Origin of the sequence: Sediminispirochaeta bajacaliforniensis DSM 16054 (genome assembly GCF_000378205.1) — a bacterium.
In the GTDB taxonomy this organism is placed as follows: domain Bacteria; phylum Spirochaetota; class Spirochaetia; order DSM-16054; family Sediminispirochaetaceae; genus Sediminispirochaeta; species Sediminispirochaeta bajacaliforniensis.
On record NZ_KB899427.1, the window covers coordinates 1 to 57,369 of the forward strand.

At 49.3% G+C, this 57,369-nt stretch carries 56 protein-coding genes, 1 tRNA gene and 1 pseudogene (1 of these 58 only partly in view); 22 read left to right on the plus strand and 36 right to left on the minus strand.

Annotated elements, in window-relative coordinates; genetic code table 11:
• Positions 1-255 (minus strand): transposase (locus F459_RS0117910; protein ID WP_026295098.1); only part of this gene is annotated, 255 nt, incomplete at its 3' end.
• Between F459_RS0117910 and F459_RS0117915 the strand changes: the two genes are divergently transcribed.
• Positions 242-487, plus strand: coding sequence for an SH3 domain-containing protein (locus F459_RS0117915; RefSeq protein ID WP_020614089.1), 246 nt, complete (start codon positions 242-244; stop codon positions 485-487). The two genes, F459_RS0117910 and F459_RS0117915, sit on opposite strands and share 14 nt — an antisense overlap.
• Before the next feature lie 410 nt (positions 488-897).
• Here the strand turns inward: F459_RS0117915 and F459_RS0117920 are convergent.
• Positions 898-971: transfer RNA gene (locus F459_RS0117920), tRNA-Arg, on the minus strand.
• Between the two features lie 174 nt (positions 972-1,145).
• Here F459_RS0117920 and F459_RS0117925 point away from each other — a divergent pair.
• On the plus strand, positions 1,146-1,703 hold the full coding sequence (locus F459_RS0117925) for a rhomboid family intramembrane serine protease (RefSeq protein WP_020614090.1): 558 nt from the start codon (positions 1,146-1,148) through the stop codon (positions 1,701-1,703).
• Between the two features lie 55 nt (positions 1,704-1,758).
• On the opposite strand, the gene F459_RS0117930 is transcribed toward F459_RS0117925, so the two are convergent.
• Positions 1,759-2,034 (minus strand): hypothetical protein, encoded by a 276-nt coding sequence (locus F459_RS0117930; protein ID WP_020614091.1) that lies wholly within the window; start codon positions 2,032-2,034, stop codon positions 1,759-1,761.
• A 164-nt stretch (positions 2,035-2,198) separates the two neighbouring features.
• Between F459_RS0117930 and F459_RS24190 the strand changes: the two genes are divergently transcribed.
• Genes F459_RS24190 through F459_RS0117950 form a run of 4 tightly spaced genes read left to right on the plus strand, consistent with a single transcriptional unit; the run spans position 2,199 to position 6,379 of the window.
• Positions 2,199-2,366: a hypothetical protein gene (locus tag F459_RS24190; RefSeq protein ID WP_020614092.1), complete on the plus strand. Its 168-nt coding sequence runs from the start codon at positions 2,199-2,201 to the stop codon at positions 2,364-2,366.
• Positions 2,367-2,369: 3 nt separating this feature from the next.
• The gene (prfA, locus tag F459_RS0117940; protein ID WP_020614093.1) at positions 2,370-3,437 is read left to right on the plus strand and encodes a peptide chain release factor 1; all 1,068 of its coding nucleotides are present in this window, start codon (positions 2,370-2,372) and stop codon (positions 3,435-3,437) included.
• A complete protein-coding gene (prmC, locus tag F459_RS0117945; RefSeq protein ID WP_020614094.1) occupies positions 3,437-4,366 on the plus strand; it encodes a peptide chain release factor N(5)-glutamine methyltransferase in 930 nt (309 codons plus the stop codon). The genes prfA and prmC overlap by 1 nt, the downstream gene beginning before the upstream one ends.
• A gap of 6 nt (positions 4,367-4,372) precedes the next feature.
• Entirely contained in the window at positions 4,373-6,379 is a 2,007-nt protein-coding gene (locus F459_RS0117950) for a RelA/SpoT family protein (RefSeq protein WP_020614095.1), read from the plus strand.
• A gap of 32 nt (positions 6,380-6,411) precedes the next feature.
• Here F459_RS0117950 and F459_RS0117955 read toward each other — a convergent pair whose 3' ends face one another.
• The 3 genes from F459_RS0117955 to ychF are packed head-to-tail and all read right to left on the minus strand — an operon-like array spanning position 6,412 to position 9,384.
• Positions 6,412-7,005: a hypothetical protein gene (locus F459_RS0117955; protein WP_020614096.1), complete on the minus strand. Its 594-nt coding sequence runs from the start codon at positions 7,003-7,005 to the stop codon at positions 6,412-6,414.
• Positions 7,006-7,009: 4 nt separating this feature from the next.
• Complete coding sequence (locus tag F459_RS0117960; protein WP_020614097.1) at positions 7,010-8,266, minus strand: MFS transporter; 1,257 nt, start codon at positions 8,264-8,266, stop codon at positions 7,010-7,012.
• An 8-nt stretch (positions 8,267-8,274) separates the two neighbouring features.
• Positions 8,275-9,384 (minus strand): redox-regulated ATPase YchF, encoded by a 1,110-nt coding sequence (gene ychF, locus F459_RS0117965; RefSeq protein WP_020614098.1) that lies wholly within the window; start codon positions 9,382-9,384, stop codon positions 8,275-8,277.
• A 77-nt stretch (positions 9,385-9,461) separates the two neighbouring features.
• Here ychF and sbcB point away from each other — a divergent pair, with 77 nt between their 5' ends.
• The 3 genes from sbcB (at position 9,462) to F459_RS23315 (ending at position 14,072) form a co-directional block, all read left to right on the plus strand.
• On the plus strand, positions 9,462-10,916 hold the full coding sequence (sbcB, locus tag F459_RS0117970) for an exodeoxyribonuclease I (protein WP_020614099.1): 1,455 nt from the start codon (positions 9,462-9,464) through the stop codon (positions 10,914-10,916).
• A 67-nt stretch (positions 10,917-10,983) separates the two neighbouring features.
• On the plus strand, positions 10,984-12,696 hold the full coding sequence (locus F459_RS0117975; protein ID WP_154651732.1) for a sensor histidine kinase: 1,713 nt from the start codon (positions 10,984-10,986) through the stop codon (positions 12,694-12,696).
• Positions 12,693-14,072 (plus strand): response regulator transcription factor, encoded by a 1,380-nt coding sequence (locus F459_RS23315; protein WP_020614101.1) that lies wholly within the window; start codon positions 12,693-12,695, stop codon positions 14,070-14,072. The genes F459_RS0117975 and F459_RS23315 overlap by 4 nt, the downstream gene beginning before the upstream one ends.
• A 69-nt stretch (positions 14,073-14,141) precedes the next feature.
• On the opposite strand, the gene F459_RS0117985 is transcribed toward F459_RS23315, so the two are convergent.
• The 7 genes from F459_RS0117985 to F459_RS0118015 form a co-directional block, all read right to left on the minus strand.
• A complete protein-coding gene (locus F459_RS0117985) occupies positions 14,142-15,437 on the minus strand; it encodes an ABC transporter substrate-binding protein (protein WP_020614102.1) in 1,296 nt (431 codons plus the stop codon).
• A gap of 34 nt (positions 15,438-15,471) precedes the next feature.
• On the minus strand, positions 15,472-16,755 hold the full coding sequence (locus F459_RS0117990) for an alkaline phosphatase family protein (protein WP_020614103.1): 1,284 nt from the start codon (positions 16,753-16,755) through the stop codon (positions 15,472-15,474).
• Positions 16,756-16,770: 15 nt separating this feature from the next.
• A complete protein-coding gene (locus F459_RS23045) occupies positions 16,771-17,331 on the minus strand; it encodes a carbohydrate ABC transporter permease (RefSeq protein WP_281167903.1) in 561 nt (186 codons plus the stop codon).
• Between the two features lie 286 nt (positions 17,332-17,617).
• Complete coding sequence (locus F459_RS0118000) at positions 17,618-18,538, minus strand: carbohydrate ABC transporter permease (protein WP_020614105.1); 921 nt, start codon at positions 18,536-18,538, stop codon at positions 17,618-17,620.
• Entirely contained in the window at positions 18,535-19,593 is a 1,059-nt protein-coding gene (locus F459_RS0118005; RefSeq protein WP_020614106.1) for an ABC transporter ATP-binding protein, read from the minus strand. Before F459_RS0118005 ends, F459_RS0118000 begins: the two co-directional genes overlap by 4 nt.
• A gap of 253 nt (positions 19,594-19,846) precedes the next feature.
• On the minus strand, positions 19,847-21,034 hold the full coding sequence (locus F459_RS0118010) for a permease (RefSeq protein ID WP_020614107.1): 1,188 nt from the start codon (positions 21,032-21,034) through the stop codon (positions 19,847-19,849).
• 1 nt (position 21,035) lies between these two features.
• Positions 21,036-21,290 (minus strand): thioredoxin family protein, encoded by a 255-nt coding sequence (locus F459_RS0118015; protein ID WP_020614108.1) that lies wholly within the window; start codon positions 21,288-21,290, stop codon positions 21,036-21,038.
• A 123-nt stretch (positions 21,291-21,413) separates the two neighbouring features.
• On the opposite strand from F459_RS0118015, the gene F459_RS0118020 reads away from it, so the two are divergent.
• Positions 21,414-21,731, plus strand: a complete 318-nt coding sequence (locus tag F459_RS0118020; RefSeq protein WP_026295101.1) for an ArsR/SmtB family transcription factor — start codon at positions 21,414-21,416, stop codon at positions 21,729-21,731.
• Positions 21,732-21,735: 4 nt separating this feature from the next.
• Here the strand turns inward: F459_RS0118020 and F459_RS0118025 are convergent, their stop codons facing one another.
• The 3 genes from F459_RS0118025 to F459_RS0118035 form a co-directional block, all read right to left on the minus strand.
• Complete coding sequence (locus F459_RS0118025) at positions 21,736-21,930, minus strand: hypothetical protein (protein WP_020614110.1); 195 nt, start codon at positions 21,928-21,930, stop codon at positions 21,736-21,738.
• Positions 21,923-23,233: an MFS transporter gene (locus F459_RS0118030; RefSeq protein WP_020614111.1), complete on the minus strand. Its 1,311-nt coding sequence runs from the start codon at positions 23,231-23,233 to the stop codon at positions 21,923-21,925. The genes F459_RS0118025 and F459_RS0118030 overlap by 8 nt, the downstream gene beginning before the upstream one ends.
• Positions 23,234-23,383: 150 nt before the next feature.
• A complete protein-coding gene (locus tag F459_RS0118035) occupies positions 23,384-24,379 on the minus strand; it encodes a LacI family DNA-binding transcriptional regulator (RefSeq protein WP_020614112.1) in 996 nt (331 codons plus the stop codon).
• Positions 24,380-24,685: 306 nt separating this feature from the next.
• On the opposite strand from F459_RS0118035, the gene F459_RS0118040 reads away from it, so the two are divergent.
• The 8 genes from F459_RS0118040 (at position 24,686) to F459_RS0118075 (ending at position 33,695) form a co-directional block, all read left to right on the plus strand.
• On the plus strand, positions 24,686-26,599 hold the full coding sequence (locus F459_RS0118040) for a PfkB family carbohydrate kinase (RefSeq protein ID WP_245540220.1): 1,914 nt from the start codon (positions 24,686-24,688) through the stop codon (positions 26,597-26,599).
• A 6-nt stretch (positions 26,600-26,605) separates the two neighbouring features.
• Complete coding sequence (locus tag F459_RS0118045; protein ID WP_020614114.1) at positions 26,606-27,709, plus strand: hypothetical protein; 1,104 nt, start codon at positions 26,606-26,608, stop codon at positions 27,707-27,709.
• 2 nt (positions 27,710-27,711) lie between these two features.
• Positions 27,712-28,995 (plus strand): AGE family epimerase/isomerase, encoded by a 1,284-nt coding sequence (locus F459_RS0118050; protein WP_020614115.1) that lies wholly within the window; start codon positions 27,712-27,714, stop codon positions 28,993-28,995.
• A gap of 55 nt (positions 28,996-29,050) precedes the next feature.
• Positions 29,051-30,322 carry an ABC transporter substrate-binding protein gene (locus F459_RS0118055; RefSeq protein WP_020614116.1) on the plus strand — a complete coding sequence of 424 codons (1,272 nt, stop codon included), beginning with the start codon at positions 29,051-29,053 and terminating at the stop codon, positions 30,320-30,322.
• Between the two features lie 79 nt (positions 30,323-30,401).
• Positions 30,402-31,295 (plus strand): carbohydrate ABC transporter permease, encoded by an 894-nt coding sequence (locus F459_RS0118060; RefSeq protein ID WP_020614117.1) that lies wholly within the window; start codon positions 30,402-30,404, stop codon positions 31,293-31,295.
• Positions 31,292-32,113, plus strand: coding sequence for a carbohydrate ABC transporter permease (locus F459_RS0118065; protein WP_020614118.1), 822 nt, complete (start codon positions 31,292-31,294; stop codon positions 32,111-32,113). Before F459_RS0118060 ends, F459_RS0118065 begins: the two co-directional genes overlap by 4 nt.
• Positions 32,114-32,122: 9 nt before the next feature.
• Positions 32,123-33,070 (plus strand): ROK family protein, encoded by a 948-nt coding sequence (locus tag F459_RS0118070; protein WP_020614119.1) that lies wholly within the window; start codon positions 32,123-32,125, stop codon positions 33,068-33,070.
• Positions 33,060-33,695 carry a D-sedoheptulose-7-phosphate isomerase gene (locus F459_RS0118075; RefSeq protein WP_020614120.1) on the plus strand — a complete coding sequence of 212 codons (636 nt, stop codon included), beginning with the start codon at positions 33,060-33,062 and terminating at the stop codon, positions 33,693-33,695. The genes F459_RS0118070 and F459_RS0118075 overlap by 11 nt, the downstream gene beginning before the upstream one ends.
• 7 nt (positions 33,696-33,702) lie before the next feature.
• Here F459_RS0118075 and F459_RS23715 read toward each other — a convergent pair whose 3' ends face one another.
• The 16 genes and pseudogenes from F459_RS23715 to F459_RS0118150 form a co-directional block, all read right to left on the minus strand.
• Positions 33,703-33,885, minus strand: a complete 183-nt coding sequence (locus F459_RS23715) for a 4Fe-4S binding protein (RefSeq protein ID WP_013255626.1) — start codon at positions 33,883-33,885, stop codon at positions 33,703-33,705.
• 233 nt (positions 33,886-34,118) lie between these two features.
• A pseudogene (locus tag F459_RS24710) lies at positions 34,119-34,256 on the minus strand (hypothetical protein); the annotation flags it as partial.
• A 155-nt stretch (positions 34,257-34,411) separates the two neighbouring features.
• Entirely contained in the window at positions 34,412-34,825 is a 414-nt protein-coding gene (locus F459_RS0118080) for a hypothetical protein (RefSeq protein ID WP_020614121.1), read from the minus strand.
• A 6-nt stretch (positions 34,826-34,831) separates the two neighbouring features.
• Positions 34,832-35,263, minus strand: a complete 432-nt coding sequence (locus tag F459_RS0118085) for a SufE family protein (RefSeq protein WP_020614122.1) — start codon at positions 35,261-35,263, stop codon at positions 34,832-34,834.
• Positions 35,260-36,486 (minus strand): aminotransferase class V-fold PLP-dependent enzyme, encoded by a 1,227-nt coding sequence (locus F459_RS0118090; RefSeq protein WP_020614123.1) that lies wholly within the window; start codon positions 36,484-36,486, stop codon positions 35,260-35,262. The genes F459_RS0118085 and F459_RS0118090 overlap by 4 nt, the downstream gene beginning before the upstream one ends.
• An 18-nt stretch (positions 36,487-36,504) precedes the next feature.
• Positions 36,505-38,049, minus strand: a complete 1,545-nt coding sequence (locus F459_RS0118095; protein WP_020614124.1) for a fucose isomerase — start codon at positions 38,047-38,049, stop codon at positions 36,505-36,507.
• A gap of 97 nt (positions 38,050-38,146) precedes the next feature.
• Positions 38,147-39,388, minus strand: coding sequence for an L-lactate MFS transporter (locus F459_RS0118100; protein WP_026295102.1), 1,242 nt, complete (start codon positions 39,386-39,388; stop codon positions 38,147-38,149).
• A 15-nt stretch (positions 39,389-39,403) separates the two neighbouring features.
• On the minus strand, positions 39,404-40,873 hold the full coding sequence (locus F459_RS0118105) for an FAD-dependent oxidoreductase (RefSeq protein WP_020614126.1): 1,470 nt from the start codon (positions 40,871-40,873) through the stop codon (positions 39,404-39,406).
• A 14-nt stretch (positions 40,874-40,887) separates the two neighbouring features.
• Positions 40,888-42,588, minus strand: coding sequence for a UGSC family (seleno)protein (locus tag F459_RS0118110; RefSeq protein ID WP_020614127.1), 1,701 nt, complete (start codon positions 42,586-42,588; stop codon positions 40,888-40,890).
• Between the two features lie 3 nt (positions 42,589-42,591).
• Positions 42,592-42,813 (minus strand): hypothetical protein, encoded by a 222-nt coding sequence (locus F459_RS23995; RefSeq protein ID WP_154651733.1) that lies wholly within the window; start codon positions 42,811-42,813, stop codon positions 42,592-42,594.
• A 180-nt stretch (positions 42,814-42,993) separates the two neighbouring features.
• Positions 42,994-44,052 carry a substrate-binding domain-containing protein gene (locus F459_RS0118125; protein ID WP_020614130.1) on the minus strand — a complete coding sequence of 353 codons (1,059 nt, stop codon included), beginning with the start codon at positions 44,050-44,052 and terminating at the stop codon, positions 42,994-42,996.
• 26 nt (positions 44,053-44,078) lie between these two features.
• Positions 44,079-45,062: an ABC transporter permease gene (locus F459_RS0118130; protein ID WP_020614131.1), complete on the minus strand. Its 984-nt coding sequence runs from the start codon at positions 45,060-45,062 to the stop codon at positions 44,079-44,081.
• 3 nt (positions 45,063-45,065) lie between these two features.
• Positions 45,066-46,556, minus strand: coding sequence for a sugar ABC transporter ATP-binding protein (locus tag F459_RS0118135; RefSeq protein WP_020614132.1), 1,491 nt, complete (start codon positions 46,554-46,556; stop codon positions 45,066-45,068).
• 8 nt (positions 46,557-46,564) lie between these two features.
• Positions 46,565-48,061, minus strand: a complete 1,497-nt coding sequence (locus tag F459_RS0118140; protein WP_020614133.1) for an aldehyde dehydrogenase family protein — start codon at positions 48,059-48,061, stop codon at positions 46,565-46,567.
• A gap of 12 nt (positions 48,062-48,073) precedes the next feature.
• Entirely contained in the window at positions 48,074-49,303 is a 1,230-nt protein-coding gene (locus F459_RS0118145; protein WP_020614134.1) for an iron-containing alcohol dehydrogenase, read from the minus strand.
• Positions 49,304-49,474: 171 nt separating this feature from the next.
• Complete coding sequence (locus tag F459_RS0118150) at positions 49,475-50,386, minus strand: LysR family transcriptional regulator (protein ID WP_020614135.1); 912 nt, start codon at positions 50,384-50,386, stop codon at positions 49,475-49,477.
• A gap of 233 nt (positions 50,387-50,619) precedes the next feature.
• Between F459_RS0118150 and hflX the strand changes: the two genes are divergently transcribed.
• The 3 genes from hflX to F459_RS0118165 are packed head-to-tail and all read left to right on the plus strand — an operon-like array spanning position 50,620 to position 53,329.
• The gene (gene hflX, locus F459_RS0118155; protein ID WP_020614136.1) at positions 50,620-51,909 is read left to right on the plus strand and encodes a GTPase HflX; all 1,290 of its coding nucleotides are present in this window, start codon (positions 50,620-50,622) and stop codon (positions 51,907-51,909) included.
• A gap of 11 nt (positions 51,910-51,920) precedes the next feature.
• The gene (locus tag F459_RS0118160; RefSeq protein ID WP_020614137.1) at positions 51,921-52,919 is read left to right on the plus strand and encodes a dipeptidase; all 999 of its coding nucleotides are present in this window, start codon (positions 51,921-51,923) and stop codon (positions 52,917-52,919) included.
• Positions 52,916-53,329, plus strand: coding sequence for a DUF2784 domain-containing protein (locus tag F459_RS0118165; protein ID WP_026295104.1), 414 nt, complete (start codon positions 52,916-52,918; stop codon positions 53,327-53,329). Before F459_RS0118160 ends, F459_RS0118165 begins: the two co-directional genes overlap by 4 nt.
• Here the strand turns inward: F459_RS0118165 and F459_RS0118170 are convergent.
• The 4 genes from F459_RS0118170 to F459_RS0118185 are packed head-to-tail and all read right to left on the minus strand — an operon-like array spanning position 53,255 to position 55,246.
• Complete coding sequence (locus F459_RS0118170) at positions 53,255-54,145, minus strand: DMT family transporter (RefSeq protein WP_020614138.1); 891 nt, start codon at positions 54,143-54,145, stop codon at positions 53,255-53,257. The genes F459_RS0118165 and F459_RS0118170 overlap by 75 nt on opposite strands.
• A complete protein-coding gene (locus F459_RS0118175; protein ID WP_020614139.1) occupies positions 54,142-54,681 on the minus strand; it encodes a hypothetical protein in 540 nt (179 codons plus the stop codon). The genes F459_RS0118170 and F459_RS0118175 overlap by 4 nt, the downstream gene beginning before the upstream one ends.
• A gap of 2 nt (positions 54,682-54,683) precedes the next feature.
• Positions 54,684-54,980, minus strand: a complete 297-nt coding sequence (locus F459_RS0118180) for a hypothetical protein (protein ID WP_020614140.1) — start codon at positions 54,978-54,980, stop codon at positions 54,684-54,686.
• Between the two features lie 44 nt (positions 54,981-55,024).
• A complete protein-coding gene (locus F459_RS0118185; protein WP_020614141.1) occupies positions 55,025-55,246 on the minus strand; it encodes a hypothetical protein in 222 nt (73 codons plus the stop codon).
• Between the two features lie 117 nt (positions 55,247-55,363).
• Here F459_RS0118185 and F459_RS0118190 point away from each other — a divergent pair, with 117 nt between their 5' ends.
• Positions 55,364-57,369: the 5' portion of a heavy metal translocating P-type ATPase gene (locus F459_RS0118190; protein ID WP_020614142.1), read on the plus strand. The gene runs 169 nt beyond the window's last position; the window shows 2,006 of its 2,175 coding nt (coding positions 1-2,006); its start codon is at positions 55,364-55,366; the stop codon falls past the right edge of the window.

Genomic DNA, 57,369 nt, shown 5'->3' on the forward strand with positions numbered 1-57,369 from the left:
TTTATAGAGTTCCTGTTCACGCTTTTTCACCTGGTCAAGTTCCTGGTTCTTTTTGTTCTTACGCTCAAAAAGGGAACTCGCATTCTGTAGAAGTTGTTTCTTCCAGGCACTGATCTGGTTGGGATGGACTTCATACTCCTCTGCCAGCTCCTGCAGTGTTTTTTCTTCCTTCAGCGCTTCAAGAGCTACCTTGGCCTTGAACTCTTCATCAAACTTTCGCCTCACGTACTTCTCCTTGTATATGGTATCATACATCGGAGATTCTACCTTACGCCTTGTTAAAAACTGTTCGGAAATCTGGGCTCAGCATACTTTGCATCTCAGGATAAAGCCCAATACTTCGGCAGGATTCTTTACTACACTGCCTGAAGAAACAAAGGTTCAGGTTGTGGAAGAGGGATGGACCCAAATCATCGACGACATCACCGCCCCCTGGTTCGAGGTGATAAGCGAATCAGGTTATAAGGGGTGGTGCTTTGGCGGGTAACTTGCAGAAATACAACCTGCCGTGGCCGATAGCCCGCCGACTACAGAGACAAAAACGGCTCCTGTTGCTGCTGGCCCAAATGCAGATTCCCACGGCTCTAATCTAAGATCGATACTGCGGGATCTTTCTTTTGCAAAGATTGCCACCGGTATCGTTATTGTTGCGCTTTTGGGTTTGGGGTTTTACTTCCGCAAAAAACAGCAGTAAGCAATGGCCCTGGAGTCCCGCGGGGACGAGGAGGGCGATCGGGAGTGAGCCCGTGCCCGAGTCCCGGAAACGCGGGGCGAAGCGTTGGAGCGGAAAGCCCGGCCCCGCGCAGCGGGGAGCCGCCCCAAAATATTCGGGCAATGAGACACGGTAGATTTTATGGCTATGCGAAGTCACGATGCAGGGAATAAACAAAAAAAGTTTGAACGCGACGGGATTCGAACCCACGACTTCCACCTCCGGAGGGTGGCGCTCTATCCAGCTGAGCTACGCGTCCAGTGTGAAGATTACTATAGCGATATGAACGCCCCTCTGTCAAGGAGGTGTGGGCATGGGGAATTTACGGTGTTGTCAGAAGGGAGAACCGACCGCAGGAACACGGCAAACAGAGGCTTGTCCCCTGCAGGGCAATTCTTGACAGCAACGGCCGGAGCAGGCTATCGTTAGGCACATGAAGATACGCTATAATGCACCGGTAACCCTCACCTTCGCCCTTATATCCGCGACAGTACTGCTTCTCGACCAGCTTTTTGGTCTCCATTTGATCTCCACCTTTTTCATCGTTCCGGGCAAGGGCGGGTTTGACCCTAGTTTTGCCCCCGGCTATCTTCGTCTCGTTACTCATATTATCGGCCACGTGGGATGGCAACATCTTTTGGGGAATTTCTCCCTCATCCTTTTGATAGGCCCGATTCTCGAGGAGAAATACGGCTCTTCATCCCTGCTCGTCATGATTCTTCTCACCGCACTGATCACGGGACTTCTCAATGTGCTCTTTTTCCCGACGGCGCTGCTCGGTGCCAGCGGAGTGGCATTCATGATGATCCTGCTTGTCAGCTTCACCAATATCAGAAGTGGTGATGTACCCCTCACCTTTATTTTGATCCTTCTTTTCTATCTTGCCAGAGAGGTCATGAACAGCTTACAGACCAATCAGATTTCGGAATTTGCTCATATTGTCGGCGGGTTCTGTGGGAGTCTCTTTGGTTTTCTGAAGCCAAGGCGTTAACCTGCCGGGAAGCCTCACGTTCCAAACTCATCCATCGACGACAGAAGAGTCTCCGTTATAGAAAAGGACCAGTAATCGACCTGCCATATGGTATCAGGATCGGCAAGGAGAATCGATTGAAAAGCGTCCCCCGCCGATGATCGAAACTGGAGGCCTGTAAGATTAATTCGACGTGATCCTCACGTGCATGAAATTCCACAACTTGGGGGAAATAACCGGGACGCGAGTTTTCTCTGGAGGTCCCGACAACACCGTTTTTCGCTAACACCGTTCCGTCGAGATAAAGGGCATAGCCAAAGCGGTAAAACGAAACGAGGAGGGATCTTTCCACACTCCGGATTCGAAAAACTGTTTCAGACTAATTTTTTCCCATCACTCTTCCTACAGTCTCTCCTTTTATCCGCTATGCGTACAGAGTATCACCGGCTCATTGCAAAATCTACGTCCTTCTCCAAAGATTGCCCAACGACCTTTTTTCTGATATGCTCATGGACTATGAAACTTCAGATAAATCCCCGAGGAAACGGCGCCTGCCCCATCTGTTTACATAATGGCCGCTGTCAACTTCAGATGGCCCTTCAGGATGCCCTCCGGGAAAAAGAGAAAAACGAAGAGCTTGAATTGGTCATCTATACCTGCCCCCGTTTTAAGGAGAAATTTTAAGCGATGATCGACAAGTTAGAAAGCATTGCCTCACGTTTTTCCGAGATTGAAAAACGTCTCGGTGAGCCGGATACCATGAAAGACATGCACCTCTACAAAGAGCTAAGTCAGGAGCATGCCGCATTAAAGGATACGGTCGAAGAGTTTGGCCACTATAAGGAATTACTCTCCGGTATCGAAGAAACGAAACAGCTTCTTGAATCGGAAAGCGACCATGAAATGAGGGAAATGGCCGAGGTTGAGCTCGAAGAGTTGAAAGATCATCTGGAAAAGAGCGAAAAGCGCCTGAAAACTCTTCTTGTTCCAAAGGACCCTCTGGACGGGAAAAACACCATCATTGAAATTCGTGCCGGAACCGGGGGGGACGAGGCTTCGCTCTTTGCCGCCGACCTGTATAGAATGTATTCCCGCTTCAGCGAGCAAAAAGGATGGAAGCTGGAAATGATGGAATCCAGCGATACCGAGGTCGGAGGGTTCAAAGAGGTCATCTTTTCTATTTCGGGAAAAGAGGTCTATGGCAACCTCCGCTACGAAAGCGGAGTCCATCGGGTCCAGCGGGTTCCTTCCACCGAAAGCCAGGGAAGGATTCATACATCGGCGGTGACGGTAGCGGTGTTGCCCGAGGCTGAAAAGACCGATATCGATATCAGTCCCGAGGACCTGAAGATCGATGTCTTCCGTTCTTCCGGCCCCGGCGGACAGAGTGTTAATACCACCGACTCGGCGGTCAGGGTTACCCACATTCCTACGGGGGTGGTTGTCACCTGTCAGGATGAAAAGAGCCAGCTGAAAAATAAGGCAAAGGCGCTGCGGGTTCTCAGAGCACGTCTGTATGAGGCGGAAGAGATGAAGCAACGCAAGGAGCGGGACCAGGCAAGAAAGAGTCAAATCGGTTCGGGAGACCGTTCCGAGCGGATCAGAACCTATAACTTCCCCCAGAACAGGGTGACCGATCATAGGATCAACCTGACCCTGTACAAACTTGACCAGGTGATGGAGGGTGCGCTGAACGAGTTGATTGACGCACTTAAGCTGAGCATCACCGAGGAGCTGCTGAAGCAGCACGCTTGATGGCCATACAACAGCCACGCCTCCAAAGCTACAGGGATGCCCTGGTCTGGGCATCCGGCCTGCTTGAAGCAGCGGGAGAAGTGCTTACCGATACTCCCGGATTGGATGCCTCCCTGCTTTTGGCTCATGCCGCAGGAATCGACAGGACAACGGTTTTCGTCAGGCTCCCGGATAGACTTTCGGAAAAAGAGGCCAATCGGTTTCGCACGCTTATTCATAAACGCCTTACGGGCACGCCGGTAAGCTATCTGACCGGCCGCAGGGAGTTCTGGGGCCTCGATTTTCTGGTAAACAACGAGGTTCTCATCCCCAGGCCGGACACGGAGACCCTGGTTGAAGCAGCCCTTGAGGCAATCGGGGCGGGGATGCAGGAAGCAGGACAGAGAAAGGGGATGCGCGGCGGCGGACTTCGTATCCTCGACCTTTGCTGCGGATCGGGCTGTATCGGTATAGCCCTTGCTTCCGAATTGCCGGAAGCCGAAGTTGTTTTATCCGATATCAGCAGCGCAGCCGTTGATATCGCCCTGAGGAATCGGCAACGACTGTTACCTGCCGATCAAGATATCGTGGTAATGCGTAGTGACCTGTTCGAGGGGCTTTCTACAATGGCGCCTTTCGACCTTATCGTCACCAACCCACCCTACCTCACCGATGATGAGGCGGACGCAATGGCCTCGGCCGGGTGGGAAGAACCGGACGGGGCCTTGAGAGGCGGAAAGGAAGGCCTTTCACTTATCAGAAAGATCATCCCCGCATCACTACGCGTTCTCCGCTCCGAAGGATATCTTTTTATAGAATCGGCATCTTCACAAAGCGGCGAAATTTCCCGTATGCTTCAAGAAGCGGGTTTCCTGAGGGTATCGGTCAAAAAGGACCTTGCAGGAAGAGATCGAGTTACCGGAGGACAATGGGCGAAAAAGAGGATATAGAAACAGATGCTTAGCAGAATTGAGAAATTTAACACCAAGCTTTCTCGTTTTCCCGAAAAAGAGCGTCAAAGGATCCTCGAGGCTGCCGCATGGGCCAAGGAGCTCCATAAAAATCAGAAACGGGCCAGTGGCGAGCCCTACTTTATACATCCGCTGCAGGTAGCGGAATTTCTGATCGATCTCGGCCTTGACCAGGAGGCGATCATAGCGGCCCTTCTTCACGATGTTCTGGAAGATACGGATATCGAACTGCCGGAGCTTCGTAAAAGGTTTGGTAAGCAGATAGGAGCTCTGGTAGACGGGGTTACAAAGATATCGATTGTCAAGGCGAAGAGTAAGAGTGTCCAGGAAGCCGAAACCATCCGTAAGATGCTCTTCGCCATGACCCGGGATATCCGGGTCATTATTATTAAGCTTGCGGATAAGTATCACAACATGAGTACCCTGGAGTACCTTACTCCGGAAAAGCGAAAGGCGATTGCTACCGAATGCCTTGATATCTACGCCCCCCTTGCCGACCGCCTGGGTATCAGCTGGCTCAAGGCAGAACTTGAGGATCTTGCCCTTAAACACCTCAATCCCAGTGCCTGGGAATATATCAACCAGTTTGTGGCCAGTAAGAAAACCGAACGGGCCAATTACCTGAAAAAGATTGAGCGGACCCTGTTGAAGGCAGCAGCGGCAGAAAAAATCGATATAGAGGTCATGGCGAGGGCAAAGCATCTCTACTCCATCTACCTTAAGATGAAACGTCGCAAGAAGGATATCTCCGAAATTTACGACCTCTTGGGGATCAGGATCATCTGCTCGACAACTGGCGAGTGCTACACCCTCCTTGGGGTCGTCCACAAGCTCTGGCCGCCTATCGAAGGTCGCTTCAAAGACTATATCGCCATGCCCAAGGCGAATAACTATCAGAGCCTTCATACCACGGTAATGGGATTCGATGGTCAGTTGATCGAGATTCAAATTCGCACACGCGAAATGCACAACCTGGCGGAGTACGGAATAGCGGCCCACTGGGTTTATAAGCAGGATGGCTCGCGTTCTGATGCAAAAAGCATGCAGGAATTGCCTCTGATCAATAAGCTCAAGCGTTGGGACAGCAGTAAGACAAGTAGTGATTCCTTTCTCGAAGAGATCAAGGCCGACCTCCTTAAGGATTCGATCTATGTCTTCACCCCAAGAGGACATATCGTCGAGCTGCCAAAAAATGCCACTGCCATCGACTTTGCATATCATATCCATACCGAAGTGGGCAATAAAACCGTAGGGGCAAAAGCAGACGGTCAGATCATTCCTCTCAACCAGCCCCTAAAGAACACCCAGGTCATCGAAATACTTACCAGCAATAATGCCCATCCCCATGTGAACTGGTTAAGATCGGTGAGGACCAGCAGAGCAAGGCTGAAGATACGCCATTGGCTCAACCAGCATGAAGAGAATCTCTTCATCGATAAAAGTATCATTGCAAAGAAGGGACCGACGAAGGGAGAGGAGACGGTCCTCAAGGTTCCATCCTCGTCGTCTGAGAAGGGAACCACCATCATCAAACAGGTTATGGACCGTGCCCGTCTCGCCTTCAAGATTGGCGATGAAAAAAACATGATGATCAGTATAGCCCACTGTTGCAGTCCCTCTCCCGGCGACGATATTGTCGGCTATGTATCACGGGGACGAGGGATCATCGTTCATAAACGGAGCTGTCCGAACCTTCGCCACATCGGGGATATCGAAGAGAGGACCATCGAAGTCGAATGGGAAGCCGCGAGTCCCAAAACCACTAGGCAATTTAAGGTTACAAGCCGCATGACCAGTGATCTCTTTTCGGAAATCGAGGGTGCCGTCAAGAAATACCAGGGCCACCTGATTGAAGGAAAACTGGAAGAGGATATGAAGGGAACCCTGTCGGGAAGATTTACCATGGAGCTGGAGGGCCGGGACGATTATAAAAAGGTGCTCAAGAGCCTTAGAACCATTCCCTCGATTATTAATATCTATCCTCTCGATTGAGGTAGTGCCGCAAATAGTGGCGGTACCTCCCGTCACCCGCCGAGATATTCCGCAAGGGAACGTTCGAACTCTTCCTGATCGATCGCCCCCTTTATAAAAAGCGCAATCAATTCCTGTATATCGGAAGGGAAATGCTCCCAGTAGCGCTTTTGCCACTGTCCCATCTCTTTCTCAAGGGAACGAACCTGCCGGGAATCCATCAAACCAAGAGAATAATCGACGAACTGACGCACCATGGTTTCGAGCATCTGGGAGGGAATACTGTTTCCTTTGTCTGCAGACTTGCGGGGGGAGGCTTTTTCTCTTTGCGACGAAGAAGAACTGTGGGGCATCCAGGCGGCCATCAATTCCTCGATCTGGCGCTCGGTCAATTCAGGTGCTTCAGAACGGATCATTTTTTCGACAAATTCCACTACCGTTTTTCGAATCATCTCACGGCTGCCGGCAAGCTGCTCATTCATTCCCGTAGCCATTTCTTCGGCAAGCCGCCCCGGCGCAAAACCGAAAAGTCCACCGTCATCGGCTCCGCGGCGCCGCTCGATAGCCTTTTCGATGACTTCAAGTTCGGCAAGAGATGCGTGATTGAGTATCGCATCAATAACCTGGTACAGCTCCTCTCTTTGCATAGTCCTATTTTCGCACGCGTCGTTCGATTTCCGCAAGGAGCAGGAACAGCAGAGATATAAAAAGAGCAAAGCCACCAGCCAAAGGCCAAATCGCAGAGATCCCATGCTTTTCGATGAGAGGCCCCGCGAACAAAGGACCGAAGGCGTTTCCGGCTCCCAGAAGAATCGGAAAGAAGGCGTTGAAGCGACCACGATGGGTAATGGGGGTATGGTTTGCCACATAGACGCTTGAATGGGTAAAGGAAAGAATTTCACCAAGGGTCCAGATCACCGCACAGACCAGGATGAGAGAAAAGCTCCGGGTAATATAGAGCCCGCCGAACCCCAAACCGTATAAAAGGGCCGCAAGGGCAACGGCAATGATCGGACGCAGATCCCGGGTAAGGGCGACCACCCCGGTCGTCAGAAGGGTAACGGTAAGGGCATTCACCGTCATAAGCGTACCGAAGTAGACCGTACCGTTATCGGGAAAAAGTTTCAGAAGATAAAGCGGAAGGGAAAAATTCATCTGACTATAGACCATATTGAGAAAGGGCATGAGAAAAAGAAAGGCGAAAAGGAAGGGGCGTCTGAGAAGAACCACAAGGGTCGAGCCGACTTCCGAACGTTCATCACTCTCATCCCGATATCCGGCGCTGATTTGCTCTTCGGTGGGGCGGGATTCTGTTACCAGGAGAATGATGAAGATAACGGAGAGAAAGGTGGTTCCGGCATCACCAAAGAAAAGCCAGGGGGCATGGTTACGATAGAGAAATCCGGCAATAAGCGGACCAACGGCAAAGCCTATGTTTGTCCCCAAATAGATAAGGCCGAAGGCAGCCTGTCGATTTTTCGGCGTAGTCAGATCCGTGGTGATGGCCTGACTAACGGGATACACACCGCCGGAGAAAAACTGGCTAAGAATGAGGAACCAGGGAAGCATGGGAGAATGATCTAAGAAACCGCAGGGAATAAAGCAGGCAGCGGCAGCGATCTGGCTAAAAACCAGCACTCGCTTTCTCCCGATACTGTCGGTAAGCTTCCCGGCTATAAGACTGCCGGGGACAAAGGCAAGGGCGGCCAAAAGCAGGTAACGCCCGGCGGCCGCCTCGCCGAGGCCGAGGCGGTCGGTAAGAAAGAGTGTCATGAAGGGGTGTACAAAACTACCTATTGAATTAATGATCCTGGCGAAAAAGAGAGCATAAACGCTTTTAGGTAAGCCACGATAGGTACGAAAGAGGGAAACAGGGGGTAGCTGGCCGGGTTTTCCGGAGAGAGCCATGGTGCGGCTCAGACGTTGAAACGGAAATGGACGATGTCCCCGTCTTTGACAACGTACTCCTTTCCCTCGATACGAAGCCGACCGGCGGCCTTTACCTGCTGTTCACTTCCGAGCTCAAAAAGATCGTCACAGTGGTATACTTCCGCCTTGATAAAGCCTTTTTCAAAATCGGTATGGATGACACCGGCGGCCTTTGGGGCGGTGTCCCCCTCGTGAAAGGTCCAGGCCCGGTCCTCATCCGCTCCTGCGGTAAAGAAGGTGCGAAGTCCCAGCATACGATAACCGGTACGAATCAAGCTGTTGAGCCCGCTTTCGGCAAGGCCTGCGGCATCCAAAAACTCATGCTTGTCCTCTTCGCTCTCAAGGGCCGCAATTTCCGCCTCGAGCTTTCCGCAAATGACGACGACCTCGGCCCCTTCTTTCCCGGCAATGCGCTTCACCTCTTCGACAAAGCCGTTTCCCGCAAGGAGTGCATCCTCATCGACATTGCAAACATAGACCTGGGGCTTTAGGGTAATGAGATGAAGATCCCGCATCAGCTCAAGCTCTTCATCCTTCCATTCCCGGCTCCTGGCGGGTTTCCCTTCGGTAAATAATGCGGAGAGCTCCTCGAGGATCGGAACAAGGGCCGCTGCCCGTTTGCCGGACTCGGTCCCCACCGCCTTCATCGCCTTGACGTTTTTCTCCTTTCGGCGCTCCACCGTTTCGAGATCGGCAAGGGCAAGTTCTATATTAATGGTTTCGATGTCGGAACTTGGGTTGATCTTCCCACTGACATGGACGATATCCTCATCCTCAAAACAGCGGACCACGTGGGCGATGACCCCGACCTCTCTGATGTGGGACAGGAAGCGGTTGCCAAGCCCCTCCCCTTTACTTGCTCCGGCGACAAGCCCTGCGATGTCGACAAATTCGACAATGGCGGGAACCACCTTCTTAGGGGGAATCAATTCGACGATGTGGTCGAGGCGCGGATCCGGGACCGATACGATGCCAACATTAGGATCGATGGTACAAAAGGGGTAGTTAGCCGCCTCGGCAGGTGCACTGGTCAGTGCAGAGAATATAGTTGATTTACCGACATTCGGCAGTCCGACAATTCCACAGTTCAATCCCATGGCGTTTAAGCTATCGCAAAGCGAAGGGAAATGCAAGTCCGGTGGCCACAGTCGAACCCTTGTGATAGGATGGGCTTATGGCACGAAGCATCTACTGGTACGATCTTGAAACCTTTGGAACGCATCCCCGACTCGATCGGATAGCGCAATTTGCAGGCCTGCGTACCGATGAAGCCCTGAACGAGCTTGGGGAACCCTTGGTACTCTACTGCAAAATCACCCAGGATTATGTTCCGGATCCGAAGGCATGCCTGATTACCGGTATCACCCCGGAAGAAACCCTACGAAAAGGGCTTTCCGAGCGCCGTTTTATCGAGCGGATCAACGAAGAATTCATGCAGCCGGGAAGCTGTGTTGCAGGCTTCAACAGCATCGCCTTTGACGACGAGTTCATCCGTGCCACCCTCTATCGTAATCTGATGGATCCCTTTCGACGTGAATGGGCGGGAGGGAACAGCCGCTGGGATCTGCTCGATGTGCTGCGGGCTGCCCGGGACCTCAGACCCCAGGGCATGACATGGCCCGAGGGGGAGAACGGAAGGCCGACCTTTCGCCTCGAAAAGCTGACAGAGGCCAATGCCCTTCCCCACCAGAACGCCCACGATGCCCTCTCGGACGTACGGGCGACCATTGCCATGGCACGTCTGCTCAGGGAAAAGCAGCCGAAAATCTTCTCCTACCTTTACCAGGGACGCATCAAGGACCATGCCCGGCAGCTGATCGATCTTCATAAGCGAAGGCCTTTTCTCCATACTTCGGCAATGCTCTCCAACGAATACGGATATACCTCTATCCTTGCGCCCGTAGCCCCTCATCCAGCAAACCAAAATGCAATCCTCTGTTTCGATCTCCGACAAGATCCGGAGCCCCTTATAGAACGTTCTGTGGATGAGCTTAGACGCCTGATATTCGCTCCCAGCGAGGAGCTCTCTCTGGAAGAAAGCAGAATACGCCTCATTCCCATTCATATCAACCGATCTCCGGTATTGGCCCCTCTTTCGACCCTCGATCCGGACACGGCAAAACGCCTGGGGCTCGATGTCACCCTCTGCGGTAAACGGGCGGCAAAACTTGCCGAAGCCTCCCTCCTGACACAGAAAATCATGGAAGTTTTCCGAAGGGATGAGGCGGAGATACGACGCGACCCTGAGCTTGAAATTTACTCGGGAGGCTTTTTTAGCGATGCGGACCGCCAGAGAATGGAACGCTTTCGCGAACTTTCACCGGAAGCCATGTTGAAACGTCGGGGAGATTTTCACGACCGCAGACTACCGGAGCTGGCCTGGCGTTTTGTCTGCCGAAACCATTCCGAAATCCTTGACGAAAACGAACGCAAGAAATGGAAAAGTTTTTGTGCAGGACGTCTTCTTTTCCCGCCGGAACGTCTTATTAATGATTTTGCTTTTTTTAAACGAAAGGTAAAAGAACTCTCCGGGGATACCAATCTTCCGGCCGGAGACAAAAAAATCATCAAAAAACTCGCCGAATGGGCGACGATCATCGAAGTGGATGTATTGAGCTACGAGGGGTGATTTGTTTTGTACAATTGGTCGCAGTTATGATATAATTCATAAGCTATTCAATCGTGAGAACAAGAGTTTGAAAAAACCCGGCCAACATACTATTTTTAGTCGATTAGTTATCAGCTTTGCGGCATCCGTTCTTGGTCCCACTATCTGCATAATACTACTTGTTATTGTCGTCTTCTATCATAACAACACAAGTAAAGCCCAGCAGCAGATGGAGGATTCTTCTATTCTAGTTGCCAATAATATCGATAGTTATCTCAGTGAAATAGGGACAATAACTATTGCTCCTTACTATCACACGTACTTTGGTTCACAAAAAACGATTGATCCATCTTCTGCTTCTTATGCATCAGCCCTCAACGATTTTCAGACCGAAATGCGTTCGTTATTGAACCTTTCGAATTACTCACGAAGCGATATTCTTGATCTGCTTGTATGGTCAGATGGCCGATACCTTTATTATATACTTTATAATCAGACAAAATATTTCCAGCCGACATATCAAATAGAAAAACAGGAATGGTTCGACAAAGCATTTAGAAACAACGGTAAAATAATATTCGCTTCAAACTATTCTGAAAACAGGGAAACCGGCGTTCTATCAGGAAACTCTTTCTATATGGTAAGAAATATTAACAACCTCGTAAACCGAAAGCAAAAAAACCTCATTATTCTTAACGTCAGTACTAAATATTTCGATGAGCAATTCGAAAAAATGAATCTGCTGTTTCAAAGTTTTATTGTCATTACCAACGGTCAAGGCAACATTATTTATTCGAGCAGACCAATTACCGCCAATATTCTAAGGTCCATCATATCAAAACGAGTCTTTGAATATGACGACACCAATTGGCAGGTACTAACAACGGATTCAAATAAATTCGACCTCAAGGTGCATGTTATTTATTCATTAGACGACGTGAAGCATCAAACTTCCTTTTTAATCGGATATATCCTGCTTATCACTCTTGGAGGGATATTTCTTGCAGTAATTCTTTTTCGACATTTCAATAAATGGATATCATCGTCAGCAAAAGCCATAACATCGACTTTTTCTGAATTAGAAAAAGGAAACCTCAGTGCACGATGCCCAGAGGTTTATGTCAAGGAATACAACGAGATCGGGCACTCCGTGAATAAAGCGATTATCCGATTAGAAGAAAAAATCAAGAATGAATACATTCTTACGATACAACAGAAAACCGTACAGCTCTATGCCTTGCAATCGCAAATACAACCTCATTTTCTTATCAATACCATATATTGCTTCATAGCACTCAACCAGATAGGCGAAACAGAAAAGCTCACAAATGCATTCTATCAGCTCTCCAATCTGCTGCGATATGTCCTAAGCAAGAAACAGTTTTCAACCGTTGGTGAAGAGCTCGATTTTCTGAATAGTTACCTCATGTTGCACAAAATGAGATTTGAAAACAGACTCGAATTCTCGATCGAATGCCCAAAAGATGCAGAAAGCATCAAAATTCCAAGACTTTTATTGCAACCGATAGTCGAGAATTCCGTAATACATGGCATTGAACCCTGTGAACACCCCTGCTACTGCAACATAAAAGTAGAACTCCAGGATACTGTTTTTACCATCAGTATTATTGACAACGGCGTTGGATTCGATACCTCCTCCATTCCGGATGAAAAAGATTCGGTCGGCCTTTACTATATTCGTGAACGGCTAAAACTTTGGAACGGAAGTGCAAAACTTTTTGTAGAAAGTTCCGACACCACCCGTGTGCTCATAAAAATACCGATGGAGAAAGCAACATGAATATTCTTATAGTGGATGATGAGCCACTTATCCATCGTTCAATTGAATTCATAATACGTCAATTTAAATTTCTGGATATTACCATCTCTCATGCCTACAATGCCTCTGAAATGTATACATACCTTAAACAACATAACATAGAACTTGCATTTGTTGACATAAGGATGCCCGGTGCCAACGGCCTTTCGGCTATAGCACAGGCCAAAAATCTTTCATACGACACTCTTTATTTTATTATGAGCGGATACAGTGAATTCGATTATGCAAGGGAGGCAATTACTATTGGTGTGGAAGAATACCTTTTAAAACCGCTCAATGACGATACGCTCCGTAGAGTGATTAACAGCGTTAGAGAAAAGCATAAACATATTATCGAACAAAGGAAAAACACAATTCGCGGTTGGTTACACGATGTTATTGATAGGCGAGAATGCCGCGACGAAGCTCTCAACAGGCACGCAATGGCCGCTATTTATGTATCAGATGACCACTCGACCAACTCTGAAGGGATTTGGGTGCCAAAGTTATACAGTAAATTTGAGGAATATATCGTATCGTGTCCGGCTTCGGATGGCGTTCTTTTCATGATGTATGCTCCTCGCGAAGAATATATAAATGAAGTGCTGAATACCAATAGAAAAGCGACGATCCCCCATGAAATGACTATGTATATCTCGAAAGTATATTCTGACCCGGCTGAATTTAGAGATGTTCTGCAGAAAATGCTTGATTTCGCCGGAGTTCGTATTTTACTGGGCATCGGAATGCATTATCAGTTTCATGATATCATCAATTCCAACACGGGGCTGCTGGATTATGTAAAGGACTGCCTGTACTGGAAAGATTGTTTCCATACGGGCGACTGTCTCGCATATCTTTCGGCCTGTCCTCCTGTTTATCGTCCGATATATGAAGGAAGTATTCCCGATACATATATAGAAAATATCTATGCATTTATAGCCTGTGTACTCGAGATTAATACTATCGAGTTATCATTACCGAAAAGACTTCGTTCAATGATGGAACATGCCGGAAATGATATGATTAAAAAACAAAATTCAACCGATAGAATCGACATGATACTGAAATATATAAACGAAAATTTTTGTACAGATATCTCTATTGCAAGTATTTCCGAACGTTTTGGCATCACGCCTAACTATCTTAGCACACTACTTAACAACAAGCTCGGGATAAAATTCGCCGATTACCTTTCCGATCTGAGAATAATCTATGCGAAAGAACTGCTTGCAAACACAAACCTTCGGGTAAAAGATATAATGGAAAAAGTGGGATATTACAGCCAAAGTCATTTCAATAAATTATTTGTAGAAAAGGTAGGAGTCACACCATCGGCATACAGGAAAATCCTCTAAATTATAAATAGATTTGTTCCCCGGCCGCAGTAATTCCAGGGAACAAATTATTCAAGAAATAATAAAAATTTATTTATAGAGAGATGCTGTTTTGTCAGCTATGGTTTTTACTGTATCTTCAGGAGATACCCCATTGATAATACAAGCCTGGATAGCGTTTGTAACAATGGTGTCCTTCACTTCGGCATATGCTTCATCGAATGGGGAGTTAACAAAATAGTCAAGCTGGCCGACAGCGACATCAAGTAAAGGATACTTTTCCAAGGCGCTCTTATAGGTATCGGTCTCAAGAATAGACTTTCTCGGCGGCAAATAACCGGTACCGACGGAAAACCGAGCGCTGGTCTCGGTACTAGTCATATATTTAAGGAATTCCCATGCAGCGTTTTCTTTCTCTTCGGATGAACCGGTGAACATTACAAAGTTGGATCCACCGGGAATTGCTGAGTATGTAACCTCTTTCGGAATATAAGCAACACCTACTTTGAATTTACAGTTGTTTACAAGATTCTTGTATTGGGCGCAACTTTGCATAATCATAGCGGTAGTGCCGGCAATAAAAACATTGCGACAAGCGGCAGAAGAATTGTAATCCTGTCCTTCCGGAATATACATTGTTCCGGCTCCGATCATATCTCTCCAGAGATAAAGAGGCTTTGCTCCCGATTCATTATTGAACCCTATACCATTACCTTCTTCATTGTAAATCTGACCGCCGGCCGTAATAACGAGGCCAAGATAATACCAAGGGTCTATTGGACAGCTATAGCCATATTTTCCGTCCCTGGTCAATATTGTGGCGGCAGACTTTAGTTCATCCCATGTGGAGGGAGCAGAAACTCCTGCGCTTTTGAATAAATCTGCATTATAATACAATACGGGCATGCTGCGACCCTCGGGAAGGGCAATCAAGGCATCATCATAATAAGAATAATCCAGAATGCCTTTGTAGTAATCATCTATATTATAATCATCACGTTTAACATAACTTTTAAGATCGACAAGAGCTCCCGCTTCGGCGTACATACCGATACGACCGATTTCAAGCTGCGCAATCTGCGGGGCGTTTCCTGAAGCGACGGCAGCTTGGATTTTAGTTCCTTCTGTAGTGTAGTCACCTTGATAGATGGCTTCAACATGCACTGCGCTTTGGGAAGCATTGTAGTCGTCAACAAGCTGCTGAATAAGATCACCGGTACCGCCGCTCATTGCATGCCAAAACTCAATGTCCATTGTCTTCTGAGAAGCTTCATCAGAAGAACTCGCCTTAGATGCATCGGTTGACATCGATGACTTGCCGCACCCCGATAGCATTCCGACTGACAGCAGCACCGAAAGTAGGGTTGGAAAAAGTTTTTTCACCATAAAATCTCCTTTAAAAAATATTTTCGACCGAGACTCATGTAAGAATCTCAGTAATAGGTTTACCTTGCGCTGTTGGCATGGGAACGCCAAGGATTGCGGCGTACGTAGGCGCTTCGTCAATAAGAGTGCCGTGTGCTATCACAACGCCGTTTTTTATCTGCGGGCCAGCGGCAAAAAAAGTCGGTTGGGGACCTTTTGAAGGGAGATGTCCATGCGCCGATACAGAGAGCTTATAGTCATTGTTATCGGTGGGTCGAATGATCTCTCCGGAACAATCGTTGCCAAAGGCTGTACCGATACACCCTTCTATAGCGTAGTCGAACGGCCCTTCCAAATGATAAATTTCTTTGAGTTCCTTTTTGCCAAAGACTTTTTCACAACCGTAATGCCTGTTATCAACAAAACTGTTCATTGCTTCTTCGGCCTGAGCACGTAGACCTATATCCAAAGGATCAGAGAGTACGACATGGCAGGAGATACCCGCTGAATGGCAATACATTTTCCAATCTTTTACCACTCCATTGCCATCAATAGTTATAAGGCCTTTGTCTCGCAGAACAACATTCGGATAAAACACCTTTTGTACCGGCAAATGGCCGTGATCACCCATGACGACAAAATTTGTTTCGTCATATAGTCCCTGGCTTTTCAGAAGTTCTACTACTAAACCGAAACGCCTGTCACATTCCAACAATGCTTCTTTCGCTTGCGGTGAAAATCCGCCGTTGGCATGACGGGCATGGTCGAGGTATGAAAGGTGCAACATCACGACCTCCGGTTTGTGCTCCCTTATGACCTCGAGAAGACATCGTATCCCGAATTCATCCAACTCCGGCTGATATTTCCAGTGCAGTAAATGACGATATTTGTCAAACAATTTTTCCATCCCTGGCGCGCATACCGAAACAAATCTCTGCCTTGAGTCTCCGCCAGGTTCATCAGACCATATTTCCGGGATGTTATAATCGATGTTTGGATCGGCACCTGTAACAGGCCAGTTAACCACAGAAAAGCGATATCCCGCTTTTTTGCCCGCGTCGATTATTGTGGGAACAAGGAGTTCTTCACGTCTCCAATGCCATTCAGGATGGGCATTACCGACCTGAACTTTCTCATTATGATATATACCGTGTACATCCGGGTAGCATCCGGTCAGCATCGTCGCATGCGCCGCGTATGTCATAGCGGGATAGACCGAATCCACCTGTTGAACCAAGGAACCGTTTTTTAGGATGGGAAAGAGATTAGGACACTCTTTCAACCAATCCATATCATCAAAGAACAAAGAATCGACTGACAAAATAAATAACCTGGTCATTAGCACTCACCTCAATTATTTAATTCCCGAGTATACGAAAGCATTTCGTATTTTCTTGCTGGCGATAATATAGATGCCCAGTATTGGTAAAACGAGAATTAGGTTACCGGCCATTATATAGTTCCATCTAACCATAGCATCTGCATCTTTCAGCAGCGCAATACCGATCGGCAACGTACGCAAAGAGTCGCTGCTCGTCATGATAAGCGGCCAAAAATAACTATTCCAATTTGAAATAAACATAAGAAGTCCGACAGTTATCAGTGCGGGCTTTGCCATCGGCATCATTATTTTAAACATTATTTTGACGTTACTCGCATCATCCAACTTGGCGGCTTCTATAACTTCCTGAGGAACCTGCATGAAATACTGCCTCAGCAAAAATATACCAAATGGATTTGAAATGAAGGGTATCACCAATGCCGCATAGGAGTTAACAATATGCATTTTGCAGAACATGAAGTAAACTGGCAGAAAGGTTATCTGTTGCGGTATCATGAGCCCCATAAGCACAAGGCCGAATACTATCGGCTTCATCTTATAATGATATCTGGATAGGCTGTAGGCAGCGGGCACGATAATAAGATACTGCAACAGCAACTATAATGGAATTCTTCAGATAGGTTCCAATAGATATCTTTTGAAAGACGTAAACAAAATTTTCCCACTGTAATGAACCCGGTAGCATTTTCGGCGGATACTGCAAGGTCTCCGATAATGTTTTGAAGGCCGTAGATATCATCCAGAAAAACGGAAATGCAAAAAAGAGTACTACAAGGAATTTAAGCATCACGCTTGCAGCGTCCAACGTAGTATGTAATGTCTTTGTAGCTCTCTGTGATTTTTCCACTACTATCCTCCCCTATTGATAATGAACACGTTTGCTGCCTACACCGAATTGGATATAGGTTACTATGCAGACAAAGATAAGCAGAATAACGCCGGCAGCGCATGCATACCCCGGCTTGCCGTAACGGAACGCATATTGATATATATAGTAAACAAGCGTATTGGTGGAATTGACTGGACCGCCCTGGGTCATAACGCTTACCGTATCAAATACGCGGAACGACTGAATGGTCGCAACAACAGAGACAAAGAGTATTGTAGGTGAAATCATTGGAAACGTTATTTTAAAAAAAGTTTTTATCTTAGGGGCATCGTCGAGTTCCGCTGCCTCATAGATGTTGCTCGGAATATTTTGCAATGCCGCCATAATCAGCAACGAGTAGTAACCGATACTTTTCCAGACCATGACAAGTGTCAGCGAAAACAGGGCTGTCTCGGGACTCGCCAAGAAAGTATAGGGCTGAAAACCAAGAGTGGTTATTACTAAATTTAGTAGTCCGGCATTCGAATCCATCAACCAGAGGAAAAGAGTCGAAACCGATACGATTGAAACGACATGCGGAGTAAAGATAAAACTGGACACGATATCATTAAGCCTGCGCATCTTCTTTTCGTTCAGCCATACTGCTATCAGCACTGCAAACATCATCGTGAGCACGACAACGATGAAAGTGTAAAACATTGTATTTCGGAGAACTTGATGAAATTCGGAAGAAGTCATTAATCTGGTATAATTATCAAGACCCACAAAATTCATTTTTGATGATATCAGGTTGCCAGAGAATAACGATCGATATAAAAGATAAAATACCGGGTATATGGTAAAAACCAAAAGCAGAATTGTCGCCGGAGCAATAAGGATATAACCAATTGCACGCTCATACAGATCGTTTTTGTTGGCTACGGCTTTCGGTGGGCGCTTACTTACTATCATATAAGCGAACCAGCCTTTGCCGTGAAGGTATTTTTCACGGCCGCTTGCATATCGGAAGAAAATTCCATCCGCATCGAATTCTTATCGAACAGATACATATGCACAAAATCGACACCAACATTAAGCACAGTGTTATCAGCAACTTCGATATCCGTTTTCGCCATGATCGATCCATACCTGGTTGAAAGTGAATAGATTATCTCCGATCCGAGCACTTCTTTCGTTACAACCTTCGCAGTCATTGTAATACCCTTTGACATAGCAATTTTATTCAACTGCACTTTTTCAGGGCGAAAGCCGAGTTTAACTCCTTCGGGCAAATATCCGCTGAGGACGTTAGTCTGCGGGGAACCGACAAATTGCGCTGCGTACACACAGTTTGGGTTATTGTACAGTTCGCTCGGAATAGACTGCTGGACTATCTTTCCATTGTCCATTAATACGATATCGTCTGCCATTGACATTGCTTCGACTTGGTCGTGCGTGACATATACGAAAGTGGTTCCAAGCTTTTTATGAAGGCTTATAAGTTCCACGCGCATCTGGGTACGCAATTTTGCATCAAGATTTGATAAAGGCTCGTCCATGAGAAAAACCTGCGGGTCCTTGACCATCGCCCGCGCCAATGCAACACGTTGGCGTTGTCCCCCGGAGAGACTGGAAGGTTTACGCTTAAGGTATTCAGCCAGCCCTACAATATCACAAATAGTCTGTATACGACGTTTGCGTTCTTCCTTTGAAATCTTTTTATTTTCAAGACCAAAGGAAATATTTTGTTCGACGGTCATTGTTGGATACAGCGCATAATTCTGGAATACCATTGCAATATCACGTTTTCCCGGGCTGATGTCGTTGACACGCACATCGTCGATAAATACATCGCCTGCTGTTGGTGTTTCTAATCCGGTGATCATACGAAGCGTTGTCGACTTACCACAGCCGGATGGTCCGACAAGCACGGTAAATGAATGGTCTTTAATGTTAAGATTCAGCTTATCAATGACTGTTTCATTACCGAATGATTTCGACACATCCGTTAGCCTAATTGAACTCATAAAAAGAAAATCCTCCCCAGAAGTTTTTGCAAATTTAGTTTAGCAAGGGAGTTATGAATCAACAATTGCCGATTTCTCGGAATGAATTACTGATTTCTACAAATCAAGAAATCCTTAAACACAATGGAACGATGCGATATTTGCCCCTGAGGCATAAAAAGTCAGAAACCACCGCACCTCCTTTGGCTTCTACCTAAAGGATATCCCTTTCGGGTTAACGGTGCGGCGGTTTTATATCATCAGTAAAAAAACTTCACCCGGCCACGGCACCAAACAGAAGCCCTGCTGTCGTAGAAAGCACCACAACGAGAAGAACATACACGATGGTTTTTTTGGCCCCCAACTCGCCACCGATGACAAGCATTGAGGGAAGAGAGAGGGAGGGACCTGCCAGCAGCAATGCCAGTGCTGGGCCCTGGCCCATTCCCGATCCAAGGAGGCCCTGAACGATGGGGACCTCGGTCAGGGTCGCAAAATACATGAAGGCTCCGCTTACGGCTGCAATGAGGTTCGAGGAAAGCGAATTGCCGCCGACAAGAGAGGCGACCCACTTTGTGGGTATAAGGGCATCGTGGCCCGGCCTTCCGAGCAGGAAGCCTGCTATAAGGACTCCACCGAAGAGATACGGAAGGATCTGAAGGGAAAAATCGCGGGTGGCTATTCCCCAGATGCGTATGTCTTCTTTACTGAACCACCTGATGAGGGAAAAGAGCAGTAACAGAGCAAAGGCCGCCGTTATCAGATATTTATAGCGGAAGATGAGATCCCAGGCAGTGCTGCCGCCCTTGGAGGAAGCCCAATTGACAAAGACCAGAATCCCGATCATCGAGATCATATAGACTATCATCTGTCCCAGGGTGCGCCCCTCTTTGCCCCCGTCGTAACGAAACATCCGCTCATCGGAAAGGCGCTCCTCATCCTCCTTTCGGAAAAGCATCTGCATGATCATGCCGATAAGGATCGAGAAGAGTACCGCACCGATCATCCGTGCCACACCAATCTGCCAGCCGAAAATCTTATAGGAAAGGACAATGGCAAGAATGTTTACCGCCGGTCCGGAATAGAGAAAACTCACCGCAGGGCCTAGGCCTGCACCTTTTTTATAGATGCCTTTGAAGAGAGGCAAAACCGTGCAGGAGCATACTGCAAGGATTGCCCCGGACACAGCGGCCACACCATAGGCAACAAGCTTCGGGGCCCTCGGACCAAGATAACGGATCACCGCCCGCTGGTTCAGGAAAACCGTTATGGCCCCGGCAATGAACATGGCGGGAACCAAACAAAGCAAGACATGATCACGTGCGTACTCCCCCAGCATCGAAAAGGCCTCAATCAGCGCCCGGGATACCCAAAGGGAGTCAAAGGGGATAAAATAGGCGGCGAGGAAAACCCCGAAGACGAGAAACAAAGCCTTGTTCGGGCCGAGTTCTTTGTGTGCCATGTTATTTTGCTCCTCTCCCTTCTTCCTCACGGATGAGATCGATGATCTTCTCACTGGGCAGGATCGACCCGCTGTTCTTGACGTCCCCGTCGATTGCAATCGCAGGGGTCATCATCACCCCCATCTCCATGATCTCATCAATATTGGTGACCTTTTCGATCTCCACATCCATACCAAGTTCCGCTACGGCCTGCCGCGCGTTTGCCTCAAGGGCCTTACATTTTGGACATCCGGATCCCAAAATCTGAATTTTCATACACACCTCCATAAGGGTTATCATTCAATGTTTCAAAATTATGAAACTTTGAAAAAACAAAGTCAAGGGATTATTGACAAAGTTTCCACATATGGAAACAATATCATCAGGAAAGGAAGAATGATGACAGAGGAAGAAAGAGTTCGTTGCGAATTACGAGCCCATATGTTCAAAGCCCTTGCCCACCCCCTGCGGATTTTCATGTTGGAAAAGCTGAAAGAACGTCAATGGTGCGTGTGCGAGCTGGCGGAAGAGCTTGGTATGCATAAGTCGACCGTTTCCAAATACCTCACCCAATTGAAAGAAGCCGGTTTGGTGGATGATCAGAAAGAGGGAACCCTCGTCAAATATCATCTCACAGCCCCCTGTGTACTTGATCTGGCCGCATGTGCGGAAAACGCGGTCCTGCGAAACAGGAAAAAGCAGCTGGGGCTTTCGTGATCTTTTATGAATCGGAACGAACTTTCGGCGATCGTTCGTACGAGGGACAAATGTGACCGGTGGCCCGAAAGACCACAACGCTCGGAAGCAGCCGACTCTTAACACCGAATACACTGCAACTGCGGGGAAAGCGGAGGTCCCAGGTAACGGAAAAATAGCGGCAGCTGAGGCAATCGGGATGCTTCCGCCCCTCAGCCATCAGCTTCCTCCGTCCCATGAGGCTTTACGAAGAAGGCAAAGAGCATAAGAGCAAAGGCCAGCACGATAAAACACATCCCTGCACCGCTGTAGGAATCGAAGAGGTCGAGCGAAAGACTGAAGGTAAAGGGACCGACCGCGCTTCCTGCAACCGAAAGAGCCATGGCAAAACCGCTGATGGCCCCCAAATGGCTGAGGCCGAAGAGCCTCGGCCAGATTATGGCGCTGGTGATCCCCATCATTCCCTGCGACAGCCCTACCCCGAGGATGAAAAGGATTTGCATAAGCAGGGGAGAAGATACGACCACGACGGCAGCAAGCAAAAGACAACCGGTAAGCTGAATCAATGCAAAAAGCCGTTCGCCTACATAATCGCTTAAGGTGCTTCCGATAAATTGAGAAGCAACGGCTACAAGGGAGGCGGGAAAAAAGAGGGCAACGGCACGGCTACGGGAGATCCCTGCCTGCCCAAAGATACTCACGACGTGAAACGTAGCCGCCGTTATCAGCAGGGCCGAGAGGGCAATGGTCAGGGCGACCAGCCAGAACTCCGGGCGCCTTCTTGCCTCCTGAAGGGTAAAATCCCGATCGGGAAGGGATTTCACCGGTTTCAGTCTAGCAACAAAAGGATGCGCCTTTCGTTTCGTTCCGACTACCCCGCCGTCGGCTTTCTGCCCCATATCCCGCGGATCGTCACGAAAAACAAAAAAAACGAAAACGGCAAAGAGCGCAAGCCCCAAAGCCATCATTCGCCATGTTTCCCGCCAGCCCGCCGAGGTGATCATCTTGTCGATAAGGCCGGGTGCTGCGGAAAACCCGAGAGAAACAGAGATACCGAGGAAGGCATTCGCAAGCCCCCGACGCCGCTCAAACCACTTCATTGTCATGTTCCTGCTAAGCATGGTGAGATTTCCCTGACCGAAAAAGCGAACAAGAAAAAATCCGAAAGCAAGAACAATAAAGGAGACCACGGTTTCCGGAAGTGCCGTAATGCGTGCCGCTTTCGATGCTATGTGATCACTAAAGGAGAGAAAAATCAGGGTCGACGCAAGAAACAACACTACAGGAACCCCCATCCGCCGAGCCCCAAGGCGATCATAGACCCTTCCGGCGAAAGAGAGAAGGAGGGCGGAGGAAATGGTTCCGATCAGATATGCAAGACTGATCCCACTGCGGGAAATCGAATGAACGGCAAGCAGAAAATCGGTAAAAACCGAAACCCCGACCGTCTGGCCGGGGATACTGGCAAGGGTTCCAAGGATTGCGGCAGGCAAAATAATCCAACCGTAGAAAAAACGCTTCATACTACAGTGGTACCATGAATAGAAGCGGTATGTCGATCACTGCGTGCTTAGCAAAAAAACTATGCTCCGCTTCCAGGAGGAAGATTCATTCACTCAGGATCAGCTGTAACAGCGATCGTACGGCAGCTCTACAGGATTTTATTATAATTCCTAAACGCTTGAGGACCGCACGACAAATTCGGGGGCCAAGAGATGCCGTTTCGGTTTCGAATCGGGAGAGGCCATGAGATCCAGCAGTTCCATTGCAGCGATACGTCCCATATCGCGAATCGACTGAGAAACCGTTGTGAGCGGGATTCTGCACAGACTGGAAAGCCGTATATTGTCGTAGCCGACCACCGAGACCTGCTCAGGGATTGGTATCGAAAGAGCCACCAAATGCTCCATGACCCCCAGGGCGACGTTGTCGTTGGTAATAAAGAGCACACTCCTTTTCCTCTCAATCTCATCCCGTGAGAGGAGAATCGGAACCAGATCATATCCGTCTTCAAAGGTTTTTACGCCCCGATATCGTTTAATATCGCCCTTGGAGTGATCGACACAGTTATAAAAGCCGTCGACCCGATCGCCCATAGACTGATGCTCAAAACCCGTTATCAAAATAGTCTGTTCCTTCTCAAGACTATTGATATAGTGGGCCGCGAGCTCCCCTCCCTTTACATTGTCACAGGAGACATAGGAAATCTCTTCATCTTCCGGAATACAATTCATGAGCACAAAGGGGATTCCCGCATGCTTAAGAAGACGGATCGTAGGTGACTCAGGGAGAACCGGGGCAAGAAGAATACCGTCCACCCTGCTGCTGATCAAAGAACGGACAAGCAAAAACTCCCGTTCTTCAACCCAGCGCGAACTGGAAAGTTGCATTGAATAATTCTGTGTATTCAGGACCCAGTCCACCCCTTCGGCTATCTCAATAAAAAAGAAGTTTGACAACTCATCTATCACCACCCCGATATTCCTCGTAGGCGTACCGGCGAGCCCCTGGGCCAGCTGATTCGGAATATAGTCCATCTGCTTCATGAGCTCCAGGACTCGATTTCTGGTCTTGCTGTTTACCATATCGGGCCTCGACAAAACCCTTGAAACCGTTGATTTGGAAACCCCGGCCGCTTTCGCAATATCCATGATGGTTACTTTATTCATTACAACTCCTTTAACCGATTATGCAACCGGTATCAAAGAAATATCCACTACAAGAGATACATACACCATGTATCACCTATAGGACAGCACAGCCATCTTATCATAATAGCTATTATTGTTGTAATGCAAGAAAAAAATATATATATGTATGTAAATTAATTATATACCGATACAACCAATCTCCCCATACTGTAACAGCGAGAATGACACTCTGTGAAAGATTATCATTGACAAGCCCTAAAACCTACCGTACCATAATAACTGAAACCGGTTGCAGTTAGCAACAACACATGGAAGGGTAACGGATTGGACACTCAAAACATTTTTACTCAGGCGGCCAAGGTGTCGATTGCGGTCATCGGCGATATGTGCCTAGACGTTTATTACTTTGCAGACAGAGGACGAACGGAAATATCCGTTGAAACAGGACTGGAAACCCGATCGGTGAATGCATGTAAACATGAGCTGGGAGGAGCCGGAAACGTCGCAGTTAATTGCAAACGGCTTGGGGCAGGTAGAGTCGATATCTTTGGCATCATCGGAGAAGATGCACACGGCGACATTATCTTATCGCTTTTGGGAAAAGAGGGAATTGGCTCCGCCGGGGTTGTTCGGCAAAGGGACCAGTGGCTTACCCATCTCTACCACAAGATTTACGAAGGGAAAACGGAAACTCCCCGTTATGATATTGGGAATTATAACAAACCAGAGGCTGCAAATATCGAAAAGCTCCTGAAGGTCATTGAAGATACAATAGACGGCTACGATTGCGTGATCATCAATGAACAGGTGATGCACGGCATACATTCCAGGGCCTTTCAGCAGGGATTAGAAAAGATCATCAAAAAAACAGAGGATCGGGTGACATGGTTTGCAGACTGCAGGAAACTTAATGACGTCTATGCCCATACTGTACACAAACTCAATGACAAGGAAGCCTTCGAACTTTTTTCAAGACACACGGCAAAACGCACAAAAAAACGATCCAGTGAAGAAGAAGTCATTCAATGGCTCTATCAACGATGGGAACGCCCTCTGATCATGACCCGTGGGGAGGACGGCGCCCTTGTTCACAACGGCCAAGAGATATTCGAGATCCCGGGGCTTCATATCATCAAAGAAATAGACACGGTAGGGGCCGGAGATGCCTTTATGGCGGGAACGGTTGTAGCCCATGGGGCAGGAGCTTCACTGCAGGATGCGGCTAAAATCGGAAACTTTACCGCCGGGGTTTGCATACAGAAGCTATTCGAAACCGGCCACCCTTCGGCACAAGAGGTGGTGGCCATTGCTTCTGATCCCGATTATCGTTACCGGCCGCAGCTCGCACGGGATCCGCGGCTTGCCCGTAGACATGCAAAAACTCCCATTGAAATTCTCAATGCACACACAAAGGGAAGCTTTTCGGGTACCGCTCCAGAGGTCGCAATTTTCGATCACGACGGAACCATCTCCACCCTGCGCCAGGGATGGGAAGAGGTGATGAAAAACATGATGGTGAAAAGCATTGCCGGCCGCTATTACGAAAAACTCGAAGCATCGCTTCTCAAACAAATAGAAGACTCGGCTAAGGCATTAATCGAAAAAAGCACGGGGGTCCAAACCATCATACAGATGCACGCGCTCCGTGACCTGATTATATCGATGGGATTGATTCCGAAGGAGGATATCCTTAGCCCCAAGGAATACAAGGAAATTTTCAACACCATGCTGATGGAGCGAATCAGCGAAAAGCAACGGCTGCTGGAGGATGGAAGACTTTCCACAGAGGATCTGACCATGAAGGGAGCGGTTGCAATGTTGCGCGATCTCAAGGCAAGAGGCACCCGGCTCTTTCTTGCCAGCGGGACCGACCAGGAAGATGTACGAAAAGAGGCCCGCCTGCTTGGCTATGAAGAGCTTTTCGACGGTGGTATCTACGGATCGGTAGGCGATGTGGAAAACGACCCCAAGCGATTGGTCATCCGAAACATTATCGGAGAAATAGAAGCAAAAGGTTCTATCGATCCTGCCAGGTGCATTGTTTTCGGAGACGGACCGGTGGAAATGAGGGAAGCAAAGAAACACGGACTAACGGCTGTCGGGATCATGAGCGACGAGAGGCAACGCTTCGGTGTCAACTATGCCAAAAGGGAAAGGCTCATCCTCGCCGGAGCAGACATGTTGATCCCCGACTTCTCCTGGAAAGATGAACTTTCCAGGTGGTTCGGCTGGAGGTAAAGGAATATGGGTAAGCAATTTGATCGCTCGAGTATGAGCTACTATCCTTTGAAACAGAGAGCGAGCAAGGTGGACATCGTCAAAAGCTGTGTCACCGAAGAGCAGTTTCAGGGAACCTTAAACCCTGAGGTACGACAGAGGATCGCGATGATCGCAGAAGAGATTCTCAAAGCGCGTAAGAAGGGGGCGTCGGTTATGTGCGCCTTCGGAGCCCACACCATCAAGAACGGGATGGGACGGCTTTTGGGAGACTTCACACGGAAGGGATGGTTTACCCACCTTGCGACCAACGGTGCAGGGGTCATTCACGATTGGGAATTCGCCTTTCAGGGAAAAAGCAGCGAGGATGTACGCGCAAACGTTCAAAAAGGGATGTTCGGAACCTGGGAAGAAACCGGTTGCTATATCAATCTGGCCCTCGCTGTGGGAGCATATGAGGGGCTGGGCTACGGCGCATCGATAGGATCGCTTATCTCCGGGAACGGCCTCGCGATTCCTTCGAAAGAGGAGTTGCTTACGGTCATATCGTCGGACAACGAGCCCTTGGCCAAGCGTGCGGCTGCCGCGGACCTGCTCGATCTGCTGGAGCAGCTGGAAATCGAACCGGGCTTTCTTACAATACCCCACCCCTTCGCATCCTACAGTGTCCAGGCCATCGCCTTCGATGCCGGTGTTCCCTTTACCAGTCATCCGATGTTCGGCCACGATATCATCTATACCCATAAAGCCAACAAAGGGGCCGCGATCGGACGAACAGCGGAACGGGACTTTCTCACCTATGTCCAAAGCGTTTACGGCCTGGAGGGAGGGGTATATCTCTCCGTAGGATCGGCGGTCATGTCTCCCATGATCTTCGAGAAATCCCTTTCCATGTCACGAAACGTTTTACGCAAACAGCAGCGGGATATCCGCGACTGCGGTATCCACGTGGTGGATCTGCAGGAGGAAACCTGGGACTGGAGTCAGGGGGAGCCTCCTGCCGACAATCCCGCCTACTACCTGCGTTTCATGAAAACATTCAACAGGATGGGTTGCAGGGTGGATTATACCTCGGCGGACAACCGGGCTTTTCTTGTCGAACTATATCGCGAACTGAAAAAAAGGAGCTGATAATGAAAGCAAAGATAGCAGACTGGAAAAAGGAGATGACCGAGCACCTGACAAACGAACTACTCCCCTTTTGGACCAGTCGTTGTTGGGACGAGAAATGGGGCGGATTCATAACACAATTCGGTGCGAAAGGGGAAGACACGGGCGTCGACGAGAAATCGCTGCTCGCTCACATGAGGACCATCTACTCCCTCTCCCTGGCCGCAGATCACGGATTCGACAAGGACGGAATCTGCCGTGATCTTGCAGGCCGAGGGGTAAAGCACGCCATAGACCACTATTGGGACCCGGTCTACGGCGGATTCTACTGGCTTTTCGACCGGAAAAACAAGGTTCTCATCGATAAGAAGATCCTTTACGGCCACAGCTTTGCCATCTATGCCTTGGCAACCTACAGCAAGGTCTTCGGCGACCCCACCGCGCTTCACTATGCAGAGGCGTGTTTCGACCTTTTGCAGAAGTATGCGGCGGAAACGACCTACGGCGGCTATCTCGAGATGTTCGAACGGGACTGGAAGCTCTGCGGCCCCGGTAGTCAAGGCGGCGACAGAAAGACCCTCGACGTTCATATGCACCTCATGGAGGCTTTCACCGCCCTTTATGCGGCCAGCGGTAAGGAAATCCATCGGCGTAAGCTCGAAGAGATCATCGAAATCCTGATGGTGAACATTCTTCATCCCACATACAGAACCGGCATTCCCCAGTTTTTCCGTAACTGGGAGATCGCTCCGCAGATCAAATTCGACATCATCTGGGGCTGGGACCGCTTCAGCGAGGGTGATGCGCAGAAACCGAATGCCCTGGATAATACCTCATACGGCCATAACGTCGAGTTCTTCTGGCTTCTGCTCGAGGCCTTGCGGATCATGAATGCCGACCCGAAACCCTACCTTTCGACCTTTCATGCCATCCTCGAACATGCCCTTGCCCACGGAGTCGACAGACAATACGGAGGTATCTATGTCGAGGGCTCACATGACGGGAGCCAGGTCTACGACATGGCCAAAGAGTTTTGGCAGCAGGCGGAATTTTTGACGGGAATGCTCGATGCATACCTCTTTTACGGAGAGGAGCGTTACCTGGATGTGTACGAAAATGTGCACCGCTTCGTTATGGACAAGATGATCCGCCACGATATCGGAGAGTGGCTGCCCCTTCTCGAACGCGAGGGGAAGCCCATCTGGACCCATATGAGCCACTCCTGGAAGGTGAACTATCATACAATCAGGGCCGCTGTCCTCTCTATCGATCGCTTGGAAAAGATAGAAAACAGAATCGGCCAATAATAATCGGAACCCAACCTCCGTCGGAGGTTTAGAAATTTGTTCAAGGAGGAGTTTCATGACGAAAAAGCCATATCTGTTTGTACTGGCGCTCTGTTTCGTCCTTCCTGCACTGCTGTTTGCAGGAGGAAATCAGGAAAGTGAGAATTCGGGAAAATCTCTCGAGATCTTCAGCTGGTGGACAGCCGGTGGTGAAGCCGAAGGGCTTCAGGCCATGCTTGATGTCTTTCATGAGAAATATCCCGACATCGAGATCATCAACGCAACAGTCGCAGGCGGTGCCGGTACCAATGCAAAAGCAGTGCTTGCAACGAGAATGCAAGGAGGAAATCCTCCCGATGCTTTTCAGGTACATGCAGGCCATGAGCTGATCGACACCTGGGTGGTCTCCGGCTATATGGAACCTGTCACCTTCATCCTGAAGGAAAACGGCTGGATGGACAAATTCCCCAAGGATGTCATCGACATTATCTCCTATAAGGGCGAGGTGTACAGTATTCCGGTAAATGTCCACCGCTCGAATGTCATGTGGTACAACCCCAAGCTCTTCAAGGATAACGGCCTCGAACCCCCAAAGAATATGGATGAGTTTTTTACCGTTGCCGAAAAACTGAAAGCAGCAGGTGTCACCCCCCTCGCACTCGGAGATACCAACGGATGGCCTGCCACCCACCTTCTTGAAAGCGTCATTCTCGCATCCACAGGGCCTGAAAAATATCGGCAGCTGTGGGAGAGAAAGGTCTCATGGAGTGATCCCGATGTGCAGGAAGCCCTTGAGAATTATGCCAAAATGATGAATTATACCAATAGTGATCACGCTGCGCTCACCAATATGGATGCGGCCGGTTATGTTGCCGAAGGGAAGGCCGCGATGAATGTCATGGGAGACTGGGTTGCCGGTTACTACAAATCTCAGGACTATACCCAGGGAGTCGATTGGGACTGGATGCCCACTCCCGGAACGCAGGGGAATTTCATTATGCTTTCCGATTCCTTCGGTTTAGCAAAAAATGCACCGAATCGTGAAAACGTCATCAAATGGCTCGAGGTTTGTGCTTCCAAAGAGGGGCAGGATGCCTTTAATCCGATCAAAGGTTCCATTCCCTCAAGGATAGACGGCGATCGTTCAAAATATGATGCCTACCTCAATGCTGCAATGGATGATTTTGCTTCGAACGAAATCGTCCCCAGTGTTGCCCATGGAGCCGCCGTGTCGGAGGCCTGGATAACAAAGATCAACGACATCATGAGCGTATTTACCACCGATCTTGATGTCAAGAAAGCCACTATCGAGTTCCAGGCGGTAGCCGACCGCTACGCTCCCAAATAAGGGATCGGCAATCGTTGTCATCGCGGGGTTTTTGCCCCGTGATATTCATCTTAGAATCGGAAAAGCAGGTTAGGTTGATATGTACTGTCCGAAACAAGAAACACGCAAAGGCTTGCTGGTTGTTCTCCCCCTATCCGCTGTCCTCTTTGTATTTGTCTACGGATTCATCCTTTGGTCGTTGAAGGTATCGTTTTCCGCCTGGGACGGCATCCTCCCGAACATGAATTTCATAGGTCTTGAGAACTACCGGCGCCTTTTTAGCTCCCAGAGGTTTGTGACCGACTTGTTCAATACCCTCTATTTCACCCTCTTTTTTATGGTCGTCTGCATCGTAGGCGGTTTCTTTTTAAGCTATCTTCTCTACTCCCGGCTCAGAGCCGAAGCGCTCTTTCGCACCATCTATCTCTTCCCCCTTTCACTCTCCTTTGTTGTGACCGGTGTGTTGTGGCGCTGGGTTCTCTCCCCGGAGGTAGGGGTCAATGCACTCTTCCATATGCTCGGCTTTAAAGCCAGTTTCGGCTGGTTCACCTCAACCCAGAGCTTCGGAAAATTCAATTACGCGCTGATATCCCTCATCATCGCAGCGTCCTGGCAGTATCTCGGTTATACCATGGCGATGTTTCTGGCAGGGCTTCGCGGTATTCCCGATCAGATCATCGAATCGGCCGAACTCGACGGTGCAGGCGAATTTCGTATCATTCGGAGTATTCTGCTTCCCATGCTCAAGCCCATTACCTTTTCGGCAATGATCGTCCTGGGTCACATATCCCTCAAGATCTTCGATCTGGCCTACGCCATGACGGGAAAGGGACCCGCATTTGTTACCGATTTCCCCGGTCTCTTCATGTTTGAGACGACCTTCAGGGGAAACCACTATGCCGAAGGAGCTGCCATTTCCATCATCATGCTTCTTCTCATAGCCCTTGTCATCATTCCCTATCTCTATTCGACCTTTAGAGGAGAAGAGACATGAGAAGCAGAACATCTGTTGTCGTAAAATATTTTCTTGCCATTCTCTGCGCCCTGTTGTTTCTCTTTCCCCTTTATGTGCTTCTGAACACCAGCCTCAAGCCCTTTTCCGAGGTACGAATCAGTGAAATGTGGATTCCGGCACAACACATCAGTTCAGAAGGCTTTGTCGAATCCTTTTCTAAACTGCGGGGGAACCTTCTCAACAGCTTTTTGCTGGTCATCCCCGTATCATTCTTTTCTATCCTTTTCGGCTCGCTGAACGGATATGTCTTTTCGAAATGGAAATTTCGCTTTTCGAATCTTATTTTCGCGCTTATCATCTTCGGAATGTTCATTCCCTACCAGAGCATCCTCATACCCCTGGTCCAGTCATTAAATAAGATGGGCCTCTACGGGCACTTGAAGGGGCTCATCATTACCCACATCATCTACGGACTTCCGATATCAACCCTTATGTTCAGAAACTACTATGCAAAGCTACCCGATGAGCTGCTTGAGGCGGGAATGCTCGACGGTCTCGGTATCTGGGGTGTTTTTCGAAGAATTATCGGCCCCATATCCGCACCGGCAACGGTGGTGGTTCTGATCTGGCAGTTTACAAGCGTCTGGAACGATTTTCTCTTTGCGGTGGTCATCACCCAAAAACCATCGATTCAGCCGATAACGGTAGCCCTGCAGAACCTTGCAGGGAGTCAGGTTATCGAGTGGAACGTTCAGATGGCCGGTGCGCTTATCGCCGCGATTCCCACCCTTTTGGTCTACATTTTCCTTGGCAAGTACTTCATCAGGGGGCTTCTCGCAGGATCGGTGAAAGGGTAAGGTAGGCACATGGCTTTACAGAACAGTACTCACAAGTTTTTCATCGGTATCGATATCGGCGGCACAAAAACGGCGGTTTCTCTCGGCGACGAGGCGGGGAATATTAGAAAAAAGGAGCGCTTTGCCACGGCCGATCACTACGAAGAGGTGATCGACCAGGCCTGTTCCTCTGTCCGGGCCATGCTGGATTTCGCCTCGCCGCACAAGGTAGAGGCCATAGGGATCAGCTGCGGAGGCCCCCTTGATCCGGCAGCCGGTATTATTCAGGCACCGCCGAACCTTCCCTCCTGGATCGATGTTCCGGTGGTCGACCTCATTGCACGACGTTTCGATCTTCCCGTTTATCTGGAAAACGATGCAAACGCCTGTGCCCTTGCCGAGTGGTATTGGGGTAATGGAAGGGGATGCCGGAATCTGATCTTCCTCACCTTCGGGACAGGGCTTGGAGCGGGGTTCATTCTCGACGGACGGCTCTATTCGGGAACCAGCGGCCTTGCCGGAGAGGTCGGCCATCTGCGGCTTGCCGAAGACGGTCCTCTTTGTTACGGAAAAGCGGGTTCCTGGGAGGGATTCTGCAGCGGCAGCGGCATGAGCCGTCTCTACGAGATGAAATTCGGCCGCAGCCTCAGCGCTAAGGAGATCTGCGACCAGGCGGAAGCGGGGGAAGCCCGGGCCCTGGAGGTTTCCGATACCACCGCAGAATACCTCGGCCGGGGGCTTGCCCTCCTCGCCGATCTTTTCAATCCCGAGCGGGTGATCATCGGAAGCATCTTCTCAAGAAGCGAAGGCCTATTTCGCAAGCGGATGGAAGCGGTGATGAAGGCGGAAGCCCTGCCGCGTACCTTCAGCGACTGCAAGGTGCTGCCTGCCGGGCTTGGGGAACATCTCGGAGACATGGCAGCCCTCGGTGTCGCCATTGGAAAACTACGTCAAAAGGAAGGTTCTTATGATAGATGACAAGCATCTGGACGAGTTGATAGAGCGCTATCCGGCCCTCGCCCCGATACAAGAAGCAATTGCAATGGGTGCCGATGCGATGAAGAAAAGCATCGATGCAGGAGGGAAAATTCTGGTCTGCGGAAACGGAGGAAGCGCCGCCGATGCCGATCACATCGTGGGCGAGCTGATGAAATCCTTCGTAAAAAAACGGCCCATAGCGGATTCTCTGAAGCAGGCCCTCCTTGCGGCGGACGCCGTATTGGGCAGTGAACTTGCAGATTCACTGCAGGGGGGAATTCCGGCGATCAGCCTGACCCAGCACACCGCCCTCTCCACCGCCTTTGCAAACGACGTGGATCCGCATATGACCTACGCCCAGCAGACAGCGGTTCTCGGAAATGCGAACGACATCTTTATCGGGATATCAACATCGGGAAATGCGAAAAACGTTCGCTATGCGGCAATCTGTGCAAAGGCAAAAGGGCTTACCGTGATCGGCCTTACCGGAGAAAGCGGCGGCAAGCTGAAGGCGCTTTGCGACATCTGCATCACCGTACCGGAAACGGCAACCTTTAAGGTACAGGAGCTTCACCTTCCGGTCTATCATACCCTCTGCCTCATGCTCGAAGAGCATTGCTGGTAGATCGGGCTCAGCGCCGTCTGATGGCCCCCATGGGGCAAAAACCGACGCAGCGACCGCAGTTGGTACAACGCTCTGCATCTATTGTGGGTGCGGCAAACCCAGACTGCCGGATGGCACCGGTGGGACAAACCCGTACCGAAGGGCAAGGATGATTCTGCGGACATCGAGCATGAACGACTTCTACGGACATAGGTACTCCTGTTGCTTGTTTTGTCGAAAGGGAATTCGACAAGATGTGTTGTATATTTTATTTATAATATATAGATATAATCTTATTGTCAAGGCAGGGAATAAAAATGGCTCGACGAGTAGTAATCGGTGTGTAGTGCTTGCTGAAAAGAGATTTTAAGCCGCCCTATTTGAATATTATCTTGCATCTGGATTTGATTATAGCCAGCTCTTCAGCACAGACTCTATCAAGATTCATAACGAACGCCAAACGAGATAAATATCTGTCGCATTTATTTCCTGCAACTTTGATGTACGACATACTAATCCGTATTTCCGTTTAGCTACTCCGAAGCACCCTTCAACGACTATCCAATTGAGCTCATCCTGATAGCGCTCCTTCTCCTCTTACTGGAATCTCTCTTATTTGCTCAACTACTTCACGATCTGAAATTTATAGTTTTTCCTTGATGATTAACCCAACAGTGTCCTCCACCCAAATGGCCGCCGAACCGCATGAAAAAATCCTCTAATTCAAGCTGTATTTCTTATAGCACTGAATGAACCAAGACGGATAATCCTCTCACATTCTTTTGTGAAATCAAAAGCTCTGCATCGGGATGAATATGTAAATCCTTCTGAATAGCATACAACAGCATGACTTTTTTAGCCGATGCCGAGGAAACATTGTCACAAGGCACAGCCTTATCGAATTTCTTAATCATCTTTGGATCCAGTTTTATACTCCGAGCCAAACTCTGTTCCGCCAATTCTTGTAGCTGATCTTCCATACAGTTGTCACTCAAGAGAAATTTTGCCAAGATATACTTGCGCAAATGCTCATAAACGAATTCCAAAGAAGGGTCTGACTCGTTTCTGATGATTTCCGCCTCGTTTTCGGCCTTTGCATGAGCCATAGACAACAGATGAATTACAAGGTTTTTTCGTTTTTCGATTGTCACACTATCTCACTCCGTTTCAATGCATTTTGCGGCAAAATCCTGTATCGTTGAAAAAACAGAATGCAACCCATGGAATCGATCCGTAGATATCTGGCTCTTTATATTGGTTTCCTCGATAAAGCGAGGATGAAAAGACAAAATTTCCTCTGGCGTTCTGTTATCCAAAAGCAGTATATACATAGCAAGGAAGCCTCTGATAATAAGTGCTTCACTATCAGCTCGAATTCGGACTTTTTTATCGACATACTTCAATATGATCCATACACCTGATTGGCACCCTGGAACCTTTCGCTCATTAGTCCTTTCCTGCAATTCGATATGTGGTATATCCACAGAAATCTCTATTAAATATTCGTACTGTAAAAACCAGTCTCCTAAATTATTAATGTCCTCTATGAAGGTATCTTCCAACTGAGAAATAGACATTTCTTCAGTCATTTTTTAATCCACCTACTCATTAAATCCTGTGTTTGTCGTATTGCCAGGCATGCCTCATCGATTTCTGTGCGGGTATTATAAAATGCAGGCGATAATCGAAGCGCCGCAGTAACACCGAACCGCTGTAATGCCGGTTGAGCACAATGCGTACCCGAGCGGATTGCAACGCCCAATTTGTCTAGTATACTAGCCGCATCATAAGGATGCATAGTATCCAAAACAAAAGAAACTACACCTGCGCGATTAACAGGATGACCTAAGACATGTAGTCCTGCAACTTCAGAAAGTTTTTCCACGGCATAATCGACAAGCATACTTTCATAATCGGCAATGGCTTTACGCCCAAGTCTGTCTATATATCGTATTGCTTCCGCTAAGGCAATAGCACCTGGATAGTTGGGCGTTCCAGCCTCTAATCTATACGGCAGCGGTGCTTCGGTAAAATCTTGATCCGTTACAGTACCTACCATCCCGCCTCCAAGACGTGATGGTTTCAACATCTCCAAGAGTCTTCGTTTACCATATAGCACACCGATACCGGCAGGCCCCATGATCTTATGGCCGGAAAAACAGTAAAAATCATAATCTTCTGCAGAAACATGTGTATCGCAGTGCCTAATGCCTTGTGCTCCATCCACAAAGATTACAGCACCGGCCTCATGAGCCAGCCGCGTCATCTCGCCCAACGGCATTACTGTTCCCGTAAGATTCGAAACCTGTGTAACTGCGACCAATTTAGGATTCTGAGAAAGAATTTTCTTGTATGCCTCCATATCAGGCATTCCATCAGGACATGGTATGATTGCAAACGTTGCCCCCGTTCTATGGCACAGCCTTTGCCACGGAAGAAAATTGGAATGGTGTTCAAGTTCGGTTATGACAATCATATCATTGATATGTAACGTCTCACGCAGCCCATCAGCTGCCATATTGATTGAATCGGTGGCCCCTTGAGTAAAGACAATCTCTTCTTTACTATCCGCCCCCAAAAAATCACGGACAGTTATTCGCGCATCTTCATAAGCCTGGGTCGACCGTTCACTAAGGGTATAGATGCCACGATGTATATTTGCATTATCATGCAGATAATGAGAACGAAGCCGCTCCAATACGCAGAGAGGCATCTGCATTGTCGCAGCATTATCCAGATAAATGAGCGGTCGGCCATCTATTTTTGTTGAAAGTATGGGAAAATCTTCCCGAATTTTTGCTACAGGTAACATAATAGCTTCTTAAAAAATTTAAACCATAAGCGCTTCAAGTCCAAAAGCATCGGCAAGAAGCTTCAGTTCTTCCACATAGTCACCATAAGCAAGGGCCAGATGATTACCCGTATATTTATGAGCCTCAAAAAACTTCTTCTGATCATTTACACGAAAAATCACATAGTTATTACAATTATCAGTATAGTATCCGCCACCGCACACAACAGTACCGGTGCCAATAAGCATTTTCCTGCAATCGGGAGAGAATCGGCAAATTGTAATCTTCTGACCAACATCCTGGTTAAAGTCATAACGGAAAACAGCTCCGAACTTTTTATCAAACGCAAAATGCCTCAAGCCGTACTTGGAAGGTTCACAACAAATACCTTTTTTCTTGCGAATCTGGCTGGAATGATCAATAAGGTACAAGTTGGAGTGATCTGTTACATTGGCCAGATCGTTCTCAAGGTCAAAACGTGAAGAAATAGGAATCACATTCCCACTATCGTCAAATAGTACCGGCCAGGCGTTGCCTAAAGAAGGCGCCTTATCTGACAGTGTAGTCAACATAAACATAGCCATCATACTGTTAATGTCCGAATCACAGGTGGAAGGGATACCTTGTTCCGTCAACAGAGAGTGGTTAAGACAAAAGGTAAATTCCTCCTTGTTCATGCGCATAGTTGAACAAGCATCCGGGCAAGGAAACGTAAAACCATTGCAGTCATATAAATTAAGAAGTTTTTCAACCAAAACATAAATCTTGCAGGAATTAATGACATACGTACGTTCGATATCAAGATTGTCAGGTTCTGCCCCTCCAATAAGTTCATCCGCCAAGCTTTCAGCTTTTTTTACATCTTCATCAGTAAGATTTGGAGTGTCCATACGACCTGGTGTCGTATAGTTACCACCTTCGGGCAAAGGATGTATATAGTCGAAAAACTCATGAAGATTCACATAGCGGAAATGTGTGCCAAAAACATCGGTAACCTGAGGCAGGCTGATAAAAGAATCATTACACGCATACGAGGTGTTGGAATTAAAGCGTACACCTGCCAGAACATTTGCATTTTGTACCGCTTTTTTTGTTCGCAGTACATTCATTTCCTTTATAAGATCGCTCCATGTATTGGCAGCATATGTTTCCAGGCCGCGACTATATAAACTGGCCGTTATAGAGGTGATCATGCATCCCAGCCTTGGGGACAAAAGAATCGGCTTTTTGCTACGCTCTGCCAATTCAATAATCTGACGCTCACGTGCAATACCTGAATGAATTAAATAAACATCAATCTCACCAAGAACTTTCATCATTTGATCAAAGTTCTCCTGAGGCAGAAGCCAATCATCATTACATTCAAAATAGAGCGGTTCCCGAAGTTCCACAAAATCAGGAATATTTTTAACTAAATCGTCCTTAAAATCCGAAAAAACCTGCTGAGCAGCAATTTTATCATACTCGTTCGTAAGTGCATCGCCTGAAGAAAACCGGCATGGTCCCTCATAAGCGAATTTATGTACAAGTCCAAAGCAAAGCGGCTGCACATTGAGTTTAACATCTAAGCACCGTCTAATCATTTTTTTATCCCTCCACACCATTTTCATCCATAATGGCTAATATGAAAAAGTTTCGCACAGGTATGCAATATCAACAAGCAGGGTTACATATTTCCTCTTATGCTGATTGCCTGTGTTTCGCCGATAACATCAACGTCAACAAGAAACCCACGGCGGCGATGGCAAGACTCACGAGGAAGGCCTTTTGGTAGCTGCCGCTGGAGGCTTTCATCTCGCTCATAATCGTGGGGCCGAAGTAGCCGGACAGGGCAAACCCGATAAACATGATGCCGTAATTGACGCTGTTGTGTTTTGATCCGAACTGGGCTGCCGTAAAACCGGGGTAGATTCCCATAATCGCACCAAAAGCCAGCCCGATACAGCTTATACCGACGTAAAACAGAACGACCGACGCGCCGCCGGCGAAATCTCCAGAAACATACAGCACGATAAGGCCTGCCATGGACACGGCAAAAACGCCGACAAGGGTTTTTATGACACCGACCTTGTCGGACAGGAAACCGGCCACTATGCGGCCGAAAGTGTTTACCAAGGCAAGAAAGGATACCGCAACCGCGGCCGAGGCTGCACTCATGCCGATCATCTCCTGTGCGACCGGCGATGCCTGGGAAATTACCATAAGACCGGAAAAGGCACCGCAGCAGAGCATCATCATCATCACGTAAAAAATCGGGTCCAAGAGCATCCCCTTCCAGTCTTTTTCGGCTCCGACCGGCCCGCCGCTTTTAGCCGCCGGCGGTGTCCAGCCATCGGGAACAAAGCCCGGGGGACAGCGGATAATAAAAAACGAAGCGGCCCCTATCAGGATCATCATAACGGCGCCGATGATTTTAAAAGTCGCCGTAACACCGTTGGCGGCGATGAGGGCGTTGGCTATGGGCGGCATGATGACGGAACAGACGCCGTACGAGGCGGTGACAAGCCCACCTACCAAACCCCGATGGTCCGGAAAAAACTTGATCATGTTGGCCACCACGCAACCGTATACCAAGCCAAGGCCAAGGCCGGTGCCAAGGCCGTAACTTACGATCAGCATCCCCAAGGATTTGGCAAATCCGGAAAAGAATATGCCTCCGCCGAAGAGAATCCCCCCGGTAAGGATGATGAACCGAGGGCTTGCCCTGTCGTTGATAAATCCGCCGGAAATCATGGTAATGGGACCGACGCTGTTCGCCACGGTAAAAACTATGGCAAGGCTGCCCAAGGCAGCCCCTCCCACGGAAGAGAGGTAGGCAGCCATGGGTTTAGCGAATACGCTCCAGGCGTATATGGAACCGATGCACAGGTTGACAAGGCAGCTCGCGGCGAGCACAAACCACCGTTTAACGGTTAAGCTCATCTTTCATCAACCCCATCAGGTCGTCCCATCCAGGATGGCGCCCTGTTTTTTCAGGGTGCTCTGCAGCTCGCTGACGTTTTTTTCCAGCGCCCGGGGTGAAATGCCTTTCTTCACGCAGATTGCGGCGGCGGCGCCGGCGGCCTGTCCGGTGATCATGGTTTGGTGCAGGTAACGCAGATAGGCGTCCCGGTCGGTTGAAACGTGCTTGCCTGCGATAAGCATATTCTCGACTTTTAGCGGAACAAGGCATCGGTAAGGGATGTCATAGGAGCCGTCGTCGCTCGGGCAGACCTTCTCCACCTGGGCGATGGTGTTCTGGTCGGTGGTGTGGTGTGCGCCAGCCTTGAAGTGGCTCTTACCTATAACATCGGGGAACTCTTTCCCCACAGCTACGTCGTCCCGGGTGAGTTTATAGTCGCCCATAATTCTGCGGCCCTCACGCATGCGCAGTTCGGGGCAAAGCCGGGTAAGGTATGCGTTCTTAAAGCCCGGAATGTATTTTCGGAAGAACTTTAGGGCCAGGATATTCTGCTTACGACAAACCATCTCACCTTTGGTGATGTCCCAGGCATTGTCGGTGAGCACTTCCGGCACCTGGGATGAATGCTGCATATGGGCCTGAATATGGCCGCCTTCCCGGGGGGTAAGGAAGAAGCCCACACCAGAACATCCGTGCCATTCACCGGTCTCGAGCCCCTTTTTGTGGAACTCGGTAAAGCCCATAATTTCCCCGAACAAGGCCGGGTCGTCGCAGGTCTTGTAGAATTCAAGGGCCTTTTGATGGGCCTGCTCTTTCCGCTCCTCCGACCAATGCGGCAGCGTATGTTCGAACCAGACAATCTGATCCGGGTTTTTATGGATCCAGTTCATCAGTTCCTTCCAATCAACCCCATCCATGGTAAAAGAAATCGTGTGGGGCTGGACAGTTTTTTTATCAACGTATTCGGAAAGGGCACCTGCCCGTACCGCGATGTCCCCTTCTCCGGTGCAGTCAATGATGATGTTTCCTTGGATGATCATCGTTCCGTTGGTGTTCTCCACCTCGACGCCGGTCACTTTGTCTCCGTCCTGTACTACATCCACGACAAGGCTGTGAAGCAATAATTCCACCCCTTCTTCTTCCATCATTTCGAAAATTGTCAGAGCAAACCAGTCCGGGTCTATATACGAAAAGGTGTAGCCTCCTTCAAGCCGGTGCTCCGGTTTAAGATGCGGCAGGGCGTGCCCCTCTTTCAGCATCCGGGTATGAATCTCCTGAATAATGCCCGCGGCATCCTGTTCGCCTTTTGGGTTAAACAGGTGGGCAAACGCGAAGCCCGGAGGCCCTGAAAAACAAAGCTGTCCGCCGAGGGCCCCTACCCGTTCAATCAACAGGGTAGACGCTCCGCCTCGAGCCGAGGCAATAGCCGCCGCGACACCGGAAGTACCGCCGCCGCAAACGATGACATCGTATTTTTTATCAACAATAACCTGTTTTCTCGCCATACTTGTTCCTCCGTCTATTTTTTGAATTCTTCGATTGACTTCGCAGCTTTGCCGTCGGGAAGTGCGATCGGTTCCACAATGCCCTCGCTGTGCAGGGCCCAAGGAAGTATGATGCCGTCGTGGCCTCCTCGACCGCCGACCACCACCACTTCAACATCTTTGGGCGACCGTGTAACCGGCATAGGGTGCCGGTTTTTAAAGCTTTCGGGCCGAACCGGAACAAGGCCCCGATTCCGTATCATAGGTACCTCGTGGTACACATAGGTGTGGATGTGTTCCTGAATCATTTTTTTTGTGTAACCGGCATTTTTCAACATCATGCCATGATCCGGGGTGATAGCCATGACCAGCGGGCCTGGCATATAGGCATTGTTGGAACCAAGAGTAGTGCAGCAATGAGTCAGTGTGTCCAGAAGGTCGTAACCGTCAAGGCTTAAAAAGTCGATGACGTCATGAATCGGTTCGGCCTTAAGGACGTAAACCGTTGTGGTATTCTTGTCGAAGTGGTCTTCGTTGATCATGTTCCACTGGGCCAGTTCCGGTTCCTCGGCGAAGCAGTAGGTAAACTCCGCCTGGCTGGCGATGCAGTCAAGGTCGCAGACCCCGGGTACGGAACGAAGCACGTTCATGATGGCCAGGTTGACCGCCCGGCCGATGGTTGCGTTCATCGGCCAACCAGGGCCCATACAGCCTTGTTTGCCGGAGATACCGATTTCCTGGGCGATGGGTCCGGACACCAGCACAAGATTGCCGCCCGGGTGTGATGTGGTGACGCTCTGGTTAAAGTTGTAGAGTGGGTTGCCCAGGGCTTTAAAAGCCGCTATCAGTATGGGCATCGCCTTGGGTTTGCAGCCCGCCATTACCGCCGCTATGGCCACGTCCTTGACCGTTATACTCTTTCCGGACGGGCCCGAGGGAGGGCAAAGGACCAGGCTTTCCGAGAAGGGGCAATAGGCCAGCATTTTTTCGTACCGTACCCTTGTGGGCGGAATAATCGGTAAACCATCACTGATATGCTCGTCGTTAAAGTAATCGTTGATCAGCTCCAGGTTGTCGCAAGGTTCTTCTTCGCTACCGAGCTCGAAGGTTTTGGGAAGGTAGCCGTCTTTCGCGGGAGGAACCTTGTCCATCTTGAAATCGATATGGGATAGTTTTGCAAGCTCCTCGCCGTTGGAAGTGAGGGCCTTTAAAATATAGTCCCATTTTACATCTACCTGATGAGCTACCTCTTCCACGGTACTGGCCTGGTAAATATCCACCGAGCACAGGCAAAGCTGTCCGGCACGGTATACGCCTACACCTTCGGTAATCGCCGATCCCGGAGGCGCAGTCATGTACACCGCGGGAATACCCAGTTTTTCTAGTTCGATAGTAACCACTGTGGTTGAAGAAGAAGTGCCCATGTCTCCTAAAGCCACAATCGCCGCGACCGGTTTCTCTTTGGCCAGCATGGCCGCGTAATCGGCCAGTTTCTTTGCGTCTTTGCCCCGGACAGTCTCGGTGTATTCCACAAAGTTCGAGGCGCCGATTTCCTGGAGTTTTTCTTTTATACGGCCAAATACCGTATAGTAATTACAAAACCCAAGTTTGGTGTTGTTGTAAAAAAGGATTTTTCCTTTTTTCAATTCATCCAAGGACGACCGCTTCGCCATGGTAATGGCGGTCCTGTTCTGAAAGCCCCTGGGATCCAATAATCTGTTTTGTTGTTTTCCCATTTCTTATCTCCTTGCATAATCCTCAAAGGGATTTTTCAAACCTACCGCCGGTTTGGGTGGCGGCGTGTAGCCCGTCTTTTTCCAGAGGGGCTTGTTGTATTCGGACAACATGTCCGCAGGAATGATGCCCGTACACATAGTAATCATGGTCCCCTCATCGTCGGGTTCATAAGTCCAGGGGAGATACCAATGCAGTCGGCGCTGGTCCCATACTTGGAAATCCACTCCCTATACGCCAAATACAGGCAGGAATTCTGATCCAGGGATGGGGAGGGCACCCAATACGTTTTCTGATGATGAAGGGTCATAAGCCTATTTTCTTTAGCCGTGAGCATATACCTCTCCCCTTCCCCCTTTTCAGGGACTTAATGCAGAGAACTATTCTTCAAAATGCCCGATAGAACGTTATTTAACGATGCTCTTATACGTATCCCTGGTAATCATAGTGCCGGAAATCTTGATAACCGCGTATTGCTGTCCGGCTTCCTTGAACTGGGGGAAAATATCCTCGACCTTTTTACCTTCCCGGCAAATGGCCAGCATACCTTCAACCATATATTTCGCGTAATCCATGGCGTTGTAATAACAAGTAGCCCACCAACAGGGAGACGCGTTGTTGGCCCATTCCTTTACCGCCAGTTCGCCACCAGCGCTGACAAGGATCGTTTTCTTTTCCACGCCGGCGGCTTCAATCGCCCTGACGGCACCGAGGCCATAGTGGTCGACCGTGCCCATAACGAGCCAGGCGCTGACCTCCGGATGGGAAGCGATAATGGCGGAAGTCTGCTTGTAGGACGCTTCGGCCATATCCTGGCTGCCGGTCTCCGCGGCGCAGTCGGCCATGAAGATGTTAGAATCTTTCAGTCCAGGGAAGCCTTTTTTAAGTCCGGTGACAAAGCCGTTAGCTCGGTTGATATCCGACTGATACTTGCTGTTCGTACCTTTAATAACGCCAACGGTTTCAATCTTGGAAAGATCCACACCGGTAGTTTTCCAGTTGCCGATAATCCATTGGGCGCATTTATCGCCGACGCCTTCCGCATCAAGTTCAACGTACGGGGCAAGCACTCTCCCCGAACCGTCCTTTAACTTTAACGTTTCACCGATTACCGGCACTTTAGCGTCGTTAAACTTCGACACCACCGCCGGGGCACTTCCTTCGTCGACCACAAAAAGGAAGGCGCCGTCGATTCCCGAGAGAAGCCCCACATCCACCTGCGAAAGCTGCGTTTCAATTTTTCGATTCGCGTCGGCGGTGCGCACTTCAAAATTGTACTGGGCTCCCAGTTCCTTTAAGGACGTTTCGATGTCTTGTATCCATTGCACCGTAAATGATGTGGCAAAATATTCGAAAACAAGTGTTTTTTGCCCCTCCGATGCAGAATCGGAATCCGTGACACCGTTGGCGAACACCGCCGTTACCAAAGCGATGGTCATAATTAGCGCGATCGCTTTTCTCTTCATAACTTTCCCCCCTTTCCTTAAAAAATTTATCTTTCAAGCCTCTCCCTACGGAAGAAGTCAAATATCAAAGCCGCAATTAAAATCAGACCTTTTGCGACAATCTGCCAAAAGGCCGAAACGTTAATAACCGTAAGGCCGTTGTTGAAACATTGCATGATAAGAAGACCAATAAAGCAGCCCTTCAGGTTTCCCTTGCCGCCTGTGAAAGCCACTCCACCGAGGATGGCCGCGGTAATGGCGTCAAACTCCGCTCCGGCACCTCCCCCCGGCTGTCCTGAGTGCATTTTTGCGGTCATCAATACACCGGCGAAAGCCGCTACCATGGCGCTAATGATGTACAGAATTGTGCTGATTTTTTTTGGATTTAAACCGGCCAAACACGCCGCGGTGGGGTTGCCGCCTATCATATAGACGCTCCTCCCGAATACGGTCCGTCCCAGGATAAACCCGAAAATTATGAAAAAGACGATGAGTAAAATCGCAGGAAACGGAATTCCGGCAATTTTCATGGTACCGAATTTGATGAACATTTCCTCATTTATGGGGACCGATTTCCCCTTACAGATAATAAACGCAAGTCCAGAACACACCGAAGAGACCGCCAGTGTGGCTATAAAAGGCTGAAGACCAAAAATGTTTACCAAACACGAATTAACCAGTCCTACCGAAACACTGGCGATTACCACCACAAGGGAAGCAATAGGCCAGGGAACGCCGGCGTTGATCAAAATCGCCACCAAAGTCCCAAAAAGGGCTGCCACGTTGGCACTTGCCAGATCGATATGACCAGCGATAATAAGATAGGTTTCGCCGATGGCCAAAAGGCCTACGGTCGAGGCTGCCAGCAGTATATTGGTCATATTGAAATAGGACAGGTAATTCCTGTTCATGAACGTAAAAAAGGAAATTTCCAGCAGCAAGACGACCAACATCATGATCTCGCTCGATTGCATGAGACTCTTGGTCAGTCCCGTATTCTCGCTTTTATTTATTTTTCCGCTGTTTTCCATCGGTTACCTTTCCCTCATGGCAAGTTTTAAAACATTTTCTTCGGAGAGTTCTTCCCGGTTCAGTTCTCCGGTTATCCGGCCTTCCCGCATTACGATTACCCGGTCGCTGACATTAACGACTTCAGGCAGTTCAGATGAAATAAAAATCACCCCGAGGCCCGATTTAGCCAAATCACAGATCATTTGATAGATTTCCGCCTTGGTCCCCACATCGATACCTTTGGTCGGTTCGTCGAGGATAAGAACTTTGAGGTTCGCCAGGAGCCAGCGCCCGAGGATAACCTTCTGCTGGTTCCCGCCGGAAAGTTCCACCGCCACTTTGTCTATCGAAGGGGTTTTGATCCGTTGTTTTTCCACCGCCAGCCTCGCGATTTGCCGTTCGTTCCGGCGGCTTATCACCCCGAGCTTTGCCAGGTTATGCAGAATCGGAATAGTCAGATTTTCCCTGATCGAACGCTCGAGGACGAGTCCCTGCTCTTTGCGATCTTCTGGGCAAACACCGATACCCGCGAGGATCGCGTTCCGAGGGCTTCGTATTTTCTGGATTTTTCCATTAACGTAAATCTCACCCGCATTGAGCTTGTCAGCGCCGAAAATAGCTCTGATGGTTTCCGAACGTCCGGCGCCTACAAGGCCCGCGAAACCGAGCACCTCCCCCTTATGGAGGGTAAAATTCACACCTTTGATATAATCATTTTCAAGGCCTTTCGCTTCCAGTACCACTTCGCCGATTTTGTCGTTCCGGCTCAAATTATTAAACACGTCGCCGATATTTCGGCCTACCATCTTCAGCACAAGTTCGTCTTCGGTGGCGTCGGTGGTTTTTACCTCTTCGATAAAACAGCCGTCTTTTAAAATGATGATCTTGTCAGCTATCTTAAAAATTTCTTTCATTCGGTGGGACACATAGAAAATAACCTTCCCTTTCTGTTTGAGCTTTTCGATAAGCGAGAAAAGTACCTTGATTTCAGGATCCGAAAGGGAAGCCGTAGGTTCGTCAAAAGCGATTATCATACTATTACGGCGGTAGGCTTTCATGATCTCCACCATCTGCTGATGGGCGACTGACAGGGAATTCACTTTATCGTGGGGGTGAAAAGGCATCTGGAAGAGGTCGATGAGTTTTTTCATCTCGCCGTGAGATTTCCTGAAATTGACAACGCCCAATTTATTCCGATAGAGGTCTTCCATAAAAACGTTCTCCGTCACGCTCAAGTCCCCCACAAGCTGGCGTTCCTGGTAAATCACACTGACGCCGTAACGGAGCGCCTCGATCGGTGACTTAAAAAGAACCTTTTTACCGTTAATAAAATATTCACCGGAGCTTGCTTCCCGGGCGCCGGTTAAAATTTTCAAAAGGGTACTTTTACCCGCGCCGTTTTCTCCGAGGAGTGCGCAGACTTCACCGCCATCGGCCCGGAAGCTGATATTGTCCAAGGCTTGGACGCCGACAAAGGCTTTGCTAATATTCTTAAACTCAACGTAGTTTTCCATGCCGTCCCCTATTGGAGAAAACCTTTCAGCACGATATTTTTGATCTTGGTCATCTCATGCAAAGTAGTCAGCCCTTCGTTCCCCATGCCGCTCATTTTCTGGCCGCCGAAGGGCTGCATTTGGTTGCGGTACACCGAGGACCCGTTCACAACCATGCCGCCCGACTGCACATTCCGCGCGACGTGCATACCCAGTTTCCAGTCTTTAGTCATCACGCAACCGGAAAGCCCAAAGTCACTAGCGTTGGCAATTTCGATCGCTTCATCCATCGTATCAAAGCCGATAATCGGCCACACAGGGCCGAAGATTTCCATATTCTTCGCCACGTCCATATCTTTGGTAACCCCAGAGAGTACCGTCGGCCAGTAAAAAGCCCCTTCCCTCCTGCCACCACATTCGAGCTTTGCTCCCTGGTCTATGGTCTTTTGAACCTGCTCCTCAACCTGCTCTGCGGCCTCTTCGCTGATAAGGGCGCCCATTTTCTCTCCCTTGGCGTTCGTGCGGTCGGTATGGGAAAAGGCCTCGTCCATTATTTCTTCGATATTGTCGTCGTAGCCCACTTCGATCCCTTTAACCAGCTCCAAAAGTTTTTGAGTAAAAGCTTCCTTGACGCTGTTGTGCACGATAAAGCGTTTTGAAGAAATACAAATCTGCCCTGAGTTGCCTTTACGGCTCCCCCAAGCCCTGGCTGCCGCCGCATCGATATCCGCGTCAGGCATAACGATAAAGGGATCGTTGCCGCCTAATTCCAATACACAGGGTGCAAGACGTTTGGCCATAAGCTCGGCAATGCCTACACCCACTTCTGTACTGCCGGTCATGCTCACAGCGTCAACTCCGGGGTTCCGCAGGAGCCAATCTCCAACCTTCGATCCCGAGCCGGTTATAATCTGCAGGGCGTTGCCCGGAACACCGGCTTTCAGCAGGAGTTCGGTAATAAGAATGTCCGTTAAAGGATTGTCCGTCGGCGGCTTCACGATGACCGCGTTCCCTGCGGCCAGCGCGGGGGCCACTTTGTACGCGTAAAGCAGCATAGGTGCGTTAAAAGGCACTATTGCCGCCACGGTGCCCAAAGGCTCATGGGTTACCATAATGAGATCTTGGGCTGTTTTGCCGTCATGCCCCGGTTCAGAGCCCGGCACGAGAAGTTGGCCGTCGAGCCGCTTTGCCGCCTCAATGTACCCGGGGAAAACCGATATCGTCTGGTTATATTCAAAAATCGTCGTGGCCACATGTTTACCGCATTCCCGGGTGCAAACCGCGATAATCTCACGCTTTCGTTCCTCAAGAAGCTGCACGAACGTTTGAATAATTTTTTCTTTATCCATGAGCGGAATAGCGGCCCATTCCTTCTGCCCTTCCTTGGCGTTGACTACCGCTTCGTTCACATCCTCTTCGGTAGCCATGGGAATGGTATCGAGCTTTTTATTATTCGCCGGGTTGATAACGTCGATGGTTTTACCGTCCCGCGAGCTGGTTTTCCTGCCACCAATAATCATCTGCATCAGAACACCTCCCTAGTTTTTACTTGCGATAATTTTAGAGTAATAATTCGTCCGCTTAATCAGATAGGCGAAATCCTTCATCATAGTTACTCTTGGGTATGCACACTGGTCGTTGGGAGTCGTATCCTTGTTATTGAAAATCGGATGCTTCAACATAAGATCGAGCACATCGTTGTCATTGTAACCCCATTCCTCAAACGTTTTGCCTCCAGCGATATGGAGGTCCCGGCAAAGATCGATAACCCAGTCGATCAGCATCCTCACCTCGAAATCTCCTTCGGGAATATTTTTCTTGGTGATGGCATTATAAGCTTTGCGGTATTTTTCTTTGCAACCCTGACCGTTCCATTCAATTACAGCGGGAAGCACCATGCCGCAGGCATCGCCGTGTGGCATGTGAAAAGGCTCTTCCGACATAGGGTGGGTAATTACATGATCCTGCCCTATACTGGCGATACCAAGGGAAAATCCCGAGTACATACAGCCGAGACTCATCATGTTGGCCCACTTCGTAACCGCAGGGTTCGCCACAAACGGCCGTATCGCCTCGCCGATAAGTTCCAGCGAATGAAGCGAAAAGAGTTCAGTAAAATCGTTCGCATTCATGTTGGTGTAGGATTCAAGACCGTGGGTAAATGCGTCCACCGCAGTCGCCGCAGCCACTGCAAAGGGAAGTCCGGCAAGCAAATGAGGATCCATAACAGCGTAAGCCGGTAAAATCGAATCGTGCATGGGAACGAGTTTAAAACCTTTCTGGTCGCAAATAACCGCGTTTCTGCACACCTCACTGCCGGTACCAGCCGTTGAGGGAACCGCAATAATTGGATAAGTTTTATGGGGCAACGGTTTCGCGGGAGGCCAGCCCATAAAGTCCATCACCCCATGATCCGTTTCGCCGACAATTGCAACGCCCTTGGCGGTATCCATAGTACTGCCGCCCCCCACGGCGATAAGCGCATCGACCTTAAACTGATGGGCCTGCGGTATCGCCTCGTCTTCTATGGTAACGGCCTCAGGATTAGGGCGTACATTGGTAAACAGGGTATACTCCACTCCGGGAGCGGCCTTTAAAAGGGCTTCCACGGGTTTGATCACCCCGGCCTTGTACAAGCCTGGATCGGCAACCAGCATTACCCGCTTCCATCCCTCGGTTTCCAAAACCCGGGGAATAACCGAAATACATCCCGGCCCCTGGTAAATCTTTTGTCTTACGCCGAACTGTAAAAACTTCTCGATTGCCATACTGTACTCCTCACATTTTTTTCAGCAGGGCGCCACCGCTAGCGCATTCCGATATCGGCAGGCGATGAACGCCATCCTGTTCGTCCTACTGACGAAAGCGCAGTGGAACTTATTGAATAGAGCTATTATGGTATCCGGGTTTTAAAAAACGCAATCGCAATAAAAAAACAACTATTCCGATTTGGAATAGTTGTCGATATATTCCCAGAAGGCCTCGGACGCAGCATTATGGAAGCTATTTCGCAGGCGGGTCAGACAGATAGATCTTTCCGCGGTAGGAATAATATCGCGAACAACAAGATCCTCCGATGTGATGTGGGAGGTAAATTTTTCCATAAGTAGGGCGATACCCATTTTGTTCTGGACGAATTCAAAAACATTTCCAATTCGGGTGCCCTGAAAATACACATTAGGAGTAAACCCCGCTTCCTCGCAAAGTCTAACGCAGTAAGAATACGTGGTGGTCCGGTTACTCAAAAAACACAGCGGTTCGGTACGCAGCTGCTGCAGCTCTATCTGTTTCTGCTCAGCCAGCGGACAACTGCGATTCACTACGGCGACCAGATGATCCCTGGTAAAGGCGATCTTTTCAAATCGCTTTGTTTTAAGAAAAAGCGAATCGCAAAAAACAAGATCAAACTCGCCGGAACTAAGACTGTTACTCAGCAGCTTATCCTCGTTATATTTAAACTCGTTCATCTTTATCGTGAAATTGGGAAATTCGGTTCTGAAAGCGGCCACCGCTTCTACGATACCGTAAAACTCCATGGTGATCAGGCACCCCAGATTGAAATCCATCTGCTCCTGGTCAATGAACTGGCACAATTCCTTGTTCATCTGTAAAAAGCAATCATTGAATTTTTTCGCATAGGGAAGAAAAAACTGACCACCAATTGAAAGCCTGGTTGTTTTATTGTTACGGATAAAAAGCTGTATACCCAGTGTTTTTTCCAGAGCCTGTATATGTTTCGAAAGCGCCGACTGGGTAATGTACAGTTCGTCGGCCGCGGCAGAAAAATTTTTACACTCGACTAACTTTAAAAAGTCATTGATATGGAAGAAGTTCAAATCCCAGCTTTTCATATTTTAGCCTTTTTTAGTCTTTCCCGCTTTGGCAAATTTGTCAAGAAAAAGGAGTTGAGCCATTATTTCTGTAAGGCATTGGGGCGATCACACTGTATTCATAAGCACAATCGTACCGTGGCGATTCAAGATTTGCTCCCCTGCCGTAGTATCGTGGTGATCAATAGCGTGATGAAAGACTCAAGCCGGCCGTAATGGACATGCGAAGCCTCCCGGGTGTACCATAATCGGTAATGATCGAAACCTACCAGAGTGAAACAGAAGATTCGCTTCCGCGGGAAAGGCGGGCATTTCTTGTTGAACTGCGCAGAGCGGAAGAGAGTGAGAAAAGTTGCGAGGCTCATCTCGCAGAACTCAAGGGTCTTGTGAAAACCCTTGGACTGACGATCGCCGGCACAACGGTGGCTCCACTGAGGGCTCCCTCTCCCGCCCTTTTACTGGGAAGCGGGAAGAGTGAGGAGATAGCCGACAGTGCCGACGAGCTCGATGCGGGGGTCATCATCATCGACGACGACCTAACGCCGAGACAACAAAGAAACTGGGAGCAGCTTTCGGGCTGTGTCGTCATCGACCGCCAGGAAGTTATCCTGGAAATCTTCGCAGACAGGGCCGCAACGCGCGAGGCCAGCCTGCAGGTTGCCCTTGCCCGCATGGAATATAGCCTTCCCCGACTTACCAGGGCATGGACCCACCTGTCCAGGCAGCGCGGAGGGTCCCGCGGGACAAGAGGAGAGGGAGAAACACAGCTCGAAAGCGACCGGCGGATTGTCCTTGCCAAGGTTGCGAAACTCAAGAAAGAGCTGGAAGGGGTACGCAAACAGCGTGCCACCGCCAGAAAGCAGAGGAGATCGGTGCCTCTGCCCACGGTAGCTTTGGTCGGCTATACAAATGCCGGGAAATCAAGCCTTCTCAACGCCTTAGCAGGATCGACGGTCAATGCGGAGGATAAGCTTTTTGCTACCCTTGATCCCACGACCAGGCGGCTTGAACTTTCAGGAGGGAGAAGCGTTCTGCTTACCGATACCGTCGGATTCATCCGCAAGCTTCCCCATGCCTTGGTCGATGCCTTTCGTGCGACCCTGGAAGAAACCCTTCTGGCTGATCTTTTGATACATGTTATCGATGCCTCGGATCCTGAAGCCGCAGAGCATTACCGCACAACCAGGCAGGTCCTCTCTGAAATCGGAGCGGAAGATACGGACCAGATCATCGTCCTCAACAAGGCTGACCTCCCCCACGACCAGCTTCTCCTTGCCCCTTTGCGGGAGGCGGATCCTCAGGCCCTTTTTATCTCCACAAAAAGCGGATTGCATCTTGATGCATTAAAAGAGCGGATTGCCGCCATGCTGGAGAAGCACACATTAGGCCATCGTTATCGTATTCCCCTTGATCGTTACGATCTGGTCGCTCTTCTCCATCGCGAAGGCAGAATTATAAAGGAAGAAGCGATCGGACAGGCGGTTTATGTCGAAGCAATAGTGAACGAGAAGATCGACTCCATACTGAAGGCTTTTAGGGAATAAAGAAGGAAATGATGAAATTTGTTGATGCTCACAGCGACTTCGGGATTCGCTTTATCCAATCTCCCCGTGCACGGTATGGGGATGTCATGACCGCCGAGCACCTCCCCATGCTTAAATCGGGGGGAGTTGCACTTGAGGTGATGACCGTCGGCGGTGATTTTGCCGTCGACGATCTCGATCTTGCCGATCCTGTGGACGCCTTTCGTGTTATCGAGGCTGTTCTCCGGGAGGAGGAGCATGCCGAGGCCTGGCAGGTTGTCAGGAACCGAAGTGATCTGCAGAAGATGATGAACGGCTCCGGTACGGGATTGCTTCTTCATATCGAAGGGGCAGCTCTTCTCCGCAAAGATCCTGCCCTACTCAAAACCTTCTACCGCCTCGGCGTACGCTCCTTTGCCTTTACCCACAACCTTCGAAACGCTTTCGGCGACGGCTGCCTCGAACCATCCAACGGCGGCTTTTCGCTGGCGGGAAAAACCTTGCTGAAGGAATTGGCGAAGTTACCCATGGTTCTCGACTTGGCACATGCCGGAGAGCGGCTTTTCGAAGAAGCGGCAGCATCGTACCCGAAGCCCTTTATGACATCGCATGCAGGAGTAAAGGGGATCACCGATCATCCGAGAAATCTCTCCGATCACCAGTTGCGGCTCATACGGGATGCAGGAGGGGTCCTGGGAATGGCCCTTGTCGCGGCATTTATTCACACACCACCGGCCGAAGCATCCCTCGACTCCCTCCTCGATCATATCTGTTACGCGGCGGAACGAATCGGCAGTGAACATATCGGTATAGGACCGGACTTTACCTATTTTTATCCCGAGGCCGTCGAGCGGCTGAGAGAACGGTTGGGCATGGATCCCGGGACCATCATGTTTCCCCCGCACCTTGACTCACCTGCGGGATTCCCCTTACTGGCGGAGGCCCTGTCGAATCGAGGCTTTTCCCAAAACGAGATACAAGGCATCTGCGGAGAAAACCTTATGCGGCTCTTCGGCAGCCTTCTCCAATGAACATCCCCCCGGTAGTTGCAGCCTATGCCGCCGACCTGATAGTCTTTATTCACCTTCTTTATGTTCTCTTTGCCGTCGGCGGTGAAATAGTGATCGTAATAGGAGCAATTGCCCGACGGCGGTGGGTCAGAAACCGGCTGTTCCGTTTTCTCCACCTCGGGGCGGTTCTTTTGGTGGCGGCTGAATCATTTGCGGGCATCACCTGCCCCCTTACCGAGTGGGAATACCGGCTTAGGATTATCGCGGGACAGAGGGCGGAAGGAGATATCACCTTTATCGGACGACTCATTCGATCGATTATCTTCTATGACTTTCCGCCCCTCTTTTTTTCCCTGCTATATATCGGCTTCGGTCTTCTGGTCCTCTCCACCTTTATTTTGATTCCCCCTGGACACAAAAAGCACAGATAAGAGAATCATTGCCCCTCCCACCAGCTTATTCCAGGAAAGCGTCTCTCCCAGGACAAGAACACTCAAAGCAAGGGCACCAAAAACCTCAAGGTAGGAGAGATGGGCGGTTACCGAAGCGGGCAAATGTTTAAGTGCGGTGAAAAAGAGAAGGAAAGCCACCAATCCTATCAATACGGCATAGAGAGACGCATAGGCAAGGGAGGATCCTGTCGGAAAGGGCCAGAAAAAGAGTGCAGGCGTAAAGAGAAGGGCGGGAACAAGATTCTGATAAAAGGTTGTGGCAATCTGATCATAGCGAAGCGAAGCGGCCTTAAAGGCAATAACCGTCAAAGAATAGAGGGCCGAACTGATCAAAAGCATGGACATGCCGATAAAATCTCGGCTCTCAATCGCAAAACCGCTCTGACTATAAACAACGCCGATCCCGGCAAAGGCAAGTAATAGGAGGAACACATTACGAAGAGGTATGCGCTCCTTCAGGAAAAGAGCACCAAAAAGGGTCGCAAAAACCGGCCAGGAATAGAGAATCATGATTCCATTGGAAACAGAAGTAAAGAGATACCCAGCAAACAACAGCAGCAGACGCACCGCATTCAGAAAAGAGCCGAGTAAAATAAGAGCACTCGGCTTTCCGGGCCTACGATGGCCGGAAAGCAGGTAAAAGATCGTAAGAGCAACCAGGGGTACAGCGGTCCGAAACCACGACATAAGAGGGGCAGGAACTGCGGCGAGCTTGATGAAAACCCCGGCGCTTGCCATCAGCATGGTAGCCCCGATAATCGATAGAAGAGGAATAAACTGTGAACGTGAACTCATAGACGATACCGGATACCGATTCCTGCGGCGACATAGTTGCTGGTTTCGGGAAAGAGCAAAAGGCCGGGAGCCGCTTCAACGAAAACCTCGATAGGCATATTGGAGAAGAAAAAGGCTATACCAATGGGAATACGCACGGCAATCTTAAAATCGGAAGAAAAATGAACGGCCCCGCCACCGCCCACATAAGGACGGAAAAAGGCACCGTTATTCATCTGGAAACCGTTCAAATGATAGATGAAATCGGAATGAAGATAGAGACCGGTGTTGTGACTGAGAAACGACCAGGCAAGAGCAGCATCCCAGGCCATCGAACCATTACCGGTTGCCTTTATGCTGATGCCGCTCGGTTCTCCAAGGATAATTCCAGCGGAAAGTCCCGAAGCACGCTCTTTTAACTCATCGATATTGATCAAAGGCTTGGAATCCCCTTCGGGTTTTTCCGTCTGCCCTGGATCGTCATTCTGGCTAAAACCGGGCACAGTCAGAGCAAAGAGAAAAAAAAACGCAGTGAGACGGGTAAAAATGCTCTTCATACCTACTCCCCCTGTGACTCCTCATCACAGGAAAAGCCGGCAAATTCGAACAACTCGGCCTGAATCCAGACAAAATTCCCATTTTCCGTCGGAATAAGGAAACGGGCGGACTCTACTTCGCTACTCTCTTTCGTAAAAACAGTCACCTTCTCAACTGCAAGCACAGGGTATCGTTTACTCTTATCGAAAAGTTTCGCCGTGGTGATATAGTGAGTCGACATATGGGGGAAAAAATCATCGAACGATTTTTTCAGATCGGGTTTGATTCTAACGTAAAAATGTGTTGACTGTGTGATCATCATTACCCTCCACGGTGCAAGTGTATCCATTCGAACGACAAGGTTCAAGCAGAACCAGCAATAAGCTCGTAGGCAACCATCTTTTCATCAGGGTAAAGCCCTTCAGGAATCTTTTCTACCCCCAAGGCAACGGAAATCATATGCCTGGCACAACGAAGAGGACTTTTCCGGCAGTATTCTTCTTTTAATGTTTCGATATCGACGGCTTTCCGTTCGATCGTGCCCAAGTAAAAGGGACACGAATCAAGATATTCACAAGTTTCCATAAGAACTCCATTATATCGATAATTCGCTTAAAGTTCAATGAAAAGCGAAATTTTGAGCTATATTGATTTTTTACTATTTTAGTCGTATTTTGATACAAAATAGTATGGGAGGACACAGTGGACGAAGCAGAAGAAAAAAACCATTTTTCCTTTGCTGTTGAGGGAATGACATGCGCCTCCTGCGCCAGAATTGTGGAGCGGGGCTTGAAAAAGATAGAAGGGATTGAGTATGTCTCGGTTAATCTTGCCACCGAGAAGGCCTATGTGGTCGGAAATACTTCGATCAATGAGGAGATATTGCAACAGGCCGTGGAGAAAACCGGTTATCACTATTCTGCGGATCTCCCCGCAGATGATGTGCTGGAACAAAAATTCAAAGAAGCAGGGAAACGGGCCTTGATCGCAGGAGGGGTGACGATTCCTCTCATGGTTCTCATGATCTTCCACATGAGCGGTATCCATATTCCGGGATTTGCGCTTATTGAAACGGTGGCCGGCCTATACTTGATCCTCGGACCGGGGAAAAACACCCTAAAAGGGGCATCGATCGCCCTCACACATGGCCATGCGAACATGGATACCCTGGTCTCCATTGGGGCAGTCGCAGCGTGGCTGACCGCTCCATTAAGTCTGACCCCTCTGAAGCTTCTCTCTTTCGGCACCATCGGCGCGATGGTCATAGCGTTTCATCTTGCAGGAAGATACATTGAAGCAAAGCTGAAACGAAAAGCATCCCGTGATATCCGCGCCATTCTTGCCGGCGAGGCCCGAGCCGCCCGTGTGGAAACAGGCGATACTATCCGGGAGGTTCCCATCGAAAGTGTGCGCATTGATTCGATTCTCGTGGTCAGGGGCGGAGAAAAGGTACCTCTGGACGGAGAGATTATCGAGGGAAGCTGTGCCGTCGATGAGTCGATGATTACCGGAGAACCGATTCCGGTTTCAAAACAGACCGGTGAAGAGGTTATTGGGGGAACGATTCTCTCTTCAGGCTTCATCCGTGTTCGCGTCAGCAAGGTCGGTGCCGATACCTTTCTCTCGCGGATGATCAAACTCGTGGAAGATGCCCAATCCTCCACCGTTCCCCTTCAGGCCTTTGCCGACAGAATCAGTCTCGTCTTTGTACCCGTGGTTATATCGATAGCCCTCATTGCGGCCGTCGTATGGGGCCTGGCATATGACTCCCTGACCCCCTTGCTGGTGAGAGCCTCACAGATTCTTCCCTGGGTGCGTCCCGATATGGGAGCGGCTGCAACGGCGATTTTTGTATTTGTGGCAACGATGGTTATTGCTTGCCCCTGTGCCCTCGGCCTTGCTACTCCTATGGCTCTGGTTGCAGGAAGCGGTGCAGCAGCACGGCGGGGAATCATCCTGAAGAACGGAGAGGCCATCGGAAACGCCCGCTCCCTTTCCACCGTATTGCTTGATAAAACGGGAACCCTTACCCAGGGAAGCCCATCGGTCGACTCGACGAATCTGAACGACACCACTCTCGCGGCGGTAGCGTCTATTGAGTCGGCCTCTGTCCATCCGCTGGCAAAAGCAGTGGTGAGCTATGCCGAAGAGAAAAGATTGATGCTGCCCTCAGCATCGGAGATTTCCGAAGAAACCGGCCGGGGCATAGCGGGAAGCTGCAACGGCAGCTTGTACCATATCGGCCGCCCCGAGGATGATTCCCGTTACAAGGAGCTAACCCAGACAGGGGCAACGGTCATCGAGGTACGTGGCAACGAGGGTATCCTCGGCTGGATAGCCATTCGCGACCCCTTGAAGTCCGATGCTCCGGCAATGATCGCACGACTGAAAGAACTGGGGATCACTCCGGTCATGCTTACCGGGGACCAAAAACACACGGCCCTTGCCGTAGCCTCGGAATTAGGCATTGATGAGGTGCGGGCAAGGGTAAAGCCGGAAGAAAAGGCGGCTATCGTTCGCGAATATCAAGGAAAGGGAGAGATTGTGGCAATGGTCGGCGACGGCATCAACGATGCGGCCAGCCTTAAAACCGCAGATATCGGTATCGCCATCGGAAGCGGCACCGATTTAAGTATCGAGAGTGCCGATCTGGTCCTTGTCAGCGACAGACTCGATCGTATAGCCGACGCCATAACCATCAGCAGAAA

What these genes read in the sequence shown, in the direction of transcription:
- F459_RS0117915 (WP_020614089.1), top strand. Translation starts at nt 242, where the DNA reads ATGGTATCATACATCGGAGATTCTACCTTACGCCTTGTTAAAAACTGT.
- F459_RS0117925 (WP_020614090.1), top strand. Translation starts at nt 1,146, where the DNA reads ATGAAGATACGCTATAATGCACCGGTAACCCTCACCTTCGCCCTTATA.
- F459_RS24190 (WP_020614092.1), top strand. Translation starts at nt 2,199, where the DNA reads ATGAAACTTCAGATAAATCCCCGAGGAAACGGCGCCTGCCCCATCTGT.
- prfA (WP_020614093.1), top strand. Translation starts at nt 2,370, where the DNA reads ATGATCGACAAGTTAGAAAGCATTGCCTCACGTTTTTCCGAGATTGAA.
- prmC (WP_020614094.1), top strand. Translation starts at nt 3,437, where the DNA reads ATGGCCATACAACAGCCACGCCTCCAAAGCTACAGGGATGCCCTGGTC.
- F459_RS0117950 (WP_020614095.1), top strand. Translation starts at nt 4,373, where the DNA reads ATGCTTAGCAGAATTGAGAAATTTAACACCAAGCTTTCTCGTTTTCCC.
- F459_RS0117955 (WP_020614096.1), bottom strand. Translation starts at nt 7,005, where the DNA reads ATGCAAAGAGAGGAGCTGTACCAGGTTATTGATGCGATACTCAATCAC.
- F459_RS0117960 (WP_020614097.1), bottom strand. Translation starts at nt 8,266, where the DNA reads ATGGCTCTCTCCGGAAAACCCGGCCAGCTACCCCCTGTTTCCCTCTTT.
- ychF (WP_020614098.1), bottom strand. Translation starts at nt 9,384, where the DNA reads ATGGGATTGAACTGTGGAATTGTCGGACTGCCGAATGTCGGTAAATCA.
- sbcB (WP_020614099.1), top strand. Translation starts at nt 9,462, where the DNA reads ATGGCACGAAGCATCTACTGGTACGATCTTGAAACCTTTGGAACGCAT.
- F459_RS23315 (WP_020614101.1), top strand. Translation starts at nt 12,693, where the DNA reads ATGAATATTCTTATAGTGGATGATGAGCCACTTATCCATCGTTCAATT.
- F459_RS0117985 (WP_020614102.1), bottom strand. Translation starts at nt 15,437, where the DNA reads ATGGTGAAAAAACTTTTTCCAACCCTACTTTCGGTGCTGCTGTCAGTC.
- F459_RS0117990 (WP_020614103.1), bottom strand. Translation starts at nt 16,755, where the DNA reads ATGACCAGGTTATTTATTTTGTCAGTCGATTCTTTGTTCTTTGATGAT.
- F459_RS0118000 (WP_020614105.1), bottom strand. Translation starts at nt 18,538, where the DNA reads ATGATAGTAAGTAAGCGCCCACCGAAAGCCGTAGCCAACAAAAACGAT.
- F459_RS0118005 (WP_020614106.1), bottom strand. Translation starts at nt 19,593, where the DNA reads ATGAGTTCAATTAGGCTAACGGATGTGTCGAAATCATTCGGTAATGAA.
- F459_RS0118010 (WP_020614107.1), bottom strand. Translation starts at nt 21,034, where the DNA reads ATGGCACACAAAGAACTCGGCCCGAACAAGGCTTTGTTTCTCGTCTTC.
- F459_RS0118015 (WP_020614108.1), bottom strand. Translation starts at nt 21,290, where the DNA reads ATGAAAATTCAGATTTTGGGATCCGGATGTCCAAAATGTAAGGCCCTT.
- F459_RS0118020 (WP_026295101.1), top strand. Translation starts at nt 21,414, where the DNA reads ATGACAGAGGAAGAAAGAGTTCGTTGCGAATTACGAGCCCATATGTTC.
- F459_RS0118025 (WP_020614110.1), bottom strand. Translation starts at nt 21,930, where the DNA reads ATGGCTGAGGGGCGGAAGCATCCCGATTGCCTCAGCTGCCGCTATTTT.
- F459_RS0118030 (WP_020614111.1), bottom strand. Translation starts at nt 23,233, where the DNA reads ATGAAGCGTTTTTTCTACGGTTGGATTATTTTGCCTGCCGCAATCCTT.
- F459_RS0118035 (WP_020614112.1), bottom strand. Translation starts at nt 24,379, where the DNA reads ATGAATAAAGTAACCATCATGGATATTGCGAAAGCGGCCGGGGTTTCC.
- F459_RS0118045 (WP_020614114.1), top strand. Translation starts at nt 26,606, where the DNA reads ATGGGTAAGCAATTTGATCGCTCGAGTATGAGCTACTATCCTTTGAAA.
- F459_RS0118050 (WP_020614115.1), top strand. Translation starts at nt 27,712, where the DNA reads ATGAAAGCAAAGATAGCAGACTGGAAAAAGGAGATGACCGAGCACCTG.
- F459_RS0118055 (WP_020614116.1), top strand. Translation starts at nt 29,051, where the DNA reads ATGACGAAAAAGCCATATCTGTTTGTACTGGCGCTCTGTTTCGTCCTT.
- F459_RS0118060 (WP_020614117.1), top strand. Translation starts at nt 30,402, where the DNA reads ATGTACTGTCCGAAACAAGAAACACGCAAAGGCTTGCTGGTTGTTCTC.
- F459_RS0118065 (WP_020614118.1), top strand. Translation starts at nt 31,292, where the DNA reads ATGAGAAGCAGAACATCTGTTGTCGTAAAATATTTTCTTGCCATTCTC.
- F459_RS0118070 (WP_020614119.1), top strand. Translation starts at nt 32,123, where the DNA reads ATGGCTTTACAGAACAGTACTCACAAGTTTTTCATCGGTATCGATATC.
- F459_RS0118075 (WP_020614120.1), top strand. Translation starts at nt 33,060, where the DNA reads ATGATAGATGACAAGCATCTGGACGAGTTGATAGAGCGCTATCCGGCC.
- F459_RS23715 (WP_013255626.1), bottom strand. Translation starts at nt 33,885, where the DNA reads ATGTCCGTAGAAGTCGTTCATGCTCGATGTCCGCAGAATCATCCTTGC.
- F459_RS0118085 (WP_020614122.1), bottom strand. Translation starts at nt 35,263, where the DNA reads ATGACTGAAGAAATGTCTATTTCTCAGTTGGAAGATACCTTCATAGAG.
- F459_RS0118090 (WP_020614123.1), bottom strand. Translation starts at nt 36,486, where the DNA reads ATGTTACCTGTAGCAAAAATTCGGGAAGATTTTCCCATACTTTCAACA.
- F459_RS0118095 (WP_020614124.1), bottom strand. Translation starts at nt 38,049, where the DNA reads ATGATTAGACGGTGCTTAGATGTTAAACTCAATGTGCAGCCGCTTTGC.
- F459_RS0118100 (WP_026295102.1), bottom strand. Translation starts at nt 39,388, where the DNA reads ATGAGCTTAACCGTTAAACGGTGGTTTGTGCTCGCCGCGAGCTGCCTT.
- F459_RS0118105 (WP_020614126.1), bottom strand. Translation starts at nt 40,873, where the DNA reads ATGGCGAGAAAACAGGTTATTGTTGATAAAAAATACGATGTCATCGTT.
- F459_RS0118110 (WP_020614127.1), bottom strand. Translation starts at nt 42,588, where the DNA reads ATGGGAAAACAACAAAACAGATTATTGGATCCCAGGGGCTTTCAGAAC.
- F459_RS0118125 (WP_020614130.1), bottom strand. Translation starts at nt 44,052, where the DNA reads ATGAAGAGAAAAGCGATCGCGCTAATTATGACCATCGCTTTGGTAACG.
- F459_RS0118130 (WP_020614131.1), bottom strand. Translation starts at nt 45,062, where the DNA reads ATGGAAAACAGCGGAAAAATAAATAAAAGCGAGAATACGGGACTGACC.
- F459_RS0118135 (WP_020614132.1), bottom strand. Translation starts at nt 46,556, where the DNA reads ATGGAAAACTACGTTGAGTTTAAGAATATTAGCAAAGCCTTTGTCGGC.
- F459_RS0118140 (WP_020614133.1), bottom strand. Translation starts at nt 48,061, where the DNA reads ATGCAGATGATTATTGGTGGCAGGAAAACCAGCTCGCGGGACGGTAAA.
- F459_RS0118145 (WP_020614134.1), bottom strand. Translation starts at nt 49,303, where the DNA reads ATGGCAATCGAGAAGTTTTTACAGTTCGGCGTAAGACAAAAGATTTAC.
- F459_RS0118150 (WP_020614135.1), bottom strand. Translation starts at nt 50,386, where the DNA reads ATGAAAAGCTGGGATTTGAACTTCTTCCATATCAATGACTTTTTAAAG.
- hflX (WP_020614136.1), top strand. Translation starts at nt 50,620, where the DNA reads ATGATCGAAACCTACCAGAGTGAAACAGAAGATTCGCTTCCGCGGGAA.
- F459_RS0118160 (WP_020614137.1), top strand. Translation starts at nt 51,921, where the DNA reads ATGAAATTTGTTGATGCTCACAGCGACTTCGGGATTCGCTTTATCCAA.
- F459_RS0118165 (WP_026295104.1), top strand. Translation starts at nt 52,916, where the DNA reads ATGAACATCCCCCCGGTAGTTGCAGCCTATGCCGCCGACCTGATAGTC.
- F459_RS0118170 (WP_020614138.1), bottom strand. Translation starts at nt 54,145, where the DNA reads ATGAGTTCACGTTCACAGTTTATTCCTCTTCTATCGATTATCGGGGCT.
- F459_RS0118175 (WP_020614139.1), bottom strand. Translation starts at nt 54,681, where the DNA reads ATGAAGAGCATTTTTACCCGTCTCACTGCGTTTTTTTTTCTCTTTGCT.
- F459_RS0118180 (WP_020614140.1), bottom strand. Translation starts at nt 54,980, where the DNA reads ATGATCACACAGTCAACACATTTTTACGTTAGAATCAAACCCGATCTG.
- F459_RS0118185 (WP_020614141.1), bottom strand. Translation starts at nt 55,246, where the DNA reads ATGGAAACTTGTGAATATCTTGATTCGTGTCCCTTTTACTTGGGCACG.